Raw genomic sequence first — 55,401 nt, 5'->3', positions numbered from 1 at the left:
GACGTCGCCGGCGAGGTGCGACCCGTCGAGGGGGATGCGGACCGGCTCCTCGGGCACGGTGCCTCCAGGTGGTGCGCGTGGTGCGGTCAGCGCCCGACGTCGCGGGCCAGTTCCAGGGCCAGCACCCGGTCGAGGTGGGCGAAGGTCTCGAACCGGGACCCGGCCGGCACCTCCTCCGCCTCCTCCAGCCGGTGCAGCAGGGCGAGGGCGGTCCGGGTGTCCAGGCCGTCGGCGAACCGGGCGCGCGCCTCACGGACGGTCGCCGCGTGCATCGGACGGGACGGCTCGCACGCCCACGCGGCGACCAGCGCCCGCCACCGGGCGGTCGTGGCGGCGGCCCGCCGCAGGTCGCCGGAGGTGAGGTCGGCCGGTTCGCCGGGCGCCAGGCCCAGGAGGGCGAGCCGCAGGGCCGGGGGGTCGTCCAGGGCGCCGGGGGGCGCCGTGACCGGGCCGACGTCGATGCGGCCGGCCCCGGGGGCGGCGTGCGGCACGGCCCCGGGGCAGACCACGTGCACGTCGGCCGGTCCGCCGAGCGCGCCGGTGACGTCCTGCACGCCCACCTGCACGGTCGGCGGGTGGACGTTCAGCAGGGCGGCGTCCCGCATCAGCTCCTTCACCCGCTCCTCGGGCAGGTCCGGCAGGGCCAGTCCGAGGACGGTCTGCCGGCCCCCGAGGGCTGCGGTGCGCAGCAGCACGTCGGCGACGACGAGCGTCCGCAGGGCGCAGAGGTCGGCGGTGCCGCCGTCCGCGGGGTGGGCGTCCGGGCAGGAGGCGTCGGCGTGGATCCGCAGCAGGGGCATGGCCAAGACGTCCTCCGGGGGTCGTGCGGCTCCTCCCTTCAGGGTGCACCGCCGCAGGGCCGCCGCGCACCCCGCGGCGCGGACCGGACCGTCACCGGCCGTCCAGCCCCGGGCCGTCCTGTCGCGGGCCGTCCAGCCACGGGCCGGGCCGCCCCGGGCCGGGCCCCCGTCACCGCCCGTACGGCGGCCGGTCCCGGGACATGCGCCGGGCGACGACGGCCAGGTCGACCGCCGCGACGGCGGCGAAGGCCGCGCACAGGGCCGCGAAGAAGACGTAGGTGTCGCGGTTCGGGGCGCTGCCGCCGGGGACGGTCCGCCAGGCCAGGAGGGCGAAGGCCGCCGCACCGACGGCGAAGAGCGCGCCGAAGACCAGCGACAGGGTGCGGCGCAGGGGCAGGTCGCTGCGGGCGTGGCGGGGTTCGGTGCCGCTGCGGCGGGGGCCGGCCATGTCGTCACCTCGATCCGGCTCGGCAGGGGCCGTTCCGTGCGGACCGGCTCCTGTCCGGCCTGGTCGCCTACCCCCGGGGCGCGGTCGCAGTCGGGCCGGTCCGGTGCCGTCCCCGCCGCCTCCCCGCCGCCTCCCCGCCGTCTCCCCGGTGGCTCCCCGGTGGGCGGGCCCCCGGGGCCGTCCCGGGCGTTCCGCCGTACGGGGCGCCGGACGGCCGGTGCGGCCCTAGCATGGCGGACTGACGGGTCGTCGGCTGCCGAGGGCAGGGGTGGGAGCATGGTGGGAACGGCTGACTGGATGCGTCCGCAGACGGGGGTGGAGCCGGTCGACCTGCGCACCGACCTGCCCCACTCGGCGCGGATGTACGACTACTGGCTCGGCGGCAGGACCAACTTCGCGCCGGACCGCGCGCTCGGCGAGATGTTCGAGAAGCAGATCCCCGGCATCCGGGCCATGGCCCGCGAGAACCGGCGGTTCCTGGGCCGTGCGGTGCGCCACCTCGCGGCGGAGGGCGGCATCCGCCAGTTCCTGGACATCGGCACCGGCATCCCCACCGAGGGCAACACCCACGAGGTCGCGCAGGCCGTCGCCCCCGACAGCCGGGTGGTGTACGTCGACAACGACCCCATCGTGCTGGCGCACGCGCGGGCCCTGATGACGGGCGGCGGGGAGGGCGGCACCGCCTACATCCACGCCGACCTGCGGGAGCCCGGCAGGATCCTCGCCGACCCGGCGCTGGCCGGGACCCTGGACCTGGACCGGCCGGTCGGCCTGACCCTGGTCGCGGTGCTGATGCTGCTGGAGGACGCCGAGGACCCGTGGGGGCTGGTCCGGGAGCTGATGGACGCGCTGGCGCCCGGCAGCTACGTCGCCGTCACCCACCCCGGCGCCGACTTCGACCCGGAGGCCATGGCCGGGGTCGCCGCGATGGCCGCCCAGGGGGGGATGACGCTGGTGCCGCGCACCCGCGACGAGGTGGCGCGGTTCCTCGGCGACTGGGAGCCGGTCGAGCCCGGCGTCGTGCCCGTCATGGGCTGGCGCCCGGACGGCGAGCCGCCGGCCGACCCCGCGGCCGCCTACTACTGGGCGGGGGTGGCCCGCAAACGCGGGTGACCCCGGCCCTCGGCGTCCCGTCCCCGGCGTCCGGCCCCGGGCGTCCCGCTGCGGGCGGCCCTTCCCGGGCGGCCCCTCTCCGCGGTGCCCCCGCCGCGGCCCTCCCCGGTGAACCGTTTCCGCCCGGTGCGCGTAGGCGCTGCCGACGGCGGTCGACGGCACCGGGGAGTGGTCCATGGCGATCGGTGCGCTGCGGCGCCCGCTGACGGTGCTGCTCCTGCTGTGCGCGCTGCTGCCCCTGGGCGCCGGGCGGGCGGCCGCCCACGCCGTCCTGGAGCGTGCGGCCCCCGCCGGCGGCGTGCTCCTGCGGACCGCCCCCACCGAGGTGGTCCTCCGCTTCAGCGAGGACGTGTCGGTGCCCCCGGACGCCGTCCGGGTCCTGGGCCCGGACGGCCTGCGCGCCGACGACCGGCGGCCCGGGCACGCCGGGGGCGACGGCCGCACCGTCCGCGTCGGCCTCGGCGGCCGGCTGCCCCGGGGGACCTTCACGGTCTCCTGGCGGGTGGTCTCCGCCGACGGCCACCCCGTCTCGGGCGGGTCCGCCTTCTCCTTCGGCCGCGAGTCCGCCGCGGTGGCCGCACCCGCCCAGGACACGGGCGGCGGCCCGGTCGCCCTCGTCTACGGCGTGGGCCGCGGCCTCGCCTACGCGGCGTTCTGCCTGCTCGCGGGCGGTGCGTTCCTCGCGGGCGTGTGCCTGCGCGGGCCGGTGCCCGCGCCGCTGCGCCGCCTCCTGCTCGCGGCCTGGCTGGGCCTGGTCGCCGCCACGGTGCTGCTGCTGGTGCTGCGCACCCCGTACGAGTCGGGCGGCTCCCTCGACGCGGCCGCGCTGCGGGCGACGGCGGGCGGCAGGCCCGCGCGGGCCCTGCTGCTGCGGCTGGCCCTGGCCGTCCTGCTGGGCCCGGTGCTGCGGCAGGCCGAGCCGTACCCGGCCGGGCCGCGCCGGGCCGGTCCGCCGGCCGTCGCGGCGCTGCTCCTCCCCGCGGCGCTCGTCTGCGGCACCGCGGCCACCTGGGCGGCGGCCGAGCACGCGTCGGTGGGCCCGCAGACCGCCCTGGCGGTGCCGCTGGACCTGCTGCACCTGCTGGCGGCCGCGGTGTGGCTGGGCGGCCTGGCCGCGCTGCTCGTCCTGCTGCGCCGGGCGCCGGAGCCGGCGGCGCGGGCCGCTGGGGCGGCGGCCCGCTTCTCGCGGGCGGCGCATGCGGCGGTCGCGGTGCTGGCGGTGACGGGGGCGTACCAGTCGTGGCGGCAGGTCGGCTCCTGGGGCGCCCTCACCGGGACCGGCTACGGGCGGCTGCTGCTGGCCAAGCTCGCCGGGGTGGCGCTGCTGCTGGCGGCGGCCGGGTACTCGCGGCGGTGGACGGCGCGCCCGGCCCGGCAGCCGTTGCGGGCGGACGCCCGGACGGCGGCGGCCGTCGCGGCCGTCGCGACCCGGCCGGCGGCGGAGGCGGCCGCGGACGGCCCGCTCCCGGGCGGCCCGCTCGGGCCGGACGCCCCGGGTGGCGCCCCGGACGACGGTCCGAGGGGGTCGGGCGGCCCGGACGCCCCGCTCCCGGAGCCGGCGGAGGCGGCACCGGGGACGGGCGACGCCCGGCGCCGGCTGCGGCGCTCGGTGGCCGCCGAGGTGGCCGTGGGCGCGGTCGTGCTCGCGCTGACGACCGCGCTCACGGCGGCGGAGCCCGCCCGTACCGGCCGGGGGTCCGCGGCCGCGGCGGCCGCCCCGGCGCCCACCGCGTTCCTGGAGCTCCCCTTCGACACGGGTGCCCCGGCGGGCCGCGGCCGGGGCAAGGTCGACGTCGTCATGGACCCCGGCCGCACCGGCGACAACACCCTGCAGGCCGTCGTGCTCGCCCGGGGCGACGCCGTCGCGCTGGTCCCCGAGGTGCGGGTCCGCATCGCCCTCCCGGAGCGGGGGATCGGCCCGATGGAGGTGCGGCTGCGGCGGCGCGGCTACGTCTGGCAGGCCGACGACCTGCGGGTTCCGCTGCCGGGCCGGTGGACGGTGACCGTGGCGGTGCGCACCTCCGACACCGACGAGGACACCGTGACCGGCCGGATGGACGTCCCGCCGTACCGGTGACGCCGACCCGCCGGTCCGGCCGGTCCCGCAGCTCGCGCCGGTCCGGCCGAACCCTGCGGCCCCCTGCTCCGTACTCCTTGGGGGCGGCAGGACCGCCCGGTCAGGAGGAAGGGCCATGGACGACCGGATCCGCTACACGCTCACACGCACCGACGGAGCGGGTGGGGCGGGGGGCCTGCGGGAGTCGCTCTCCCGTGTCGAGGGGGTGTCCGAGGTGGCCGTCGACCGGACCCTGCGCACCGTGACCGTCCGCGGCACCGACCTGGAGGGCTGCCTGCTGCGCGCGGCCGCCGGGGCGGCCGGCTACGCCCTGGTGGACGCCGTCGCCGTCTGACGCGTCCCGCCCCCGCCCCCGCACGTGCCGGAGACGCGCCCCGGCCGTCCGCGCCGTGCGCGATGCTGGTCCCCTGGAGGCGTACCGGCGGACGGGCGTGCGGAAGGGGACGGCGGGCGATGGCTGCGGACTGGGCGTGCGTGGAGGCACCCGAACCCCTGGGCGGGGTGAGCGTGGCGGTGACGGCCGCCGGTGCCGCCGCCGTGTCGTTCTCGCCCCGGCCGCCGGACGGGGCGGACCCCCGCCTGGCGGCCGCGCCGCCCGCCGGGGAGGAGCGGGCCGCCCTGGTGGCCCGGCAGGTCGCCGAGTACCTCGCGGGGCGGCGGCGCGCCTTCGACTTCCCCGTGGACTGGGGCCTCACCGCGGGTCCGCAGCGCACCGTCCTGCAGACGCTGCACCGCACCGTCGGCTACGGCCGCACGGTGACGTACGGGGAGCTGGCGGCGGCCAGCGGGGTGTACGACGACGTGGCGCCCGGCGAACGGTGGGCGGGCGCGCGCGGCGTGGGGCAGATCATGGGGTCCAACCCGCTGGCGCTGATCGTGCCGTGCCACCGGGTGGTCGCCGCGGACGGCCTGGGCGGCTACGGCGGCGGGTACGGCGGGGTGGGGACCAAGCGCTGGCTGCTCACCCTGGAGGGCGTGCTGGCGCCCACCCTGGACTGGAACGGGCCCGGCTGAGACCCGTCCGGGCGCGGACGCGCCGGAGGCCCGGCCGGTGCCCGGCCGGGCCTCCCCGGGACGTCAGGACGTCCGCTGCCCCGGCTGCGGTGCGGGCGCCGCGGGTCCGGCTGCGGGTGCGGGTGCGGGCTGCTGCGGCTGCGGCTGTGCCTGCGCCGGTGCGGGGGCCTGCGCCTGCGGGTCCTGCGCCCGGTGCGCCTCCTCGGGGGTGATCCGCTCCACCGTCGGGGACTCGTCCCGCATCGCCTTGGTCTCGGCCTTCAGGATGCGCATCGACTTGCCCAGCCCCCGCGCGATGTCCGGCAGCTTCTTGGAGCCGAACAGCAGGAACACCACCACCAGCACCAGGATCAGGTGCCAGGGCTCCAGTCCGTTCCTCAGCCACACGGTCGGCTCACCCCTCTCTGCGTCGCAGGTCCGGGCGGACGCCCGCACCCTCCTGAAGTATCACCCTCGCGAGCCGGTCCGTCAGGCCCCTCCCTCCCCGGGCGCCGCCCGCCCGGGGAGCCCCGCGAGCCCCGCCAGCACCCGGTCGGGCCGGATCGGCAGGTCCAGCGGCCGCCAGCCGGTGGCGTTGTGCACCGCGTTGCCGATCGACGCGGCCACCGCCACCGTGGAGATCTCGCCCAGGCCCACGCCCCCGCCCGGCACGTGCTCCCAGCCCTCCTCGTGGAAGCGGACCGTGATCTCGGGGATGTCGCCGATCCGCGGCAGCCGGTAGGAGTCGAGGCTGTCGGTGAGCACCGCCCCGGTCACCGGGTCGGTGCGCCGCTCCTCGTGCAGCGCGTAGCCGACGCCCTGCACGATGCCGCCCTCGCACTGGCTGCGGGCCAGCCGCTCCGCGTAGATCCGCCCGGCCGCGATCCCCGCCCAGATCCGCAGCGGCCGCACCGTGCCGAGCCCGGTGTCGACCTCCACCTCGGTGACGTTGACCGCGCCCGCGAAGCCCCGGCCGATGGCGAGCCCGCCCAGCGGGAACGGCGTGACGTACCCGCGCCGGTCGCGCCGCCGCCGGCCGACGACCCGCAGGCCCTCGGCGCCGTCCAGCGCCGCGGCCGGCCCGCCCGGCAGCGCGGCCCGCAGCCGGGCGGCGGCGTCGAGCGCGGCGGGCCCGATCGAGGGCGTGCCCGAGCTGGCGGCCGACGCGGGCCCGTGCACCGTGCCGCTGTGCCCGACCTCGACGCGGACCCGGTCGGCGGGCAGCCCCAGCTCGGCGCGGAGCACGTCCGCGATGACGCTGCGGCTGCCGGTGCCGATGTCCTGGGTGGCGGTGCGGGCCACCACCACGCCGCCCTCGACGGTCAGCTCGACCTCGGCCGCCGGGTCCAGCAGGTACAGCCAGTTGGCGGTCGCGACGCCCACGCCGCGCCGGAACCGCCCCGTGGCCGACCCGGACGGGGCCCGCCCCGCCCAGGCGGGCAGCGCCGCCGCCCAGTCGTAGACGGCAGCGCGCCTCGGGTTGCCGTCCCAGCGGCGGCGCAGCGCGATCGGGTCCTCGCCGAGCCGGTGCGCCGCCTCGTCGACGGCCTGCTCCAGCGCCCAGGCCATCGGCGGCCCGCCCGGCGCCCGGAACGGCAGCCCGGGCGGCGTGTGGGTGACCACGTCGTGGTCGCGCAGCCGGCGCGGCGCGGTGCCGTACAGGTAGCGGGCGAGCGCGGCGCTGTTGGTCCCGACGGCGGTGCCGCCGTCGCCGTGGACGTCCAGGGTGAGCGCGGCGAGGTTCCCGTCGGCGTCGGCGAGCAGGGACAGCTCGGCGCGGGTGGCGGGCCGGTGGCCGCCGTGGGCGAGCTCCTCGGCGCGGGTGAACACGACCCGTACGGGGGCGCCGGCGGCGCGGGCCAGCTCCGCGGCGGCGACCGTCTCCACCCCCAGGCCCACCTTGGCGCCGAAGCCGCCGCCGACGTGCTCGGCGTGCACGTGCACGCGCTCCGGCGCCAGTCCCCAGCGCTTCGCGGCGGCGGCCCGCACCTTGGCGACCGACTGGGTGGAGACGTGCAGGTGCAGGTCACCGGCCCCGTCCCAGTGGGCGACGCAGGCGTGCGGCTCGGGGGAGGAGTGGGACTGCGCGGCGGTGGTGAAGACGGCGCTGACCAGCCGTTCGTCGCCGCGGGCGCGGGCGGCCGCGATCCGCTTGGCGGCGGTCCCGCCGCGCCAGCCGAAGTCGGCCGGCCCGCGGACGTTGCCCCGCCACTTCGCCGGGGGCGGCGGCGCCTCGTTGGACCGGGGCGCCGCCCTGCGGGCCTCCGCGGTGCCGTACACCAGGGGCGCGTCCGGCCGCCGGGCCGCGTCCGCGTCCAGGACGGCGGGCAGCGGCGTCCACTCCAGCGGCAGCGCGGCCGCCGCGGCCAGCGCCGCGGCCCGGGTGGGGGCGGCGACGGCGGCGACCGGCTGTCCGGCCCAGCGCGCCGTGCGGTCCGCGCCCAGCAGGTCCACCACGGCGGCCGCCCCGTCGTGGGCGGCGGGCACGGCGCCGACCCGGGCGTGCGGGTGCGGGGAGCGCACCAGAACGCCCTCCAGCTGCCCGGGCAGCCGCACGTCGGTGGTGTACCGGGCGCGGCCGGTCGTCTTCTCCGCGGCCTCGACGCGGGCGGGGGCGGTCCCGTCGGGGGCGTCGTGCTTGCCGGCGCAGGCCGCGGCGACGGCGGCGAGGATGCCCTCGTACGCGCCGCAGCGGCACACGTGCCCGGCCAGCGCCTCGGCGACCTCCGCCCGGGCCGGCTCGCCGTCGCCGTTCTCCGCGCGCCACCGGTCGGTGAAGGCGGCGGCCGCCACCACGAAGCCGGGGGTGCAGTAGCCGCACTGCAGGGCGTCGTGCGCGGCGAACGCCCGCTGCACGGGGTGGTCGCCGCCCAGCCCCTCCACGGTGGTGACCTCGCGGCCGCCGACCTCGGCGCAGGGGGTGGTGCAGGCGGCGGCGGGCTCGCCGTCCAGCAGCACGGTGCAGGAGCCGCAGGCCCCGGTGCCGCAGATCGTCTTGGTGCCGGTGAGCCCCAGCCCGTCCCGGAGCGCCTCCGCGACGGTGCTGCCGGGGGCCGTGCCGACGCTGCGGCGCGCCCCGTTGACGGTGAGGTCCGTGTTCTCCATGCGCACATCCTGGGGGCGGCGCGACGCCCTGTCAGGAGGGAACCGGAAATCCGTGCGGCCCGGACCCCGGACCGGGGTCCCGGAGATCGCCGGGGCCGCTAGAGTCTGCGCTGAACGGACGTCACCCATCCTGCCCCGGCAGGGAACGGAGGACCGCAGTGCCGGACCGCGACCCGCGGCCGACGGCCGACCGCCGGCCCGTCGGCGCCCCTCCGCCGAACATCGCCCGGATCTACGACTACCTCCTGGGCGGCAAGGACCACTTCTCCTCCGACCGCGAGGTCGGCACCCTCATCGAGCGGAACACCCCCGAGATCCACATGGGCGTGAAGGCGCAGCGCGACGTGCTGCGCCGCGTCGTGCGCCACCTGGTCGCCGAGGCCGGGATCACCCAGCTCGTCGACATCGGCTCCGGGCTGCCCAGCGCCGGCAACGTCCACGAGGTCGCCCACGCGATCGACCCGTCGGTGCGCGTCGCCTACGTCGACAACGACCCGGTGGTGCTCACCCACGCCCGCGCGCTGCTCGCCGACAACGACCGGACGATCGTCGTCGACGGCGACCTGCGCCGGCCGGCCGGGATCCTGGCCGACCCCGCGCTGCGCGCCCACATCGACTTCGGCAGGCCGGTCGGGCTGCTGCTCTGCGGCATCCTCCACTACGTCCTCGACGAGGAGGACCCGGCGGGCGTCACCCGGCAGCTGTACGACGCCCTGGCCCCGGGCAGCCACGTCTTCGTCCACCACCTGGTGGCCAACGGGGACGACGCCGACCCCGACGCGGTCTCCATCGAGCGGGCGCTGCGGCAGAGCGTCGGCCGGGGCCAGTTCAGGACCCTGGAGGAGATCGCGGCGCTGCTGCACGACCTGGAGCCGGTGGAGCCGGGCGTCACCCTGGTCTCCCGCTGGCGGCCCGACGCGGACACCGCGCAGCTGGAGGAGCACCCGGTGCTGCGCCTGGCGGCGGTGGCCGTCGCCCGCAAGGGCTGACCCCGCCCCCGGACCTCCCGGGCGGCCGTACGTCGTACGGGCGGCCCGGCCCGGGCCGCACGGGCCGCGCCGCCCTGCCCGGGCCGCCCAGGCCGAGCGGCCGCACGGTCCGCGCCGCCCGCACGGTCCGGCGGCCCGTGCCGGGCCGTCAGCGGCGGTCCGCCGCCGCCGCGTCCACCGCGATCATGGTGGCCTGCATCAGCGCCACCGGCTTGCCCGACCCGGTCGTCGCGTCGGCCCCGCCGAGGGACTCCACGGCGGCGGTCACCACGGTGATCGTGCGCCCGGAGCGCACCACCGTGGCGGCGGCGCGCAGCCGCTCGCCCACGCCGGGGCTCAGCAGGTTCACCTTGAACTCCACGCTGAGCACGTTCTTCCCGGCCGGCATCATCGACTGCGCCGCGGCCCCGGCGGCGGCGTCGGCCAGCGCGGTGACGGCCCCGGCGTGCACGAAGCCGTCCTGCTGGGCGACCTCCGGTCGCACCGGCAGGTCCAGCACCACCCGGCCGGGCTCCACCTCCACCACCTCGACGCCCAGCGTCCGCAGCAGGCCCTGGCGGGCGAGGGTGTCCCGCACCCGGTCGGCGGCGGCGGTCTCGTCGGCGGTCGCGGTCATGGTCTCGGCTCCAGTCGTACGGTGCACGGCGGTCCGGTGCACGGGCCCGGCCACCATGCGCGGCCCGCGCCGCCCCCGTCAAGATCGCCCCGCCGCGGCCGTCCCGGCCGGGTCCGCCCCCGCCGTCCCGGCCCCCCGCCCGCCGCGCTCAGACGCCGTCCACCTTGAACGGGTCGTGCTCGGCGAGGAGCCTCTCCAGTCGCGCCTGGTCGACCCGGTTCACCACCTCCGCGCTCTCCTGCCGGTCGCGCACGCACTTGGCCAGCGTGAACGCCGAGGTCACCACGTACAGCAGCCCCACCGCGAGGAACGCCCGCATCCACGGGTCGACGGGCAGGCAGGCGATCCCCGTGGCGAGGGCCGCACCGGACAGGGCGAAGGAGAGGACGGCCTGGACGTAGTAGGCGGAGGTGGTCCGCGGCTGCATCGATGCGCTCATGTCCGCATGGTGGCGGCGTCCGGGCGCCCCCGCCTGAGTACGGCTACTCAATCCCGGCCCCGGGCGCCGACCCCGGGCCCCACGTGCCTCACGAGCCCCTCCCGCGCCTCTTCCGGGCCCCTCCCGCGGGCCCCGCGTGCGGCCCCGGGCACGGCCGCGGGCCCGGGGCGTGATCCCCGGAAGGCCGGGGCAGACGCACCCCCGCAGCTGTGCAGGCACAGCGCCGACGCCGGCGGGACCGGCGCCGGGGGCCGCGACTGTGGAGGACCGCACGATGAGTTCCAGAGCAGGGCAGGACACAGGACCAGGGGCGCGGGACGCCTCCTCGCCGCCCCCGGACGGCCGCACCGACCTGCGGCCGGGACCGGCCGCGGCGGGCGCGGGCGCGGCCGGGTCCGGCGGCGCGGCCGGAGCCGGCGACGGGGTGCAGACCGGCACCGTCCGCACCAAGGTCCCCGCACGGCTGGACCGCCTGCCCTGGTCCTCCTGGCACTGGCGCATCATCATCGGCCTCGGCACCGTCTGGATCCTGGACGGCCTCGAGGTCACCATCGTCGGCAACATCGCCGGCCGCCTCTCCGAGAAGGGCAGCGGCCTGGCGATCTCCGCCGCCCAGGTCTCCGGCCTGGCCGCCGCCCTCTACGTGGCGGGCGCCTGCGCGGGCGCGCTCTTCTTCGGCTGGCTCACCGACCGGTACGGCCGCAAGAAGCTCTTCATGCTGACGCTCCTGGTCTACCTGGCCGCCACCGCCCTGACCGCGGTCTCCTGGACGGCCTGGTTCTTCCTCCTCTGCCGCTTCCTCACGGGCTTCGGCATCGGCGGCGAGTACGCGGCGATCAACTCCGCGATCGACGAGCTGATCCCGAGCCGCCACCGCGGCCGGATCGACATCATCATCAACGGCTCGTTCTGGATCGGGGCCGGCGCCGGCGCGCTGATCTCCGTCCCGCTGCTGAACACCGCGTTCCTGGCCGTGAACGTCGGCTGGCGCCTGGCCTTCGGCCTGGGCGTCGTGCTCGGCCTGGTGATCCTGCTGGTCCGCCGGCACGTCCCGGAGAGCCCGCGGTGGCTCTTCATCCACGGCCGCGACCGCGAGGCGGAGGACGTCGTCGCCGAGGCGGAGCGCACCGTCGAGGCGGAGAAGGGCGTGCGGCTGGAGGAGCCGGACGAGGCGATCACCATCCGGCAGCGCCGCAGCATCGGCTTCCTCACCATCGCCCGCACCATGGTGAAGCTCTACCCGGGCCGCACCGCCCTGGGCCTGTCGCTCTTCATCGGCCAGGCCTTCCTCTACAACGCGGTGACCTTCGGGTACGCCACCATCCTCAACGCCTTCTTCCACGTGCCGAACGGCTCGACGGGCTACTACTTCGTCGTGATCTGCGTCGGCAACTTCCTCGGCCCGCTGCTGCTGGGCCCGCTCTTCGACTCGGTCGGCCGCAAGCCGATGATCTCCGGGACGTACATCGTCTCCGGGGTGCTGCTGCTCGGCACCGCGGCGCTCTTCCAGAACGGCGCGCTCTCCGCGACCACGCTCACCCTCTGCTGGACCGTCGTGCTCTTCTTCGCCTCGGCGGGCGCCAGCTCGGCGTACCTGACCGTCAGCGAGGTCTTCCCGATGGAGACCCGCGCGCTGGCGATCGCCTTCTTCTACGCGGTGGGCACGGCGGTCGGCGGCATCTCCGGCCCGCTGATCTTCTCCAAGCTGGTGAGCACCGGGAAGCCCGGCGACACGGCGCTGGCCTTCGCGATCGGCGCGGGGCTGATGATCGCGGCGGGCGTCGTGGAGCTCTTCCTCGGCGTGAAGGCGGAGCGGCGCGGCCTGGAGTCGATCGCGCTGCCGCTGACGGCGGAGGAGCCGAAGGCCGGCGCGGCGGCGGCCTGACCGGACGGCCGCACCGGACGGGCCACCGCACCGGACGGCCGCACCGGACGGGCCACCGCACCGGCCGGCCGCACTGGACGGGCCACCGCACCGGACGGCCGCACCGGACGGGCCACCGCACCCGAGGACCCCCTCCTCACCCACGGTGACCGATTCCTGACGGGGCGGGAGGGGCGTGGCGCCGCGGATCGCACGATCCGCGACAAAACACCCCTCCCGCCCCTGCCGTATCACCCCGCATCGTCCAAGTGGCTTGGAATCACGGCGTCCTGCGATTAACGTTTGATAACGCAGCGCGGTCGCAAACGCCGTACCACGACGGCACCGTGCGCCATCGCCTAATCCCACGGCGCCGCCCCCTCGGCGCCAGGGAGCCGGGGAACCACGTTCCTTGGGGTGAATCGGCCGTACCGGACCTGCCCGCTCCCTGACGAGGCGTCACCCCGCCTTCCGCCGGGGTCCGGACCCGCAGGCCCGTGGCCGTAGGAGACCTTCCTGCTCCGAACCCGTCAGCTAACCCGGTAGGCGAGAGGGAAGGAAAGGAGTGCGCCAAGCCGTGGCGTCGTCGTACCCCGAGGGCATGCCCTCGACCCTGCCCCTGCCGTCGGAGCAGGCCTGGGCCCCCGTCCCCGAACCCGTCGCCGCCCTCGCGGGCGACCCCGACCGCGGTCGCCACCGGCTGCCCCGGCAGCGCGGCGGTGTCGGCTCCTCCGCGGTGATCGGCGTCGCCGCGATGGCCGCCACCCTCGGCACCACCGGCTTCACCACGTACGCCGCCGCCTCCGCGGCCGAGCAGGCGGACGAGCAGGGCAGCGCCGACGCCGTCGACCCCGGGCTGGCCCTCGCCGCCCGCATCCAGGCCCAGGCCGACAGCCAGCGCACCGCCGCCGACGAGTCGGCCCGGATCCAGGCCGCCCGCGACGCCGAGGCCAAGCGCGCCGTCCAGGAGCAGGCGGCCAAGGCGTCCGAGGCCAAGGAGCTGGCCGCCCGGCGCGTCGAGGAGGCGCGGCAGAAGAAGGAGGCCGCGGAGCGCGCCGCCCGCGAGGCGGAGCGCAGGCTGCTCGGCACCTTCGTCGTGCCGGTCTCCGGCTACACCCTCACCGCCGGCTTCGGCCAGGCCGGCTCGTACTGGTCCCACCTGCACACCGGACTGGACTTCGCCGTGCCCACCGGCACCGCCGTGAAGGCCCTGGGTGCGGGCACCGTCACCTCGGCGGCCTGGGCCGGGTCGTACGGGTACCGCGTCATCGAGACGCTGCCCGATGGCACCGAGATCTGGTACTGCCACCTGTCGTCGATCGTCCAGGGCTCCGGCAAGGTCAGGCCCGGCGACGTCATCGCCCGTTCGGGCGCCACCGGCAACGTCACCGGCCCCCACCTCCACCTGGAGGTCCGGCCGGGCGGCGGCGCGCCGATCGACCCCAAGCCCTGGCTGACCGGGCACGGCCTCGACCTCTGAGGCGCGGTCCTCCTCCGTCCCCGACGGCCCCGGTGATCCCCCGACACCGGGGCCGTCGGTCTGTCCGGACCCGCCCGACGGCGCCTGCCCGCCCGACCGGGCCCGCCCGCCCGTGCGCGCGGGTCCCCGTGCGCGCGGGTCCCCGTGCGGGCAGGTCCGGGGCGCGCCCTCAGCCGCGCCGGTCGGCCACCACGTACGACGCCAGCGCCACCGCACCGGACACCGCGAACACCGAGGGCCACGCGCCGAGCCGCTTCGCCAGGGGGTGCGACCCGGCGAACGCCGCCGCGTACAGCCCGGTCAGCGCCACCGCGCCGCCCGTGCCCGCCTGCCGCCGCCACTGACGCGCCGCCACCGCGCCGGCCGCGGCCAGCGCGACGCCGCCCAGCGGCCGCCGCTTCGTCCACCGGGCCACCCCGTAGCCCCCGACGAGCCCGCCCGCCGCCACCGCCGCCGTCGGAACCTTCGCCACCGTTCTCCTCCTCCGCGTCCGGACCTGCTTCCCCCCGACCCTAGGCCGCCGGACCCGGTCCGGCGGCGCCGGGGCATTGCGGACCGAACATGTCCGCGTTCCCTCCTAACGTGGTCCCACCGACGAAGAAAGGGACCGTCCCATGGCGACCTCCTCCGCAGCCCCCGCCCCCTCCGCCTCCTCCGGGACCCCCGCCCCCTCCGGGACCCCCGACGGGGAGCGCGGCGACCTCCTGCGGATCCTGTCCGACCAGCGCCGCCTGCTGCGGATCGCGGTCCGCGGCGTCACCGACGAGGACGCCCGCCGCCGCACCACCGTGAGCGGGCTGACCCTCGGCGGGATCCTGCGCCACGTCACCGCCTGCGAGCGCTCCTGGGTGGGCCTGATGACCCGCGGCGACGGCGTCATGCCCGAGGGCATGCTCGACGGGGACCAGCACCGGATGCGGGACGACGAGACCGTCGCCGGGCTCCTCGACGACTACGCGGCGGCCGCCCGCGAGACCGAGGAGGCCGTGGCCGCGCTGGAGAGCCTGGACCGGCAGTGCCTGCTGCCGCGGTTCCCCTGGGGTCCGCAGGAGGACGTCCACTGGTCGGCCCGGTTCGTCCTGCTGCACGTCCTGCGGGAGACGGCCCACCACTGCGGCCACGCCGACATCGTCCGCGAGGCCCTGGACGGGTCCAGCACCACCGCGCAGATGGCGGGGGACCCCGCCGCCTGACCGGACCGGCCGCCCGACCGGACCGGCCGGACCGGCCGGCTGCCGGGCCCGGGCGGCCGCACCCCGCCGCAGACCCCCCTCCGGGCCCGGCCTCAGGCCGCGCCGCCCCCCGAGAGCGCATCGAGCCCGGCCTGGTCGGGCTCGGGCGCCAGGTCCGGGTACTCGTCCCGCAGCAGGGCCGGCAGGCCCGGGACCGTCCACTCGCCCAGCAGCCGCACGGCCTCCTCGGCGACCAGCCGCCCGTACCCCTCGACGTCGCGGCCCAGCTCGGGCGGCAGGCCGCCACCCGTGGCGATCATGGCGGAGAGGCTGCGGTACACCCGCTCCAGCAGCCGGTTGCCGAGGAGGAGCCGTGCGTTGTCCGTCGTCATGCCCAGCATGAGGACCCGGGTGCCGTCCCACGCCTCGGGCCGGCCGTGCTCCTCCTCGGGCACCACCAGCTGCGGCAGCGCCGCCCAGGCGGCCGCGCGCCCCTCCGGGCCGAGCTCCCGGTAGGCGTCCAGCCGGGCCCGCACCGCCGCCGGGTCCGCGAGGTCCACGCCGTCCGCCCGCAGCAGCATCGCGTACAGCCGGGGCCAGGTCAGCCGGCCCGGCATGCGCATCACCAGCGGGAAGCCCTCGGCGAGGGCCGCGACCTCCGCCTGCAGGCGGGCCTGCCGCTTGGCGTTGAGCCGCTTGGCCGCCCGCTGGTGGTCGACGACCGCGGCCAGCGCGTCCAGGTACGCCCCGCAGCCCTCGGCCTCCGCGTCGGCGGTCATCGGCAGCAGCTCGTACAGGAGGCGGTCGGCGTCCTCGGCGGTGGGCTCGGGGAAGCCGTCGTGCATGCGGGCGCCGGAGAGCTCCAGCAGGGTGAGCACGGCGCGCAGCGGCCGCTCCGCCACCTCGCGGCCCTGCTCGGCGCACCAGGCCAGCAGGTCGTCGGTGCGGGTGCGGGGGGTGAGCTCGAGAGCCGGGGTGTCCATGCCCTCACCGTAGCCCGGACGCCGGGGCCCCTCCGCCGTTCCGCCCGCCGTTCCGCCCGCCGTTCCGCCGAGCGTCCCCCGCTGCGGTCCCGGACCCGCGGCGGCCCCCGCCGCGGGTCAGGCCGCCTCCGGCGGCCCGTCCGCGGGTAGAGTCGCCCGCCGTGCACCCCGTACAGATCCGAGGCCCGCGGCTGGCGCTCCGCGAGTTCACCGCCGCAGACACCGACACCGACGCCCTGCAGGGGATCTTCGGCGATCCCGAGACCGTCCTCCACCTGCCCTTCGGGACGCGCGACCGCGCCACCTGCGAGCAGCTCGTCGCGGGCTACCTGAAGGACGCCGCGACCACCCCCCGCACCGCCTACGCCCTGGCCGTCGAACGGCGCGACACCGGCGAGGTGGTCGGCACCGCCTACCTCTGGACCTCCGGCGAGCACGCCGGGGTCATCGGCTACGCGCTGCACCGCGGCAGCTGGGGCCGCGGGCTCGGCTCGGAGACCGTGCACCTGCTCTGCGCCCTGGGCTTCCGCGGGCTCGGCCGGCACCGTCTCACCGCCGACCGCGAGCCGCTGAACGAGGCGTCCGGGCGCGTGCTGGAGAAGGCGGGGTTCACCGTCGAGGGCTACGCCCGCGAGAACGTCCTGGTGGACGGCGAGTGGCACGACTCGGTGCGCCACGCGCTCCTGGAGTACGAGTGGCAGCCCCCGGAGGGCATCACCCTCGCGGAGGCGTAGCCGCCCGGCGGGTCCGGTGCCGCGCCGGGCCGCGGACATGCGTGTGCCCGGCGGGTTCCGCGCCCGGCGGGTTCCGCGCCCGGCCGGTCCGTGTCCGGCTGCCGCATGTCCGGCTGCCGCACGCCCGCTCGCCCCGGCCCGTTCGCCGGGTGCCGGCCACCCGGAGGGCGACCGGCGCGCGGCGGGGGCGTGCGCGCCGGGGCGGCAGCGCCAGGGGAGCGCTTCGCCTGAAGTTCACGCTGGCGGCGGGTACACCGCTGGCGCGGTGCCGCAGGCCGGTGGCACGGTGGAGGGACACCCCGCCCGGCCTGCCGCGCGCCGCCGCCCGGCGGCCCGCCCCCGTGGCCCCGGCCCTCGACCCCCGACCCTCGAAGGGTGCGGTCACCGCATGGACCAGACCCTCACCGCCACACTCGACCGGCGCGCCGGACTGACCGTCCTCACCCTGGTCGGAGACATCGACCACGACGCCCGCCCGATGCTCGACCGCCTGCTCGCCGGGCTCCCGGAGCCGCTCGGCCGGCTACGTGTCGACATGCGCGGCGTCGCCTTCATGGACTCCGCCGGCCTGCACTTCCTGGCCGAGCTCCACCGCCGCCAGTCCGGGGCCGGGGACGGGGCGCCCACACTGGTGGGCATCCGGCAGCAGCCCGCCGACGTGCTGCGGATGACGGGCATGGACGCCCTGCTCACCATGGCCGCCTGACGGAGGGCCGTGCGGCGTGCGGCACCCGGACGGCCCCGTCCGGCGAGACAGTCCCGCCGGGCCGCCGGAGGACGGAGCGCGAGGCTGCGCCCGCCGCACCCCGCTCCCCGGACAGGACCATGTCCCCCGTGCGCGTCGCCCAGGTCGCCGCACGCGAGGCACGCCCTGGCCTCCAGCGCGCCCGGCGGTGTCCGGCCGGCGGCCGAGGCCGTCCCGCTGCCGCAGGTGGACGAGGCGTACGTCCGCATGCTCCCGGGCGCGGCCCGCTTCCGGGCGGTGCTCCTCCCGGACTGAGGCCCGGGGCGGGCTCCGGGACGCGCCCCGGAGCCCGCCCCGCGCGCCGTCAGCCGGCGGCGGCCGCCTTCAGCTTCCCGACCTGCTTCTCCAGCAGCTCCGGCGCCACCTCGACGGCCCGGCCGCCCTCCATGAAGTCGAGGGCGGCGAAGAGGGCGAGGGACGACCCGGAGCGGACCTGCACCATGCGGATGACCAGCGGGGCGCCGTCGGAGCTGCCGGCCAGGTCCAGCGCGATCGCGTCGTCGCCCTGCGAGGGCGCCTGCACGACCTTGACCTTGATCTTCGTGACCGTGCCGTCGCTGTCGTCCTTGGAGGTGTAGGACGGGCAGGCCTTCACGGCCGCCCTGAGGTCGGCCATGGCCCGCTCCGCCCCGCCGGGCGCGTAGGCGGCGATCCGGCTGAACGTCATCACGGTGGGCTTGTCGGTCCGCGGGTAGTTCTGGTCCACGGCAGCGGTCGGCTTCACCGCCCGCTTGCCGGCGCCCATGTCCTGGATGGGCTGGCAGGCTGCCGGCGTGGCGGTCGCCCTCGAGCCGAGGAGGTCCTCGCCCTTCGCCGGCCGGGCGACCCTGTAGCCGGACGGGAGGTCGGCGGCGGTCAGGGCCGCCCGCTTCAGCTGGGCGGCGGTCAGGGCCGGTACAGGGGGAGCGGACGGGGAGGCGGCCTCCGATGGGGAGGCGGGCGCGGAGGAGGCCGGCGTCGCCGCTCCGGCCGCGTCCGCCCCGCCCTTCCCGCTGCCGCTGTCGCAGGCGACGGCACCGAGTGCCAGGACGGACAGCAGGGCGGCACCGGTCAGCGCCGGACGGGAAAAGCGGGGCATGGGTCGATCTCCTCGGGCGGGCCGGCGGGTGCGGACACTCTAGGGGATTGCCAACTCTTTACCCAAGGGTTTTCCGGGGCCGCCCGGCCTGCGCCCGCCCCGGGCCCCGGGATCAGGGCATCGCCCGCGACGGGTCGTCAGAAGCATGCGCGGGCAGGGTTCCTGGCCCCTTCCCGCCGACCGCGACGCCCCGGCAGCCCCTCCCCGCCGTCCCGGCCCGGACCGCTCAGCCCGCCCGCTCGGCGGCGCTGCGCTCCACGCAGAACTCGTTGCCCTCGATGTCCGCCAGCGTCACCCAGCCCGTCCCGTCGGGGCGGCGGTGGTCGCCCACCAGCGAGGCCCCCAGGGCCAGCAGCCGCTCCACCTCCTCGTCCCGGGTGCGGTCCTGCGGCTGCAGGTCCAGGTGGACCCGGTTCTTCACCGCCTTGCGGTCGGGGACGGCCACGAACAGCAGCGTTCCGGCGGGCGTCGCCACCAGTGCCTGGGGGTCGCCGGGCTGGTCGTCCTCGGCCAGGGAGGCGCCGAGCACCTCGGCCCAGAAGGCACCCAGCCGGTAGGCGTCGGAGCAGTCGAAGGTCACGTGTCGCACGAGAGAGGTCATGGTGCACCACAGTGCCGGTTGCCGCGCCGCCGCACCACTGCTTTCCGCCGCGCGACCGGCTCCCGCAGGGTCCGCGGCTCCGGCCGGGCCGACGGCTCCCGCAGGGGCCGGCGCGGAGAAGGCGGTGTCGGAGGGGTCGCATAGGGTGCCGCCCATGTCCGATCTCTACGCACTCGAACTGCGCGTCAGGATCCGTGACGCCCTGTCGGACGCCGAGGCGGCCGGGCTCCGCCGGCACCTCGGCCTGGGGCCGGGCCCGGCCGGTCCGGCCGCCACCGCCGCCTCCCTCCCGGTCGCGTACGGCGACGGGGGCGCGGACGGCGGCTCCGGGACCGAGGACGACGAGTACCCCCTGCTGGGCGGCCGCGGCCCCGCGCACCGGATCGGCGGCACCCTGACCGCGGACCTCGCCCCCGACGGGACGGTCACCGCCCGCCAGGAGCTCCACCCCGACGACTTCCACGACGTCGGCCTGCTGCTCGCCTGGCTGGCGGCCCGGGCGGACAGCCCCGGTCCGACGGTCGTCGTCGGCACGCTCCGCTTCCACGAGTCCTCCGTCGCGCGCCCCCTCACCGTCACCGGTGGCGCGGTCGACTGGCCGGCCTGACGGCTGTTGCGGCTGTGGTCGCCGCTGTCGTCGTCGCTGCCGGGCCGGGGCTTGTCCGGAGGTCCGGCCCCGGAGGTCCGCGCACCCCTCTGGGCGGATGGTCTGCGCGCAGATAATCTATGGGAAGACGAAAGGGAGGGGAGCCCGCACATGTGGACCTACGAGCACACCCAGGAGACCGCCGCCCCCCGCGAGGCGGTCTGGCGCCTCTGGGCCGACGTCGAGAACTGGGGCACCTGGAACGCCGACATCGAGAAGGCCGCCGTCAGCGGCCCGTTCGCCGCCGGCGCCGAGATCACCATGGCCCCGGCCGGGCAGGACCCCGTGCACCTGCGGGTCACCGAGGCGGTCGAGAACGGGCTCTTCGTCGACGAGGCCCGCTTCGACGGCCTCGTCCTGCGCACCGCCCACCGGATCGACCCGGCCGGACCCGGCCGCATCCGGGTCGTCCACCGCATGGAGATCACCGGACCGGCCGCCGCCGAGGCGGGCCCCCACGTCGGTCCGGCCGTCACCGGGGACTGGCCCGACACCGTCGCCGCGCTGGTGGCGCGGGCGGAGCAGGGCCGGTGACCGCCGGCTCGGGGGAGAGCCCCGGATTCCTGCTCTGGCACGCCACCCTGCGCTGGCAGCGCGGCGTCGCCGCGGCCCTGGCCCCCCTGGGCCTCACCCACGTCCAGTTCGTGCTGCTCGCCAGCACGTGGTGGCTCAACACCCACGGCGAGCAGCCCAGCCAGCAGGCCCTCGCCCGGCACGCCGGCACGGACGTGAAGATGACCTCCCAGGTGGTGCGCGCCCTGGAGCAGAAGGGGCTGGTCGTGCGCGAGGTGGACCCCGCCGACACCCGGGCCCGGCGGCTGCGCACCACCGACGCCGGGGCCGGGCTCGCCCCCCGGGCCGTCGCCGCCGTCGAGCGCGTCGACGCGGAGTTCTTCCGGCCGGTGCCCCGCGGCGACGCGGTCGCCCTCCTCGGCCGCCTGGTCCGTCCCGAGGACTGATCCGGCCCGGGCACCGGCCCGGGCACCGGCCCGGACGCCGGCCCGGACGCCGCCCGGAACGGACGGGGGCGGGACCGCCGCTGCGGCGGTCCCGCCCCCGTCCGTGCACCGGTGCGCCCGCCGACGGTCCCCCGCCGGGCCGGACGGCAGGTCCCTCACCGGACCGGCATGCCGTCCCCGAGCCCGGCCGGCTGTTCGGCGGTGCAGTACCGGCACTTGGAGGCGCCGGCCGGCAGGTCCTCGGCCAGGCAGGCCGGGCAGGTCTTGAGCGGCCCGGGGTCGCCGAACACGGTGACGCCGCGGCGGGCCTGCGTGTGCTTGTAGGGCACCACGATCAGGAAGTACACCACCGCCATGAAGATGACGAAGTAGATCAGCGCGGAGAGGAACGACCCGAAGTCCAGGTAGGTGGCCTTGTTGCCGGGCGCCCCCAGCTGCACGCCGAGACCCACCGATTGGCCGCCCTGGGCGCGGGCGATGATCGGGTTGATGACGAAGTCGGTGAACGCCTTGATCAGGGTGCTGAACGCCAGTGCGGTGATCAGCCCCACCGCGACGACGATGACGTCGCCCCGCAGCAGGAAGTTCTTGAAGCCCTTGATCACGGTCCACTCCTTCGCCCATGCCGTCGACAGGACAACAGGAGACCCCACCTCCGCGCCCGGAGCGGGGGAGCGCGGCCCGCCGCCGCGCCGTCCCACCCGGACGGCGGTACCCGCCGGCCCCCTGCCGCCCGCAGGAGGCTCCGCCCGGGAGCCGCGCGTTCCGCGCCGTCGTTCCGTCTGCACCGGTGAGAACCCCACCCCTCGCGAGGAGCAGACCATGGACGACCACCGGGACACCGCCGGCGCCACCAGGACCGAGACGGCGACCGCCACCGCCGACGACCGCGGCGGCTTCACCCTCACCCGCGTCTTCGACGCCCCCGTCGACACCGTCTGGCGGGTGTGGACCGAGCCCGTCCACTTCGCCCGGTGGTTCGGCGCACCGCTGCCGACCGGCTCCGTCGACCTGCGCCCGGGTGGTGCCTGGCGGGCCACCGTCGCCACCCCCGGTGGCGAGATGCCGGTCGGCGGCGTCTACCGCGAGGTCGACCGGCACCGGCGGCTGGTGTGGACGATGGAGATGCCCGGGGACGAGGTGGTCATGAGCGCCGACTTCACCGACCTGGGCGACGGCCGCACGCAGGCCGTCTACCACCAGGCGGTCGGCTCGCCGGAGATGTGCGACCGGGCCCGCGAGGGGGCCGAGCACATCATCTCCCGCTTCGCCGACCACCTCGCGACCGTCTGACCCGCCCGCCGGCCGTCCTCGCCGGCTGCCCCCGCCCGAACGGGGCCGGCGGGGACGGGGGCGGCGGGGACGGTCAGCGGCAGTCCGGGTCCGGGACGACGGCCGTCTGCGCGGGCAGCGTGACGTCGTTCCCGTCGTCGTCCTTGCCGAACCACCGCGTGGTCGAGTAGCCACGCTGCCCCGGACCGACGCACTTGGTGGCGAGGTCGCCGAAGCCGTCGGGCATGTGGAGGACCTGCGCGGGGGAGTCCTCCCCGCGCCCGCCGAGCACCGGGGCGTCGCCCCTGCCCCGCTTGTCGTCGTGGCTCTGCGAGCAGCCCGCCATCGCGAGCACGGGGAGCACGGTGAGCAGGACCGCCGCGCGCCGCGCCCTACCTGCAGGCCGCATCGGAGACCACCTGCACGTTGGACGGGCCGTCGCTGTTGGTCGTGACGTAGGCCCGGTAGCCGTGGCCGACGCACTTGGTGGCGAGGTTGCCGAAGCCGTCGGGCATGTTGAAGACCTGGGCGGGGGTGTCGTCGCCCTGCTGGTTGAGCACCGGGGCGTCCCCCTTGCCGCGCTTGTCGCTGTACTCCTGCGAGCAGCCCGCCGCCGCGGCCAGCGCAGCGGCGGCCAGCACGGCCGCGCCGGCCCGCCGCCACCGGTGTGCGTTCCCCATGTCCCGTTCCCCCTCCGTCCACCCTCCGGCTGCGGAGGGTCCCCAGCGGTACGACCACAGAGACGCGTCCCCCGCACCGCCCGGTTCCGCGGACCGGCCGTGCCGGTCGCACCGGCCGGACCGGTCGCACCGGCCGGACCGATCGGACCGCTCCTCCGTGTCGGACCGCTCCTCCGTGTCGAACAGCCCCGCCTGCCCGGACTGCCCCGCCTGTCCGACGTCCGGCCTGTCCGGGACGCCCGCCGGACCGGGCGGCCCGTGCGGCCCGTCCGGGCCGGGGCGGCACCCCCGTCGCCGCCCCGGCCCGGACGGGTGGTCAGAGCAGGCGCCGGATGTCGCCGCGGGCCCGGTAGAAGCCCCCGGCCGCCGACTGCCGCACCTCGGTGACCAGGTAGCGGGCCCCCGCCACCCGGACGTCCTTCGGGAACTGCACCCGCAGCGCCGGGTCGTAGCCGGGCGACACCACCCGCACCCGCAGCCGCCCCGCCTCCTGCACGCACTCCACGACCACGCCGTCCGCCCCCGACTCCGCCACCGCGGCCGCGCTCACCGTCTCCAGGTGCGCCGACGGTGCCACCGCCTCCACGTGCGAGGCCTTCACGTCCCGCCGCTCGGGCACCCGCCCCTGCTCGGCCTCCCGCACCGCCGCCTCGCTCGCGTCGATGCAGGCCAGCGAGCCGTCGGTGGTGACGATGTAGAGCCGCCCGTCGCGGTACTGCATCGAGTACGCCGAGCCGCAGCCGGTGCCGAGCTTCCACAGCCGGGTGCCGTCGGCGGCGAAGCAGTACACCGAGGAGTGGCTGTCGCCGGCGAAGACGTACCGGCCGTCGGGCGAGGTGGCGCACGAGAACACCGCCGCGTCGCAGCGGTACCGCGACCGCACCGACCCGTCCGCCTTGGCCAGCCGGTACACCCAGCCCCGCCCGGTGCCCGCGAACACCTCGCCCGGCTCCTGCCAGCCGAACAGCACGCCCCCGTCGGTCGGGGTGTGCCACTGCTGGTCGCCGCTGTGGGCGCCGTACGCGGTGACGCCCGCCGAGTGGCCGTGGAAGACGCTGTCGCCCGAGCAGCGGACCATCCAGCCGTGGGCGCCGGTGCTGCGCCGCGACCACTGGAACTCGTCCTCGTGGTCGACCGTGGTGATCCCGCCCTGCCGGTCCGAGACGCCGAGCACGCCGTCGTCGATGTCCAGCCAGTAGATGTCCACGTCCTCGGCTATCTCGTACGCCACCCGCGGCACCTTGCCGCTCAGGTCGTAGACCCGGCCGTCGTCGCACCCCGCGTACAGCCAGAAGTCGTCCGCCACGATGCACTTGACCCCGTCGGGGAGGCCGAAGCGGGAGACGACCCGACCGTCGTGGGTGAGCGCGTACACGTCGCCCCGCTGGTTGCCGACGTAGGCGTGCTCCTCGCCCACGAAGACGCCGAACGCGGCCGCACCCGACGCGAACCGCCACAGCACCGGCGCCTGGTGCGCGGTGGAGCGGACGCTGGTGATCTGCCGGCGCGTCACCGCGCGGGCCTGCCGCACCCCGCGCACGGCGGGCGCGTACCCCTTGCGGACCTTCTCGCCGACCTTGCGGGCGGCGGCGGCCGCGGCCTTCTCCGCGCTCGGGAACGAGGAGGTCCGGACCTGGCCCTGCTCCCCGATCCTGCCGTAGCGGATCGTCACCTCGACCCCCTCGACGCGCACCTCGTAGAACTTGTGCGCCCCGCCGCCCTCCTCGGACAGCTCCAGGTACGTCGTCCCCTCCGCCACCGCGGCGCTGGTCATACGGGTGCCCCCTCAGGCGGTCCGGTGTTCCCCCGACACAGATCACCCTAGGAGGCACCACTGACACTCCGGCCCGCCCGCGGACCGGCCCCGCAGACCGTCCCGTGCCCCGCCCGCCGCTGCGCACCACCGGCCCGCACCTGCCCTTTCGGGGCCCGCGCCCCGCCCGGCCGCGCGGCAGCGGCACGGGGCCCCGCACCGCCGCACGGCCCGCGCCGGCCGCCTCCCCCGGCCGGCCGCCCGGGTCGCGCCGGACACGCCGGTCACGCCCGGGCCGGGGGCGGGAAGAACCACACGCCGCCCACCCTCGTCGGCCCCGGCGGCAGGTCCGGCGTGCGGGCGTCCCGGACCCGGCAGCCGCCGCACCGGGTCTCGTCCGTGACGGGGCGGAAGGGCGTGTCGCAGACCGCGCAGTCGACCAGCGGCCGCACCGGGGGCGGCGGCGGGGCCTCCTGCCGCACCTGCTCGGCGAAGCGCGGCGCGGGCGGCATCTTGTCCAGCAGCCGGTGCCGCAGCACGCCCCTGGGCGACCTGAGCGCGTACGGCAGGCCGGTGACCAGCGCCGCCCGGAGGTGGGCGGTGGTGGCGCCGCGCAGCAGCCACTCGGCGGCGATCGGCACGAGCGCCTTCAGGTCCCGGCCGCCGAGGACGAGCCGGTGGTCGTCGTCGCGGAGCGAGAGCAGCAGCCGCTCGGCGGCCGCCGCCCGCGCCTCCTCCGCCTCCGAGGGCATGGGCCCGTCGTCGTCACGGAGGGCGTCCCTGCCGCCGGGGCCGTCTCCGTCTCCGTCTTGGTCGCCTCCGCCGTCGCGGCTGTGGGCGCGGCGCCGACCGCCGGAGGCGCCTGGACCGTCGCGGCCGTCGCGGACGTGGCCCCCGGCGCCGTCCCCGGCCGCATGTCCCGCCCCGCCGCCCGGTTCCGGCCGGGTACCGCCCGCAGCACCGGCACCGCCCGCACCGTCCCCGGGCCCGCCGTCCCCCGCGGACCCGCCGGACGCACCCGCCGCCCCGGCACCCCCGGCACCCCCGGTACCCCCGGCGCCCCCGGGGAACCCGCACCCGCAGCAGGCCGCGGGACCGTCCGCCGGGCGGTCCGTCCCTCCTCCTCCCGACCCGCCCGCCCCGTCGCCGTGCACCGGGCCGTGTCGAAGCGCCGGCGCGGGGGGCGGGAGGGAGGGGGGAGTCTTCCTCCCCGTGGTTTTCTTCCCTCCCGCAGGGAGGACGGTGCCGGAGGACGGGGTGGCGGCAGGCCCGCGTTCCCGCATACCGGCATACGGCATGCGGGGGAGGGGCGGCCGTCGGCGGCGCTCGCCGCCCTCCCCGCCGTGGTGGCCGGTGACGATCCGGGCGGCCTCGTCCGGGCCCAGCGGCACGGTGGAGACCACGGACTCGGAGTGGACCTGGCCGGTGGCGCTGCGCCACTTCACCGCGTGCAGCAGACCCTTTCGGGTGAGCTGGCGGCGGGCCCGGTCCAGGGTGATGCGGCCGCCGGCCAGTCCGGCGGCGATCTGGGTGACGGTGGTGGTCAGGGCCTCCTCGTCGCCGAGGGAGAGGCAGCGGAGCAGCATCCGGAAGGCGGTGTCGGAGAGGTCGTCGTCCCACAGGACGGCGTTGTCGACCCGGGTCCAGTCGCCCTGCGGGGCGGTAGCATGCCTGAGCATCGTCGGGGCTCTCCTTGTAAGCCTCGGTGGGTGAAGGCCCCTCAGCCGCGTTTGCCAGAACGCTTGAGGGGCCGCTCCCTTGTCCGGGCCCTGCCCGGCGGGAGATCGGTGTCGGGGACACCGTACATCCGGATGCCACATATCGTGATGGCATATTCACTGTGCGTAGTTGACGCCCGATGGCGCTCGTCCCATCGCACAGACCCTCCCGACCAGCGCTTTTCGCGCCCCCGCCCCCTCCTCGCGCTCCTGACGGCTCCTCACCTACCGCCCCGGAATCCCGCCCGTCCGGGTGGCGCACGGGAACTCCTGTTCGTTGAGGGTTCGGCGAGCGCCGGACCGGGCCCTGACCGGCCCGTCGGGCGGAGCGGACCACGGAGCGGAAGCGGATCGGAGACGCGGGTGGACACGGCGGAGTCGGCGGAGACTGCGGAGGCGGACGCGCCGGCCGGGAAACACGGGCGGTGGCGCCGCAGGACGCGCGGCCCGCGGTCCTGGTGGCGGGAGCTGCCCATCCTGCTGGGCGTCGCGCTGCTCCTCTCCCTGGGAGCGAAGACCTTCCTCGTCCAGGCCTTCTCCATCCCCTCCGGGTCCATGCAGGGAACGCTCGACCTGGGCGACCGGGTGCTGGTCGACAAGCTCAGCCCCTGGTTCGGCGCCGAGCCGCACCGCGGCGACGTCGTCGTCTTCCACGACCCGGGCGACTGGCTCGGCGAGGAGTCCCCGGGGGAGGGCGGCAACGCCGCTCTCCGTGACGTCCGCAGGGTGCTCTCCCTCGTCGGGCTCGCGCCGTCGGGCTACGAGAAGGACCTGATCAAGCGGGTCATAGCCGTCGGCGGCGACACCGTGCGGTGCGACGCGGGCGGACCGGTCGAGGTCAACGGCGTCCCCCTGGACGAGCCCTACCTCTATCCCGGCGCGACCCCCTGCGACGACGACCCGGTCGGCACCGTCACCGTCCCCGCCGGCCACCTGTGGGTGATGGGCGACCACCGCAACGGCTCCTGGGACTCCCGGTACCACCAGCTCCAGCACCCCGGCGACGGCTTCGTCCCCGTGGGGAACGTCGTCGGCCGCGCCTTCGCCGTCGTCTGGCCCGTCCTCCGCTGGACCACCCTCCCCGATCCCGCCACCTTCCACCAGCCCCGCCTCGACCACCCCTCCGCCGGTGCCGCACCCGCCCACCCGGCCCCGGCCGCCGCTGCTGTCCCTGTGAGGTCACGATCTGCTGGCGCACATGTGCGGAAGCGCATTCGCCCGGACGTGCGACAGATCAGTGCTTCTCGGGTCGTCTTGTCCGCACCTCGGCTGCGATTCGACAGGCGATGTCCTCCGGTGCTTCGTGTTCCCAGAACCTCAGTACCGTCCAACCCGCCGAGGCCAGGTGATCGGTCGTCTCGCGATCACGCTCGATGTTCCGGTTGAGCTTGTCACGCCACCACGCGGCGTTCGCTCGAGGTTTCGTGGCGTGATCAGGACAACCGTGCCAGAAGCAGCCGTCGAGGAACACGGCGATCCGTACTCTGCCGAACGCGATGTCCATCGTTCGACGGGGCATTCCTGGGACGGGGACGTGAATTCGGTATCTCAGTCCACCGCGGTGCAGCAGACGGCGAACGGCAAGCTCCTGAGCCGTGTTGCGCGACGCCTGTCGACTCATGCGCGCGGCAACGGCGGCCGATGATGCGATGGGCGGCATATGACCAGTCTCCAGCGGTTGGAGTGATCTCGTCGCGGCGTCCCGCCGGAGGGAAGGCGCGTGCGGTGGTTCTTGCACGGTCAACAGCCGCTGATCCATTGCCTTCTGCTGCCGCTGAATCCATAGCCAAGTCGTTCATGCGACGCTTCTGGCGACGGGGCGGCCGACGTGCCGGTCGACGAGGTCCTGGCTGCAGTCCGGGTCGACGATGTCGCAGCGGAAGCCGTCCACGGCGTGCGCGGTGAGCCGGCGGCGGCCTGCGGCGCGCGTGCGCTTGGTCCTTCTGACCACCGTCACCGCGTCGGCGTGGGACAGCGAGGCGGACTTCAGGCCGGTCCCGAACATGCCGAGCGCGCCGGGAGCGTAGTCGCGTCGGCCGCCGACCGTCATGGCGACGTCCAGGGCGTCCTCGTCCATGCCGTGGCCGTCGTCGACCACGAGCAGGCTCACCAGCCGGTCGCCGTCGCGCAGGAAGTGGACGACCACGTCGCGGGCGCCGGCGTCGATCGAGTTGTCGACCAGGTCCGCGACGGCGACCTCGAAGCCGTAGCCCTGGCTGCTCAGCGCCTCCACGTACCGTGGGTCCGGCGGCAACTGCTTGCTCCCGCTGGTGGGGACGTCGAACTTCCAGCTGCTGCCGCTCATCGCACCTCGCCGCACACCCCGGACGGCCGCACCGCCCCCTGCTTTCACGCTTCCTTCACGGGACCGTATCGGTCGTGAGCGATCGAGGGAAGTTCTCCCTGCCGGAAGGCCCGTCAGGGCCGGGGCGCCTTGGGGCCGTGGACGGCGGTGTACTCGGCTGCCAGCCACGGCGCCAGGCCGTCGAGGAGCGCGGACAGGACGGCGGGGTCGGCGGTCGGGGTGCGTGCGGTGGCGGCGGCCAGGCGCATCGCGGCGGCGCGCGCCGGGTAGTACCGGCCGAAGACCTCGGCGGAGGCGTCGAGGTCGCTGGTCCAGCTGCCCCAGCGCGGCATGACCAGGGTCAGGCCGCTGCGGACGAGCCGGCGGGACACGCCCCGGCTGAGGGCCCGGCGTTCGGTGTCGGTGCGGGCGGCGGCCGCCCGGGCCCGCCAGCCGGGCAGGGCCAGGGCCAGGTCGCCGTTGGTCTCGCGGGCGAGCAGCGCCGTGGGCCGGTACCGGGGAAGCAGGGCGGCCAGGTCGTCGCCGAGCAGCGGGGTGCACAGGCAGGCGGTGAACCACCCCAGGTCGTACCGCTCCAGCTCGCTGAGGAGCACGGCCGTGTCGAAGAGCAGGACGCCCACGCCGTCGACCTGCGGGAACGCGGCGTCGATCCCGGACTCCAGGGCCGCCGCGTCGGCCCGGTCGGCGGGTGTGGGGGCGCCGCGCAGGGCCAGGAGCAGGTCGAGGTCGGACGTGCCGGGTACGGCGGTGCCGCGCGGGACGCTGCCGTACAGGTAGGCGCTGCGCAGGCGGTCTGGGCCGAAGACCTCGGCGATGCGGGTTCGGGCCGCGTCGACCGCCGGGGCGAACTCGGGCCCGACACGGTCCAGGGAGCCCTCCCGGACGATGCACCCGTCGCCGTCCAGGCCTGTGCCCGGGGCCGTGCCGGCAGCCGTACCCGGCTCAGTACCCGTGCCCGTGCCCGTCCCTGTGGGCGGTCCCGTGCCCGTGCCCGTCTCCGCGCGCGGGCCTGTCGCGTCCAGCCCGCCGCAGGCCGGGTCCCGACCGTCCGTCCCGTTCCCGTCCATGGGGGGACTCTGCCGGGGCGGCCGGGGCGTGTCGAGCGGGTTTCCCCGGGCCGGAGCAGGCCCGCGGGAAGCGGAGGGCCGGCGTTGCGGGGCGGACCGGGGGCCGTCCCGCTACCAGCCGCGGCGGCCTGAGCGCCGCGGCGCGCGGACGCATGGCCGGGTGCCCCACCCGGATGGACCCGGGAGGACCCCGCCCGCGTCGCCGTCCTCCGCGCCCCCGCTTACGTTGATCGTGCCGTCCTCCCGCGGCCCCGAGCAGGGCGGCAGGAGGCGTCCCGCGGCACGTCCGAGGAGGAGACCGAGATGACGCGCACCCCCGAGCGCCGGGCGCCGCTGCGGGTGCGCCACGCCGCCGCCGCGGCGGTCCTGGCCGCCGTCCTGGGCCTCCCGGCCTGCGCGGCCCCCGGATCGCCCGCCGGGCCTGCGTCCGCCGGGCCCGGATCCGCCGGACCCTCGTCCGCCGCGCCCGCCGCGGTCCCCGCCGCCGCCCTCGCCGCCGGCGGCGGCAGCCCCGCCGCCCCCGCCCCCGCCGCCGGCAGCCCCGATGGGGCGCGCCGCCTGACCCCCGCCGTCGTCGCCGAACTCGACCGGGCGGTGCGGAAGGTGCTCCGTGACACGAGGGCGCCCGGCGCACTGGTGGGCCTGTGGACGCCGGGCGGCCGGTACGTGCGCGCCCTCGGCAGCGCCGACCGGTCCGGGCGCACCCCCATGTCGCCCCGCCTCGGCTTCCGGATCGGCAGTGAGACCAAGACTTTCACCGTCACCGCGCTGCTGCAGCTGGTGGACCGCGGCCGCGTGCGGCTCGACGACCCGGTCTCCCGCTACGTGGAGGGTGTCCCCGGCGGCGGCCGGATCACCCTGCGCCAGCTGGCCGAGATGCGCAGCGGCCTCTTCTCGTACACCGAGGACGCCGCCTTCGACAAGGCGTTCCTCGCCGACCCGCACCGCGCGTTCACGCCGCGGCAGCTGCTCGCGTACGCCTTCCGGCACCCCGCCACGGCCCGGCCCGGCACGGCGTTCCAGTACTCCAACACCAACACCGTGCTGCTCGGCCTGGTGGTGGAGAAGGCCTCCGGGATGCCGCTGTACCGCTATCTCGCGGAGCGGGTGATGGACCCGGTCCGGCTGCGGCGGACGCTGCTGCCGATCGGGCCGGAGTTCCCGGAGCCGCACGCCCGCGGCTACACGCGGCAGACGCCCACCGGCGCGGTCGCCGACGCCACCGACTGGGACCCCTCCTGGGCCTGGGCCGCCGGTGCCGTGATCTCGGACCTCGACGACCTGCGGGCCTGGGCCGTCACCGCCGCCCGCGGCACCCTGCTCACCCCCGCCACCCAGCGGCAGCGCCTGCGGACCCTCCCCACGGGCGCTCCGGGCCTCGGCTACGGCCTCGGCATCTTCGACCTCAACGGCTGGATCGGCCACAACGGCTCGCTGCCCGGCTACCAGACCGTCGCCGTCCACCTGCCCGCGGCGGGGGCGACCCTCGTGGTGCTCGTCAACACCGACGCCCCCGCCCCCTCCGGCGGCGAGCCCGCCACCCTCTTCGCCACCGCCGTCACCCGGATCGTGACGCCCCGCCACCTCTACGCGCTGCCCGGGGCGTCCCCGTCCCCCCGGCCGTCGTCCCGGCCGCCGGCGAAGCGCCCCGGCACCTCCGGCGGCCCCGGGGCGTCCCCGGTGGCGGCCTTCGGCCACTGAGCCGCCACGGACCCCGGCGCTCAGGGGCGCGCGGGTGAGGGGCCGCAGCCGGACACCGGCTGCGGCCCCTCTGTGCCGTACGGCCCCCCGGTGCCGGGAGGCGGCGGCCGGTCGCTCAGGAGGCGGCGGCCGGGAGCGCCGGGAGCGCCACCCCGAGGGCGGCGAGGACCGCCTTCACCAGCGCCACGGCGTCGTCGGCGATCTGCTGGATCGCATCGCTGACGGCCTTCTGGTCGTTCTTCTGCAGGGCCGTGAGCAGGTCCTGGACGTGGCCCTTGAGCTTGCCGATCACGTCGTCGACGGAGGGGAGCGCGGCCGCGGCACGGGCGCCGCCCTTGCCCCGGGCCGGGACGCCCTGCCCGGCCTGCCGTCCGACCTTGGCGGAGAGCTGCTGCGCGGCGTCGCCGAGCGCACCGGCGTTCTGCTGCGCCTGGGCGACGGCCCCGCCGCGCTTGGCGGAGGAGACCAGGTCGTTGACCCGGCTGGTGACCTCGCCGAGCGAGCCCAGCAGGTCGACCGTGCGGGAGGCGTCGGCCCTGGGGGCGGCCTGGGCCGCCGCCGGGGCGGCGTCACGGTCGGCGGTCGCGAGCGCGACCCCCGCACCGGCGGTCAGCGAGCCGGCGAGGAGGGCACCGGCGAGTACGGCGGCGAGCCGTCGGTTGCGCATGGCAGAGCCTTTCGGAGGAGACGGGTCTTTCCCCTCCACGGATTTCACGCTTCGCCACGCTCCGCAATCGGGGATGTGCCGAACGTGTTACCGCACGTGTGTGCCCCTGTCCCCGCGTCCCGCCCCCACGTCCCGCCCCCGCGGTCGGCGTCCCGCCCCCGCGTCCCGCCCCCACGTCCCGCCCCCACGTCCCGCCCCCGCGGTCGGCGTCCCGCCCCCGCGCCCCCGCGCCCCCGCGCCCCCGCGCCTCACGTCCCCTCAGCCGCCGTCCGCCCTCTCCTCCGCCGCGGCCTCCGCCAGGGCGGGCGACGCCAGCGGACGCAGCCGCCACAGCCGCTGCAGCAGCCCGTACTCGCGCACCGCGAACTCCGCGACCGGCACCGCCCCCCGCTCGGCCCGGTGGCGCAGCAGCGCCAGCGCGGTCGCCAGGGCGACGTACTCGTCCACCGCCCGCGCCCCCGCGGGCCCGTGCAGGGCCCGGGCCCGCCGGCGGGCCCTCCCGCGCAGCCGTACCGTCCCCAGTGCCTCCGGCTCGTCCTCGCCCAGCCAGCCCGCCCGGACGTACGCCGGGAGCTGGAGGCGGGCCGCCCGCAGGCCGGCGCCGCGCGCCCGCACCGCCAGTCCGATCACGCCGCCGAAGACCGGCACCATGAAGACCCCGTAGACCAGCAGGAAGCCGCCGGTGCCGAGCGCCGCGGCCGCGTTCCAGGTGCCGTGCAGCACCGTCGCGGCCAGCCAGCCGCCGGCGGGCGCCGCCGTGCGCAGCAGGCGGTCGCGGGCCAGGGCCGCCGTGCCGAAGCCGATCCCGATCAGGGCGGTGAACAGCGGGTGGGCGAACGGCGAGAGCACGCCGCGCAGGACGAAGGTGCACACCGTCGCGTCGATGCCGTGGCCCGCCGCCCGGTCCTCGGTCCAGGAGCGGCCCAGGTAGAGGACGTTCTCGGTGAAGGCGAAGCCGCACGCGGTGACGCCGGCCAGCACGATGCCGCCGGCGACGGAGCCGACGTACCTGCGGCGCAGCAGGAACAGCAGCAGGACCGCGGCGCCCTTGCAGGTCTCCTCCACCAGCGGCGCCGCCACCGCCGAGCCGATCGTCTCGCCCCGCGCGCCCCGGTGGGAGGCGAGCAGGTCGGCGGTCCAGGTGTTGGCGAGGATGGCCACCAGCGTGGCCGCGCACGCGCCCCAGCCGAAGCAGAACGCCAGGGCGCGGACGGGGGTCGGCTCCACCCGGTCCAGCCAGGCGAGGGCCCCCAGCACCAGGGGTACCGGCAGCACCGCCAGTCCCAGGCCCACCAGGAGGCCGGGCCGGCCGGTCTGCCGCTCCACCAGCTCCAGGATCGCCACCCCGCACAGGAGCAGGGCCAGCGCCGCCGCCGGCACCGCGAACCGGACCGCTCGGCCGGTCCGCCCCGCCGGGACCCCGTCCGTGCGGGGGCCGCCGGCGCCGAGGACACGCGTGCGGAGGCCGGCGGCGCGGAGGCTGCCCGCGCGGAGCCCGGGTGTGCGGAGGCCGCCCGTACGGAACCTGCCCGGCGCTCTGCGCGCCGGTCCGTCGGCGGAGCCGGACGGGTGCCCGGCGGGGGGCCGTGGCCGGACGGGGTCCGGCCGGACGTGTCCCGGGCGGGCCTGCGCGGACTGCCACGGGCGGACCGGCTGCACGCTGCTCATCCCCCCGACCCTAGGGGACCCGGCCCGCGACGGGGAGGGCTTCGGCCACCCACGGTCGCGCCGGGCGCGCGCACCGTGACGACTCGGGTGCGCCGGATCAGTGCCTGACGGGCGCCATGCCCACCCGGCGGGGCGGACGGGGCGTCAGCGGCGGCGGAACAGCAGGTCGTGGACCACGTGCCCCTTGCGCAGGCCCTGCCGCTCGAACTTGGTCACCGGCCGCCACGCGGGCCGCGGCGCGTAGCCGGGCACGCTGCCGTCCTCCAGGACCGTCCCGTCGCCCTCCGGGTGGAGGTTCTCCAGCTCCGGCGAGGCCGACAGCACCTCCAGCATCTGCTCGGCGTACGGCTCCCAGTCGGTCGCGCAGTGCACCGTCGCGCCCGGGGCCAGCCGGGACGCGGCCAGGGCCGTGAACTCCGGCTGGATCAGCCGCCGCTTGTGGTGCCTCGCCTTCGGCCAGGGGTCGGGGAAGTACACCCGCAGCCCCGCGAGCGAGGCCGGCGCGAGCATGTCGCGCAGCAGCACCACCGCGTCGCCGGCGGCGAGGCGCACGTTCGCCAGGCCGTCCTCCTCGACGCGGGTGAGCAGGTTGCCGTGGCCGGGGGTGTGGACGTCCACCGCGAGGATGCCGGTCGACGGGTCCGCCGCCGCCATCGCCGCGGTGGTCTCGCCCATGCCGAAGCCGATCTCCAGCACCACCGGCAGCTCGCGGCCGAACAGCTCCGCCAGGTCCAGCGGCGTGCTGTCGATCGGTGTCCCGTACCGCGGCCACAGCCGCTCCAGGGCGGTCTCCTGGGTGGCGCTCATCCGGCCGCGGCGCGGGTGGAACGAGCGGATCCGCCGCTCCCGATGCTGCTCGGGCGTGGCGGTGTGCGGGTAGGGGCGGGATTCGGTGGAGGCGCTCACAGTCCCCCGAGTCTACGGGGGCGTGCGGGTGGCGGGCAGCGGCGTACGGTCCGGTGGGACGGCCCGGTGGGACGGCCCGGCCGGACACCCCGCCGGTGGCGGTGGCGGTGGCGGTGGCGGTGACGGCGGCGGTGACGAGGCCGGTGCCGGTGCCGGTGCCGGTGCCGGTGCCGCGTCCGGGCCGGTCAGTCCTGCGGCTGCGGGCTCCGCTCCGGTCCGCCCGCCCGCCCGCGCCCCGCCGCCTCACCGGCGGGCACGGGGAGGCCGACGCGGGTGACCGTCACGCCCACCGAGACCGGCTCCGGCTCCCCGCGGGCGGCCAGCAGGTCCGCGACCGCCGCCAGGACGGCGGCGCGCACGGCGCGCGCCGCGTCCAGGGCCCTGGTCCCGCCGTCCAGGACGCAGCGCACCTCCACCTGCCATCCCGCGCCGCCGCCCTGCCGCTCCGCCCGGACGCCCGCCCCGTCCGGCACCCGTCCGGCGCCGGAGCCGCCCGCACGGTCCGCGGCCCGGTCCGCGGACCGGGCCGCGGCCTGGTCCGTGACCTGGGCGGCCACCTGGCCCGCGAACCGGGCCGCGGCCCGGGAGAGCAGGTCGGCGACGCGCGGCTGCAGCCCGACGACGCCGGGAACGGCCAACGCGGCCCCGGCGGCGGCCGCCGCGACCTCGGCGTCGGTGACCCGGTTCATCGCTCCTCCTCGTCCGCCGGACCGGCGGCCGGTCCGGCGGCCGGTCCGTCCTCCGCCGGGCGACCCGCTGCGGGACCCCCCGCGTCCTCCGCCGCACCGTCCGGTGACGGCAGCAGCGCCGACACCTCCAGGTCGACCCCGCCCACGACGAGCCCCAGGGCGCGGTCGGCCGCGTCCCGCACGGCCCGCCGCACCCGGTCCGCCTGCTCGGGGAAGGGCGTGTCCAGCCCGGCGGCCAGGGTCATCGCGACCCGTACGCCGCCGTCCTCCTCGGCCACCAGGCGGCAGCTCGCCGCCCGCACCCCGGGGACGGCGTCGGCCGCGCCCCGCAGCACCTTCGCCGCGGCGGCCTCGGACACCCGCAGCCGCTCCTCCGGCGGACCCAGCGGCAGCAGCCTGCCGAGCCGCACCTCGGCGCGCACCGCCCCCATCACCCGGGCCGTGAAGGCGTCGGCGCCGGCCTCCGACCGCGTCCCCGGGGTCTGCGCCCGCAGGGACCGCGCGGCCCGGCCCAGCGCCCGCAGCCCGTCCGCGGCCTCCCGGCAGTACGGGCAGTCGGCGGGGTGGCCGTCCGGCGGGCCGCTCCCGGAGTCGACGTCGTCCCAGGCGCCGCCGAGCGAGCGCCCGCAGGGCAGCCGCTCGTCCCCGGGCGGCAGCCCGGTGCCGGGCAGGGGCGCGGTGTCCTGCCGCGGACCCGTGTCCTGCCGCACACCGGTCTCCCGCCGCACACCGGTCTCCCGCCGCACACCGGTCTCCCGCCGGAGGCCGTCGTGCCGCCGCGGTCCGTCCCCGCCCGGGGGGTCCGGCCGGTCGCCTAGCGCCATGGGCTCATCACCTCCGTCAGGGCCCGCCGTGCGCGGAAGAGTCTGCCGCGCACGGCCTGCTCACTGGTATCCGTCACGTGCGCGATCTCCTCGTAGGGGAGGCCGTGCAGCTCCCGCAGCACCCAGCAGGCCCGCTGCTCGGGGCTGAGCCGCTGCAGCGCCTCGGCGAGGGCGGCCATGGCGGCGTCCGCCTCGGCGGTGCGGGCCGGGGCGCCGAGGCCCCCGGACGCCGGGGGCTCGGGCACGTCCTCCAGCCGCACGGCGGGCGGGCGGCTGCGCAGGGCGTTGAGGCAGCGGTTGGTGACGATGCGGTACATCCAGGTGCCGAACGCCGAGTCGTGGCGGAACTCCGGCAGCCGGCGCCACGCGCTGACGAAGGCGTCCTGCACGGCGTCCTCGGCGTCGGGGCGGCTGCCGAGCATGCGGTGGGCGAGGGCCAGCATGGTCCCGCTGTGGCGGCGGACCAGCTCCGCGAAGGCGTCGTCGTCGCCCTCGGCGGCGCGGACGGCCAGCAGCCGGTCGTCCAGCAGGCGCTCGTCCGGCACGGGGACGCGGGCGGCGACGGGGGCAGGGGCAGGGGCAGGGGCGGACCGGGCGGCCGGACCGGCCGTGCCCGGCCCCGGACCGGGCCGCGAGGGACCGGACCGCCCCGTCCCGGCCTGCTCCGTCCCCGGCCCGTCCCCGTGGGGGAGGAGGCCCGGGGCGTCCGCGGCCGGCCCCGCGCTGCCGTCGCCGGGCACGGCGGTCGAGGGACCTTCTCCCATCTGCTCCTCATCTCGTCCGTGGCCCCGGTCCGTCGGGACGGGGCGGGGCGCCGCCGCGGGGGCGGCCGGGCGCCAGGGGCTTCTGTCCGGGAAGGCGCGTCCGAAGCCGCGCCGCACCGCACCGAGTGAGGCACGGGACACCGCCGGGAGGCGGCCGAACCGCCGTCCGCACCGGCCGGACCACCCGGACGGGGCCCGGACCGCCCCGGGCCCGGCGTCCCCGTGCCCGTCCGCCGCACCCGCCCTCCTCCGCCTACTCGGCGCGCCGGGTGCGGTGCCCGGCGACCCGCAGCCGCACGTCCGCCGGCAGCGACGCCCAGCCCGCGGACGTGCGGGCGTCCGCCAGCGGTCCCTCGCACAGCGCCCGCAGGACCGCCGCCGGTTCGCCGTCCGGGGCCAGGGTGAGCGCGATCCGCGCCCGCGGCCGGTCCGGGCGCCCCACCGGGCGCACTCCGGCCCGCCGGACGCCGGGCAGCCCCGCCGCCTGGGCGGCGACCGCGTCGCCGAGCGCCTGGCCGCGCAGCTCGACGCCCTCCGGCGGCTTCGGCCCGCCCAGGACCAGGCGGCCGGCGGTGCGCGGGCCCGGCTGGGCCGTCAGCCACCACACGGCGAGCACGACGGCGAGGGCGAGGCCGGCGATGACGGCGGGCCACCACCAGCCCTCGCCGGTGAAGCGGGTGCGCCGGGCCCGGCCGAGCAGCACGTCGTGCGGACCGGGCAGCCGCCCGTCCTCCGTCCCGGGGAGCAGGTCCAGGCCGCCGGCCAGGACCAGCAGTCCGCCGCCGAGCAGGACCAGGCCGGCCAGCGCCAGCAGGATCCGGTTCACCGCAGCCTGGACCTTCATCGGGTGCCCTCCTCGTCGTGACGTGCGGCGGGTGCCGGTGCCGGTGCCGGTGCCGGTGCGTGCGCCGCCGCAGGCGCAGGCGCGGGTGCGGGTGCGGTGACCGTCCGGTCGGGGGCCCGGCGCACGCGGACCGACAGGCGCGGCGGCCGGGCCAGGGAGAGGCCGCGGCGCTCGGCGCGGAGCGCCGCGGTGACGTCCTCGCGCACCTGCCGCGGGTCGCGGAACCGCACGTCCACCCGGGCCCGGACGCGGCGCCTGCCGACCCGGACCCGCGCTCCCCCCACCCCCGGGACGCGCAGCGCCGCGTCCCGCAGCAGCAGGGCTGCGCCCCGGCGCTCCAGGTCGGCGCGGACCCCCTCCGGGGCTCCCGGGACCCGCAGCGGCAGCCTGCCGCGCAGGCCCGGGGTGAGCGCCAGCACCAGCAGCCACAGGCCGAGCAGCGCGGCCGCGGCGGCCCCGGCCAGTACCCGGGCGTCCGACAGGGGCAGGGCGGCGAGCCCGTCCGCCAGCTCCCGGCGCCACGCGCCACCCGCGGCACCCGTCCGGACCGCCACCACGTCGTACAGCAGCGCCCCGCAGGCGACGGCGCCCGCGGCGGCCACCAGTGCGGCGGGCACGCGGCGGGCCGACCAGGGGCGGCGCGGGCGCGGACCGGCGTCCGGCACGGCCCCGGCGGCCGCGCCGCCGTCGCGGGACGGTCGGGGGCCGCCGGCCCGCGCCGGGTCCTCCGACCCGCCGGGGGCCGCCTGCGGGACCGGGAGGTCCTGCTGCGTCGTCACGTCTTCGCTCCTTCCAGGCTTCGGCGGTTCTCACGGCTCGCGCGCTTCTCACGGCTCGCGCGGCCCGGCCGCTCCCGGGACCCGGCCGCGGCCCGGTGCGCCGGCGGCGGGGTAGCCCCCCGCTGCGGTCCTCCGGGCAGGTCCGGCCGGTCCGGCCGGTCCGGCCGGTCCGTTCGGTCCGTTCGGTCCGCCCGGGCAGCGTCCGCCGTCAGCGGACCCGGTCCGCCGCCGCGCCGCGGGGGACGAGCCGCCGCACGGTGAGGGTGACCTCGCCGACCCGGAGCCCGGTCAGGTCCGCGACCCGCCGGGCGACCGCGTCCTGCAGTGCGCGGGCCTCGCCCGCGATGTCCACGGGGTAGGGGAGGTCGACGCCGAGGGCGATCCGGGCCTCCCCGCCGCGCACCGACACCTCCGCCCCCGGCCCGTTGAGGCCGAGCCGGTCCGGGGCCGCGCCCCACCGGCGCGTGAGGGCCTCGTGCGCGGCGCGGCCCGCGACGCGGGCGACCACCCGGTCGGGGAGGACCGTCGCCCCCCGCTCGGCGGGCGGCGGCAGCCCCGCTCCCGCCGGGGCCCCCGTCGTCGACACCGTGGGCGTCGCCGTCGTCGACACCGTCGCCGTCACCGCCGGTCCTGCGGCCGCACGAGGTCCCGGAGGTCCCGGACGTCGAGGCCGCCGTCGAGGACGCGCCCCGCGACCAGGCCCACCGCGCCGAGCACGGCCACCAGCAGGAACGCCCAGAAGCCGCCGAACGCCCCCGCGAACCCCAGGGCCATGCCCGCGGCCAGCCCCACCACCGCTCCGCTCATCGCGACGCCCCTCCGCAGGCCCGGGCCGTCACTTCACCCGGCTCTCGGGCTCCGGGAGGTCGTCCTGCTCGTCGGGCAGGTGGACGTCGTCGACGGCGATGTTCACCTCGACGACCTCCAGGCCCGTCATCCGCTCCACGGCGGCGATCACGCTGCTGCGCACGTCCGCGGCGACCTCCGCGATCGGCACGCCGTACTCGACGACGACGTCGATGTCCACGGCCGCCTGGCGCTCGCCGACCTCGACCTTGACGCCCCGTGAGACGTTGGCCCGGCCGCCGGGCACCCGGTCCCGGACGGCGCCGAGGGTCCGCGCCATGCCCGCGCCCAGGCTGTGGATGCCGGGGACCTCGCGGGCGGTCATGCCCGCGATCTTCTCCACCACGCTGTCCGCGATGGTGGTCCGGCCGCGCTCCTCCGGGGCGGTCCCGGCGCCGGTACGGCCCGTCAGCACCCGGGCCCGGCCCTCCCCGGCCTCCCCGGTCCTCGCGACGGCGGCGGTGCGGACGGCGCTCGTGGCGGTCGTGTCCGACATGGGTCCTCCTCCTCGCTGCGGGCACCCTGCGGTGTCCGTCGGGGAGTCGGACCCGGCGGCGGGCGGGACCTCACGCGGGCCGGGGTGTGACGTGCGCCACACGATGCGGCGGGGCGGTCAGCGCTCCGCGTCCAGCGCGGCCAGGGCCCGCCGTGCCACCTCCCGGCCGATCGGCAGTGAGGCCGTCGCCGCCGGCGACGGCGCGTTCAGGACGTGCACCAGGCGGGACGGGCGGCCCGAGGCCGTGTCCGGCTTCGCCTCCGGGTCGAAGCCGGCGAAGGCGAAGTCGTCCAGCAGCGTGCCGTCCCGCGCCACCGCCTGCGCCCGCACCCCGGCCGGCGCCGGCACCAGGTCCTCCGTCGCCACCTCCGGCAGCAGCCGCCGCACCGCCGCCGTGAACGCCCGCTTCGACAGCGACCGGTGCAGCTCCCCGACCTCGTACCGCCAGTGCCGTCTGGCGATCCGCCAGGTGCCCGGGAACGCCGCCGTCGCCGCCACGTCCCGCAGCCGCACCGTCCGCCGGTCGTAGCCCTCCAGGGCCAGCGCGGGCACCGCGTTCGGCCCCACGTGCACGTCGCCGTGGACGCCCCGCGTCAGGTGCACGCCGAGGAACGGGAACGCCGGGTCCGGCACCGGGTACACCAGCCCCCGGACCAGGCCGCGCCGCTCCGGCACCAGCTCGTAGTACTCGCCGCGGAACGGCACGATCCGCACGCCCGGGTCGTCGCCTGCCAGCCGCGCCACCCGGTCGCTGTGCAGCCCGGCGCAGTTGACCAGCACCCCCGCCCGCAGCTCCGCGCGGCGCGTGCCCACCACCACCCCGTCCGGCCGGTGGTCCACCCGCAGCACCTCCTCGGCCGGCCGCAGCCGCGCCCCGGCGGCCTCCGCCAGGGCGCCGAGGCGCCGGGCGACCGCCGGGAAGTCGCAGATCCCGGTGGTGCCCACGTGCAGGCCCGCCACCCCCGCGACGTGGGGCTCGTGCTCCGCGATCCCGGCCCGGTCCAGCTCCCGCACGGGAATGCCGTTCTCGCGGCCGCGCCGCGCCAGGGCGTGCAGCCGCGGCAGCTCCTCCCGGTCCACGGCCACGATCAGCTTCCCCGTCACCTCGTGGGCGATGCCGTGCTCCCGGCAGAACTCCACCATCTCCGCCGCGCCGCCCACCGCGAACCGCGCCTTGAACGACCCCGGGCGGTAGTAGACGCCGCTGTGGATCACCCCGCTGTTGCGGCCCGTCTGGTGCGACGCCAGGAAGTCCTCCTTCTCCAGCACCTCCACCGAGACGCCCGGCCGCTCCCGCACCAGCGCGTACGCCGTCGACAGGCCGACGATCCCGCCGCCCACCACCAGCACGTCGACGTCGTACCCCACCAGGCGTTCTCCCCGTTCGGCCGCCGAAGTCCCCGCGATCATTCCACGGGCCGGCAGGCCGGTGAAGGCCGCGCGCCGGCCCGCCCTCCCTGCGCCCCCGGGCGCTAGGCGGACGCCGCCAGGACCAGCTTCGCGCGCTCCTCCAGCTCCCGCACCGCCCGCTCCCCCCGGAACGGCTCCAGCCGCCGCAGCATCTCCAGTACGTACTCCCGCGTCCGCTGCGACGAGATCCGCCCTGCCACGTCCACCGCCCGCGCCCCCGCGGCCACCGCCGCGTCCAGCTCGCCGGCCTGCACCTCCGCCATCGCCGACACCACCAGCCGCAGCCCGTGCGACCGCACGAACCCCTCCGTCGGACGCGCCAGCGCCTCCCGCGTGAACTGCCGCACCTTCGCCGGAACCCCCAGGTCGCGGAAGCACTCCGCCGCGTCCGCCGCCAGCCGGTCGTACGAGTAGAAGTCGATCCACGCCGGGTCCGCGTCGCCCGCGCGGGAGCGCTCCAGCCAGGACTCCGCCGCCGACAGCGCCGCCGAGCACGCCCCCGCGCTCCCCGCCCGGGCGTGCGCCCGCGCCTCCACCAGGTGGAAGAAGCTCATCGTCCGGGCTGTCGCCAGCCCCCGGTTGCGCTCCAGCGCGGCCTGCGCCAGGTCCACGCCCTCGTCCGCGAACCCCCGGTACGTCGCCTGCAGGCTCATCGACGCCAGCACGTACCCGCCCAGCGGCACGTCGGCCGCCGCCCGCGCCAGGCGCAGCGCCTGGATGTAGTACCGCTGCGCCGCCTCGTGCTGGCCGGTGTCGAACGCCATCCAGCCCGCCAGCCGGGTCAGCTCCGCCGTCGCCCCGAACAGCGCCCGGCCCACGTCGTCGCTGTACGACGCGAGCAGCAGCGGCGCCGCCTCCATCCGCAGGCAGCCCGGCACCATCGACGAGCGCCAGTCGCCGCCGCCGTACTTGGAGTCCCAGCGGCGCGCCTCCTGCGCCGCCTCCCGCAGCTTGGCCGCGTCCGCGTGGCCCACCCGGTACGACGACAGCTCCGCCGGCGACGCCGTGTCCGGCAGCAGGACGCCGCCGTGGCCGGGGACCGCCGACGGCTCCTCCCGCGCCACCGAGCCGTCGGCGGGCGTGATCAGCCACCGCGACACCGGCATCGCGTACGCCGTCACCGAGAACGTCCCCGCGAGGCTGTCGCTCCAGCGGCTTCCGCCCGGCGCCCGCCGGTTCTCCAGGTCCACCTTCCACAGGTCGGTGGCGGTCCGCACCGCCTCCGGCACCTCCCGCGGGAAGGCCAGGCCCACCTCCGGCGCCGGATCGGTGTCGCCCAGCCCGATCTCCTCCAGCGGCACCGGGCGGCCCAGCTTGCCGCCGATGGCGCTCGCGATCAGGTGCGGCACCGGGCCCTGCGGCACCATGCCCTTGGTGACCCACCGGGCCACCGACGTCTTGTCGTAGCGCAGCGTCAGGCCGCGCTGCGCGCCGAGGTCGTTGACGCGCCGCGCCAGCCCGGCGTTGCTGATCCCGGCCAGGGACAGCAGTGAACCCAGCTTCTCGTTCGGTCCCCGCGGGCTGCTGGTCGTCAACCCTGCCACCCCCTCGGCGCTGGCGTTCCGACAGCCTTGGCACACCCAGAGTAGTTCGGTGCATCCCGACGGTTAAGAGGCGGTGTTCCGGATGGCGAGATTGCGCGCTTTTCCGGCCGCTTGCCGGTTGTGCGGGCGTGCGCCCGCCCGTGGTTGCCGACCGTTTCCGATCACCTCGCCGTTCGCGGGCCGTTCCGCGGCGGCCGGGCGTGGTCCGGCAGGTGCGGAGCGGCCCGGTGGTGCCGACGGTGCGGCGGGTGCGGTGGTGCGTGTGCGTGCTCCGGTGCCATGCAGGCGTGCGCCCGCCCGTGCGACCTGTGCGGGCCGGTGGGGCGGCGCTTCCCTGGACGGTGTGGGTCGGCCCGCCGTCCGAGGACCCGGTGGGCCGGGGGACGCCGCCGCCTCATTCCCCGCGGGCGGCGGACCGGCTCGGGGGGGCGTGCGGACGCCCTCCCGGGCTGTGCTTTTCCGGGCCGTCCCCCCGCGAGCGGCCGGTCCGGGCCGGGGAGGGGGAGGCCCGGGCCGGTTCCGCGGGGACCGCCGCGCCCGTTGTGTGACGGAACGTCACCGTATGCGGAGCGCGAGTCCTCACATCACCCGTGCCGACACCGCAGAACTCCGCGGGGACTGGTGGCACGATTGTGCCCGACGGGGAACCCGGGTCCCGTGGAGGCGCGATGCGGTGGTTGGCGGGCTGGAGCGGTGGTGTGCCCGGGGCCGGGGCGCCGTCCCGCGAGCCCGGGGCCGACCCCCTCCGCACGGTGCGCCCCATCGCCGCCCGCCTGCTGTGGCCCGGGCCCGACCCGCTGTGGGCGGTCGGGGACTGGCGCCCGGACGAGGTGCGGCTGGTCACCCTGCGGCCCGGCGCGGCCGCCGAGTCCGCCACCGGATTCCCCGCGATCCCCCAGGACCCCGACGCCGCCTCCCCGGACCCCGCACCGCACCCGCAGGTGCCCCGGTCGCGCCGGACCGCCCCCACCGCCCGGCTGGCGGTCGTCGGCCGGTGCGGCGCCACCGACGCCGAGCTCCGCTCCGGGCTCGCCGCCGCCCGCGGCGGCGCCCTGCGCCACCTGACGGCCTGGCCCGGCAGCTACACCGCCGTCCTGCAGCTCGGCACCCGGACCGTCCTGCTCACCGACCTCGCCGGGGTCCTGCCCGTCTTCCACACGCCGTGGTGCGGCGGCACCGCCTATGCGACCGCCGCCCTGCCGCTCGCCGACCTGGTCGGCGCCGGTGTGGACGCCGCCCACCTCGCCGCCCGGCTGGCCTGCCCCGAGGCGCCCGAGGCCGTCGGCACCACCACCCCCTACCAGGGGGTCCACCGGGTGCCGCCCGGCCACTCGCTCTCCGTCCGGTCGGGCCGCGCCCAGACCGCCCCGTACGAGGAGGCCGCCCCGACCGCGGGCGGACCGGTCCGGCTCGCCGAGGCGCCCGCGGTCCGCGAGCTCACCCGCTCGCTCCTGGAGGCCGTCCGCTGCCGGATCCGCACGCAGCCCCCGCCGCCGGGCGGCGCCCCGCGGCGGGCCCGGATCGGCGCGGACCTCTCCGGCGGCACCGCCTCCACCACCCTGGCCCTGCTCGCCGCCGCCACCCCGGCCGCCCGGCCGGCCGCGCCGGCCCCCGGGGGCGTCGGGTCCCCGTCGGACGACGGGCCCCGCAGCGGAGCGGTCCGGGGGTCGTGGGCCCGCCCGCGGACCGCCCCGGACGCCGCCCCGGCCCCGGACGCCTCCGCCGTCCCCCTGACCGCCGTCACCTTCGCGGAACCCCCCGCGCAGCCCCCCGCCGGCGCGCCGGACGCCCCCGGGACCGCGCCCGCCCCCGCCCCGGCCCTGGACCGCGCCCGCAGCCTCGCCGGTGCGGTGCCGTGCCTGCACCACACCGTCGTCCCCGCCGGCGCCGACGCCCTGCCCTACGCCGACCTCGCCGGCGACCCGCTCGCCGGTCCCCTCACCGACGAGCCGGGCCCCGCCCTGGTCGACGTCGCCGCGCTGCGCGCCCGGCTCGCCGCCGGCGGCGCCGACCACCTCACCGGCTACGGCGCCCGGCAGGCCCTGGACGGCCACCCCGCCCGCCTCGCCGACCTGGTGCGCGACCGCCGCCGCCGCGACCTGGTCCGGCCGGTCGCCGCCCTCGCCCGCGCCGACAGCGCCGCCGAGGGCCCCCTCGCCGGCGCGCTCGGCACCCCCGTCTCCGTCCTCCGCGCCGCCCGCCGCCTCGCCCGGGCCCCGTACGCGGAGGCGCTGGAGGACGCCGCGGTCCTCCTCCTCTCCCGCCACGGACCCGCCGCCGCCACCAGCCCCGGCAGCGCCTCCGCGGCCGCCCTGACCTGGTGCGCCCCCGGTCCCGCCGCCCGCTGGCTCTCCGACTCCGTGCTCTCCGGCGTCGCGGTGCGCCTGCGGCTCGCCGCGCGCCGCCCCGCCCCGTCCGAGCGGCCCGGCGAACGCCGGGCCCGGCTCGCCCTGCACCGCCACGCCGCCGCGTACCGCGTCCTCGCCCAGGCCGCCGAGCAGTACGGCCAGCGCCTGCACGCGCCGTTCCTCGACAACCAGGTGGTCCGGGCCTGCCGGCTGGTCCCGGACGGCCTGCGGGTGCAGCCCGGCGCCCGCCACACCCTGCTGCGCGCCGTGCTCGCGGGTGCGGGCGTCGCCGGACTGCCCGCCGACTGGGGCGCGGGGCCGCGCCCCGACCGGGCCTCGGCCGCCCGGTCCGGTCTCCGGCACGCCGCGGACGGGCTGGAGGAGCTCTTCCGCGCCCCCCTCCTGGCGGAACTCGGCCTGATCGACCTGCCCGCCGTCCAGCGGGCCGTCGCCCGCGCCGCCGACGGTGCCGCCGCCGTCCCGCTCGACGGCCTGGCCGAGCTGGTGGCCACCGAGCTGTGGCTGCGGCGGTACACCGCCCGCCGCAACGGCTCCTGCTGGACCGGCATGCCCGTCGCGGAGCGCCGGGCCCTCGCCGCCCACCCGGGCTGACCCGCTCCCGGCGGCCCCGGCCTGCCCTGCCCGGCTGCCCTGCCCGGCTGCCCTGCCCGGCTGCCCCGCGCTGCCCAGCCGTCCGCCTGGGCCGTCCTCCCCGGCCGCCCCCTCCGGCCGCCCCCTCCGGCCGTCCGCCGGAGTTGCCTGGCCGGGGCCGCACGGCCGGGGTTACATGGGAGGCGGCGGTTCCGACCACCCCAAAGAGGGGCCGCCGCCCCCGGGAAGAGCCGCCGAGGGCCCCGCTCCCGCGAAGGACCGCCATGCCCGCCCCCCACGAACCGGCCCGCCTGCCGCCCCACGCGGACGCCGCCGACCTGCCCGTCTCCGCGACCCCGCCCGGTCCGCCCCTCGCCCCCGGCGTCCTGGCCGCGGTCGACGGCTCCAACGGCTCCCTGTGGGCCCTGGACCGGGCGATGACGGAGGCCGAGCTGCTCGGCCTGCCCCTGTACGTCCTCTCGGTGGTCGACCCCTCCCCCGGCGGCTACACCCTGGGCATGGCCGAGATCGTCCGGGACGGCGTGGCCCGGCTGCTGCACTCCGCGCGGGACGGCCTGCGGCGCAGCGTCCTCGCCGTCCAGGACGCCCGCCCCCGCCCCTTCGCCGGGCGCGTCTCCCTGCACGTCGTCCCGGGCGACGCCATCGCCACCGTGCTCGACTGCAGCGCCCGCCACCACACCCTGGTCGTGGGCGCCCGGGGCAACGGGGGCTTCGCCCGGCTGCTGCTCGGCTCGGTCAGCACGGCCGCCGTCCACCACGCGGCCTGCCCGGTCCTCGTCGTCCCCGCCCCGGCCGCCGGGTCCGCCCCGGCCGCCCGACCGGCCAACTCCGCCGTCGAGGGACGAGTTTGATCTCCCGCCGGAATCCGGTAGAGTTTCACACGTCGCCAGGAGAAAGGTTCCTCCGGGTGAACGCGCGGATGTAGCTCAGTTGGTAGAGCGAAACCCCTCCAGGGTTTAGGTCGTAGGTTCGAGCCCTGCCGTCCGCTCCGCACAGAGGAGGGCCCCGGCGCCGGAAGGCGCCGGGGCCCTCGTCGTCTCCCCGTCACGGCCCGCCCCCGGGAATTCCGCAGGCCCCTCCGGACGTTCACCCCGCCCGTACGAGGACGCAACCCGAGGACGGAACACCCCATGAAGGTCGAGATCTACTCCGACATCGCCTGCCCCTGGTGCTACGTCGGCAAGCGGCGCTTCGAGCGCGCCCTCGCCGCCTACCCGGGCGCCGACACCGTTGAGGTGGTCTACCGGCCGTACCAGCTCGCCCCCGACGCGCCCACCGAGGCCGAGCCCCTGGAGCCCGTGCTGCGCCGCAAGTTCGGCGACCGGATCACGGAGATGAACGCCCGCCTCGCCGAGGTCGGGCGCCAGGAGGGCATCGCCTTCGACTTCGCGTCCGCCCAGTCCGTCAACACCCTCCTCGGACACCGCCTGCTCCACTTCGCCGAGACCGAGTACGGCGCCGCCGTGCAGGCCCGCCTGAAGAACGCCCTGCTCCACGACTACTTCGTCGACGGCGGCAACGTCGGCGACCGCGACCGGCTCACCCGGCTCGCCGCCGCCGCCGGCATGGACGAGGAGCGCGTCGCCGCCTACCTCGCCTCCGACGAGGGCGCCGCCGAGGTGCGGGAGCAGATCGCCGAGGCGCAGCTGATGGGCGTCACCGCCGTCCCCACCTTCGTCTTCGAGGGCCGCTGGGCCGTCCAGGGGGCCCAGGAGGCCTCCACCTTCCTCCAGGTCCTGGAGCAGGTCGCGGCGCAGACCGCCGCCCCCGGCGGAGCGGCGGAGGGCGCGGGGGACGACGCCTGCGCCGACGGGTCCTGCGCCGTCTGACCCGCCCGGCCCCCGGCCTCCGCCCGCGCGGCTCAGCCCCTGCAGCCGAGCCGCGCGTCCGCCCAGTCCGCCACGTCCAGCAGGCTCCACCCACCTCCGGCCGGCTCCACCACCAGCCGCACCGACCGCTGTCCCGCCAGCGGCACGTGCACCCCCACGGTGCCGCCCCCGGCCACGGGGGACGAGCGCCACAGCGTCCGGCCGTCGCCGCCCACCACGGAGAAGACCACCCGTCCGAGCCCCTGCGCCATGTCGTCGATCCCGGCCAGGGCGTCGAACGTCGCGCAGCGGCGGCCGAGATCGACCGACACCTCCGACGGCGCCCCCACGGTGACCCCGTGCCAGGAGCGGACGCCGCCGGTGCCGAGCCCGTGGCGGTTCCAGGACCAGCCCGTCCCCGGACCGTGCACGCCCTGCGACCGCGCCGGCCCCACGACCGCGAAGGGCAGCTCGTCCAGCCAGTGGCGGTCCACCGCGGGCGGTGCCTGCAGGGGCGGCGGCGCAGGGGCGGGCCGGGGAGCGGGCGGCAGGGGGGTCCTCGGCCGGGCCGGGGGCGGCGGCGCGGCCGTCGGCCGCCGTACCGGCCGGAGCACCGGGTGCCGGTCCGGGGCCGGTGCGGCGCGCGGCGGCACGGGGGCCGGTACGGGCCTGGGCCCCGGCACCGGCGCGTCGCCGGTCCGGTGCGGCGCGGGGGTCCGCGGCGGGGGCGTCCCCCGACCGGGCGGGACCGACGGCGGCACCACCTGCGACGGCGCGGCGGGCGGCACCGCCCGCGCGGGGGGCCGGGCCGTGCCGCCCGAGAGCGCGTAGGCCAGGACCACCCCGGCCACGGCGGCGGCCGCGACCGCGCCGACGGCCGCCTTGGCGGCGGCGCCCATCCCCTCGGCGGCCGTGCTCCCGGCGCCGCCGCCGGCCGTGCCCGCCGCCGCGCCGCCGAAAGCCGCCCCCGTCGCGACGGCGGCCGCGGTGAAGTACCCGGCACCGACCCAGACGAGCACCCCGCCCGGGAGGACGGCCCGCAGGCCCGCGTTCAGGTCCAGCAGCTCCAGGTAGGCGGCCGAGCAGCGGTCGCACCCCGCGAGGTGCGCCTCCGTCTCCGCGGAGGCGCGCTTGCGCAGCGCGCCCCGGGCGTGCGCGCCCAGGCGCTCGGCGTGCCGGCGGCAGGCGTCGTCCTGCACCGCCGAGACGTGCGCCTGCAGGAACGCCGCCGCCAGCCGGTCCCGCGCCCGGTGCGCCTGCACGGCGGTGGCGTTCGCGGTCTTGCCGAGGAGCACGGCGACCTGGCGCGGGGGTTCCCGTTCGACCTCGGTGTGCCAGAGCACCACCCGGTCCTCCTCCGGGAGGGCGGTGAACGCCCGGATCACCATCCGCCGGTCCGCGCGGGCCAGCGCCCATGCGTCCGCACCGGGGTCCGCGCCGTCCGGCCGGCCCTGCGCCGCGGAGGAGTCCGCGAGGGCGGCGAAGTCCGCCACCAGGTGCTCCCGGCGCTCGCCGCGGCTCCAGGCGGCGGCGACGTTGCGCACCGCCGTCAGCAGGTAGGCGCGTACGGCGAGGTCCGGTCCGCGGCCCGCCCGCAGGGCCTGGAGCGTGCGGGCGAACACCTCGCCCGCCAGGTCCTCGGCCGTGAAGCTGTCGCGGCAGCAGGTGCGGGCGTACCGGCGCACGGCGTCCGCGTGGCGCCGGTACAGCTCCTCGTACGCCCCGTCGTCGCCCCCGCGCACCCGCGCCGCCAGCTCGGCGTCGGACGGCGGCAGGTCCCCGTCCACCGGGTCGGCGGGCGCCGGGACCGCGGGCACGCGCCCGGGCGCCCCGCCGGCCGGCGCGGCGGCGGCCGGGGTCACCCCGCCGAACCCGGCGGGCGCCTGCCCCGGCACGCGCGGCGTTCCGGCGGCACCCGGCCCGGTCAGCGCCTCCTCGTCCGGCGGCCGGCCCTGGACCGGCACGTGGCCGCCGGGCGGCGGCTCCTGCGGGCCGTCCGGCCCGCCTCCGTGCGGCGGTCCGGAACCGTCGCCGCCGCGGCCGGGGCCGTCCCGGCCCTCAGCGCCCACCGTCGCCGCCGTACCGCACATCCGCCCGGTCGGGCGCGGCCGCCGGGCGGCCGGCCGACGCTCCCGCAGGGCTCTGGCCTCCGATCACCGGCACAGAATGGCACAGCGGCACGTGCCGGACCCCCGGTCGGCGGAACAACCCACCCATCAGGGGAGGGTGCGCACCGGCGCCGTCCGCCGGTGTCACCCGTTCGGCGGTTTCCAGCACCGGTCCGGGCCCTCCGCCGGGCCCCGCCACGGGTCCTCCCGCACCCTCCGGCGCCGTCGGCGGCCCTCGGCCCAGGGACCGCGGCCCGCAGCTCACAGCCCGGGGGTCGGGGACCGGGGACCGGTGTCCGCACGCCGGCCCGACGGGCTGTCGGCCCGGGTGCCGTCGGCCCGGGCGCCCCGTCCCGGGGCCCCCGGGCCGCGCCCCGTCAGGCCGTCCGCAGGCCGTCGAGCAGGATGCGCAGCAGCCGCTCGGAGGGCGCGCCGCCCGGACCGGCCGCACCCGCGGGGGCCGCCGGGTACGACGGCACCGCCGCCGTCAGCACCAGCACCACGTCGGCCACGGTCACCCCCGGGCGCAGCACGCCCGCCGCGTCGGCGCGTCCCACCAGCGCGTCGAGCAGGTCGAGCAGCACCACCGGGTCCGTGTCCGGACCGCTCCAGGCCCCCGCGTCGTCCCCGCCCGCGCCGTCCGCCGCCGCGGCCCCCGGTGCGACGACGCCCTGCCCGGTGGAGGCCCTGCCCGCGCCCGCCGCGGGGCCCGCCGGTTCCGCGCCCCCGGCATGCGTTCCCCCGCCCTCCGCGGTCCCGGCGCCCTCCCCGCGTGCCATCCGCTCCGCCTGCCGGAAGGCCACCGGCGGGAGCAGCCGCCCGGCGCCGGTCGCCACCGCCCGGGACAGGTAGCCCGCCAGCGCCTCCCACGGGTCGGAGCCGCCGTGCAGCGCCTCCCTGGCCCGGGCCGTGAGCCAGGCGACCTCCTCCGCGGCGATCCGCCGGACCAGCGCGTCCTTGCTGGGGAACCGCCGGTACACCGTGCCGACGCCCACCCCGGCCCGCCGCGCCACCTCCTCCATCGGCGCGCCGTAGCCCAGCTCCCCGAAGACCTCCCGGGCCGCCCGCAGCACGCTCTCCAGGTTGCGCCGCGCGTCCACCCGCAGCCTGCCGCCCGCCTGCGCGAACCCGGCCGGCCGCACGTCCGGAACCGCGCCCGGCCCCGGGCCGGGGGCCGCCGCCGCCCGGCCGTACCGCCCGCCGGACACCCACGGCCCCGGCACCGCCGCGGACCCGCCCTGCTCCGCCACGCCCTGCCGCGCCGCGCCCGCTTCGGGCACGGCGTGCTCCGCCCCGCCCCGGCCGGCCGGGCGCGGCGGCAGGCCGCCGGCCTCCGGCCCGCGCATCCGCGGCGCCTCCGCCGTGCCCACCGCCGCGGACAGGCGCGCCCGCGCCCGCTCCTGCTGATCCATAGCCCAGTCCTCCCCCCGTGGGCACCGCTCCCGCAGGCGCCCACCATGCCCCCGCGCCCCCCGGCGCTCCGGGCCTCACGTCGCCGGCTCGCTCGGCGTCCTCCCCGCCGACCCGTCCGGCCGCGGTACCGGGCCGTGCAGGCCCCTGGAAACGGCACCCCTCCGGGACCTGGTCACCGCGCCTGTACGCAGCGCGACCGCCTGTGCCGACGACGAGCCCGGGACGCCGGTCCGCTGGTCCCCCGACCATAGTTGATGGGGGTTCAGCTCCGACAGGGGCGACGGCGCGGATTCGGCCGCCCCGGCCCCGCGGCCGCACCCCCGCCCGCCGGACCGGCGCGGACGCCCTCGCGGCGCCGGTGCCGTCCGGCCGCACCGCCGTCCCCGCCCGCTCCCCGCCGGCCCCCGTGCGCCCCGTCGGCAACTTCGGCCCCGCCGATCCCGTACGCACTGTGGACAAGAGGGCCCCCGGCAGGGCGTCATGGACACGTGAACCAGGTCACACCACCGCAGGGATCCGCCGACCGCCGGCCGGGAGGCCGCCCGCCCGCCCGCGTCCTCGTCGTCGGCGGCGGCCACGTCGGCATGTACGCCGCGCTCCGCATGAGGCGCAGGCTGCGCCGCGACGAGGCCGAGATCACGGTCGTCGAGCCCCAGCCGTACATGACCTACCAGCCCTTCCTCGCCGAGGCCGCCTCCGGCGCGATCGACCCCCGCCACGTGGTCGTCCCGCTCCGCCGGGCGCTGCGCGGCTGCACCGTCGTCACCGGCGAGGTCACCGGACTGGACCACGCGGCCCGCCTCGCCCGCGCGGCCACCCCCGCCACCCGCTCCACCGGCGCGCCCGACCTGGAGATCCCCTACGACCTGCTGGTGCTCGCCCCCGGCGCCGTCTCCCGTACCCTCCCCGTCCCCGGCCTCGCCGAGCACGGCATCGGCTTCACGACCGTCGGCGAGGCCGTCGGGCTGCGCAACCACGTCCTGGAGCAGCTGGACATCGCCTCCTCCACCCGCGACCCCGCGATCCGGGAGGCCGCCCTCACCTTCGTCTTCGTCGGCGGCGGCTACGCGGGCGTCGAGGCCCTCGCCGAACTGGAGGACATGGCCCGGCACGCCACCCGCTACTACCACAACGTCACCCCCGACGACCTGCGGTGGGTCCTGGTCGAGGCGGCCGGCCGCATCCTCCCCGAGGTCGACCCCGCGCTCGGCCGGTACACCCTCTCCGAGCTGCGCGGACGCAACGTCGAGGTGCGCCTCTCCACGCGCCTGGAGTCCTTCGCCGACCGCATCGTCGTCCTGTCCGACGGCAGCCGGTTCGCCGCCCGCACCCTGGTGTGGACCGCCGGCGTCCGTCCGGCCCCCGTCCTGGCCGGCACCGGCCTGCCCCGCGACGCGCGCGGCCGGGTCCGCTGCGACACGTTTCTCCGGATCGCCGGCACCGGCGGCGCCTGGGCGGCCGGCGACTGCGCCGCCGTGCCCGACCTGACCCGGCCCGGCGAGACCTGCGCCCCGAACGCGCAGCACGCCGTCCGCCAGGCCAGGACCCTCGGCGACAACGTCGTCGCCCACCTGCGCGGCGAGCCGCAGGCCGAGTACCGCCACGCCCACACCGGCGCAGCCGCCTCGCTCGGACTCCACAAGGGGGTCGCGCAGCTCCTCGGACGCCGCGTCACCGGCCGCCCCGCCTGGCTGCTGCACCGCGCCTACCACCTCGGCCGGATGCCCACCCTCGACCGCAAGGCCCGCGTCCTCGCCGACTGGCTGCTGGCGGGCCTGTCGGGGCGCGAGGTCGTCTCCCTCGGCTCGCTGGAGCACCCGCGCGCCGAGTTCGAGGCCGCCATGGGGCGCGCCCCCGCCGCGCCCCCGCGACACTCCGGACCGCCGGAGCCTCCCGAACCGCCGGCCCGGCCGGGCGGCTGACCCTCCGGGGGCTGGCAGGGCGCGCCCCCGTCGAGGATCATGCAGGGCAGCGTGCCCCGGGCGCGGCCGGACCCGGCACCGCCGACCGTCCGCATCGGTCACACTGGGCCACGACCCCGCGTACCAGGACGCACGCGGGGAGTGACGAGGCACGAGGAACGCGAGGAAGCAGCGGCGACTTGGATCTCATGCGCTGGAGCGCCCGGCTCCCCGGAGCACAGCGGCGTACCGCCCCGCAGCAGGCGGGCGAGCGGTCGCCCGGCCCCGCCGACGCCTCCCGCGCGGCCGCGGTCCCGACGGCCCGCCCCGGACCGCGGACGGAGGCCCCCGCCGGGCACGCCCCCGGCGACGGCACCCCCCGGGACGGCACGCCCGTCCCCGGCCACCCCGGGCCCCCCGGCCGGCCCGAGCCGTCCGTCCACGACGTGCTGGCCCACATCCCGGCCCTCGTCGCCGTGACCTACGGGCCCCAGCACCACGTCGGCCACGTCAACCACGCCTACACCGAGGTCTTCGGGCCCCGCCCCTCCGGTGCGCCCGCCGTCGAGGCCATGCCCGAGCTGACCGAACTCGGCCTCCTGCCGCTCATGGACCAGGTCCTGCGCAGTCGCCGCCCGCGCACCGTCAAGGCGCGCCGCGTCGTCCTGCCCACCGCGCCGGACCGCCACCGCTACTACAGCTTCGTCTGCGCACCCGTCCGCGCCGGCGAACCGCTCGGCGCCCAGCTCTCCGCCCTCGCGACCGGGGCGGCCGGCGCCCCGGGCACCCCCGGCGGGCCCGCGGCCCCCGGCGGGCGGGGGGGATCCGGTCCGCAGGACGCCCGGCACGGCCACGGCGCCCTCGGGCTGCTCACTGCCCGCCGCCGCGCCGGCACCGCCGCCGCCGCAGCCGACGACGGCGACGTCGCCGGTGTCCTCATCTTCGGCGCCGAGGTCACCGACCAGATGCAGGTCGCCGAACGCCTCCGGGAGAGCGAACGGCGCCACCGCGAGGCGGCGGTCACCCTCCAGCGCAGCCTCCTCCCGCAGAAGCTGGAGCAGCCCGACGACCTCCGCGTCGCCGCCATCTACCAGCCCGGCGGGGCCGACGCCGCCGTCGGCGGCGACTGGTACGACGTGATCACCCTCGGCGGCGGCCGCACCGCGCTGGTCATCGGCGACGTCATGGGCCGCGGCATGCGCGCCGCCGCCGTCATGGGGCAGCTCCGCACCGCCGTCCGCGCCTACGCCCGGCTCGACCTGCCGCCCCACGAGGTCCTGCAGCTGCTCGACGGCCTGGCCATGGAGATCGACGCCACCCAGATCGCGACCTGCCTCTACGCGGTCTTCGACCCCGACGACAACCGCATCACCTACTCCTCGGCCGGCCACCTCCCGCTGATGATCCGGGAGCCGGACGGCACCGTCACCCGGGCCGACGACCAGTGCGGTCCGCCTCTCGGCACCGGCGGCTGGCTCCACACCTCCGGCTCGGTCCCGTTCAGCCCCGGGGCCACCGGCGTCCTCTACACCGACGGCCTGGTCGAACGCCGCGGCGAGGACATCGACGTCGGCCTGGACATGCTCGACCGCACCCTCGCCGGCCCCGCCGGGCCCGCCGGTCCGCCGGACGTCCTCTGCTCCAGGCTGCTGCGGGCCATGGGCGTCACCCCCGAGCACGACGACGACGTCGCGGTCCTCGCCTTCCAGCTGCCGCAGCGGGACGAGCAGAGCGCCGACCTCTTCCGGGCCGCCTCCCTCGACCTCATCGGAACGCCCCAGACCGCGGCCCGCGCCCGCGCCTTCACCACCGGGGTGCTCTCCAGCTGGCGGCTGGGCGACGAACTGCGCGACCTGGGCGTCCTGGCCGTCAGCGAGCTCGTCTCCAACTCCCTCACCCACGGCGCACCGCCGATGCGGCTCCGGATCCGCCGCACCGACCGCCGGCTGATCGTCGAGGTCACCGACGCGGACGACCACCTGCCGCGCCGCCGCCGTGCGGCCTCCGGGGACGAGTCCGGCCGCGGTGTCGCCATCGTCGCCACCATCGCCTCCAGCTGGGGGACCCGCCGTACGCCGGACGGGGGTAAAGCGGTGTGGTGCGAGTTCCTGCTGCCGACGAACCGTGCACTCTGAGAAGGCATCAGGACCTCGCTGACGCAGTGTCGGGCCTCGACTTGACACCGCAGGGCGAAGTGCCTAGCGTACGTCGGGCTGCCTGACAGGGGGCACCGGGCGCGCGCTCTGCGCGGACGGTCCCGGGGCAGCCACTCCGCAACCACTCGGGCCCACGGCCTGCGGCGGTACTTCATGTCCTCCGCTGTCCGCCGTGGATTCGGCTCGTGCGGAAAAGGGAAATGCGGCGGGTTTGGACCTCGGGTCCGGATTCGCTAGAGTCTGACCTCGCCGGCGGGGCCCGAAAAGGCCAGGTCGGCAG

At 77.9% G+C, this 55,401-nt stretch carries 53 protein-coding genes, 1 tRNA gene, 2 pseudogenes and 1 riboswitch (1 of these 57 only partly in view); of the genes and pseudogenes, 22 read left to right on the top strand and 34 right to left on the bottom strand.

The features are described 5' to 3' along the window. The 3 genes from ACFY07_RS23915 to ACFY07_RS23905 all read right to left on the bottom strand — a co-directional run. A protein-coding gene (locus ACFY07_RS23915) for a dienelactone hydrolase family protein (RefSeq protein WP_390871474.1) crosses the window boundary here: on the bottom strand, positions 1-57 show its start. The gene continues 639 nt to the left of window position 1, outside the view; only the first 57 of its 696 coding nucleotides appear in the window; its start codon is at positions 55-57; its stop codon lies beyond the left edge, outside the window. A gap of 29 nt (positions 58-86) precedes the next feature. Further along, positions 87-806, bottom strand: a complete 720-nt coding sequence (locus ACFY07_RS23910; RefSeq protein WP_390871472.1) for a hypothetical protein — start codon at positions 804-806, stop codon at positions 87-89. A 163-nt stretch (positions 807-969) separates the two neighbouring features. Beyond that, positions 970-1,248 carry a DUF6343 family protein gene (locus ACFY07_RS23905; protein WP_230652153.1) on the bottom strand — a complete coding sequence of 93 codons (279 nt, stop codon included), beginning with the start codon at positions 1,246-1,248 and terminating at the stop codon, positions 970-972. Positions 1,249-1,524: 276 nt separating this feature from the next. Between ACFY07_RS23905 and ACFY07_RS23900 the strand changes: the two genes are divergently transcribed. The 4 genes from ACFY07_RS23900 (at position 1,525) to ACFY07_RS23885 (ending at position 5,452) form a co-directional block, all read left to right on the top strand. Beyond that, positions 1,525-2,361 (top strand): SAM-dependent methyltransferase, encoded by an 837-nt coding sequence (locus tag ACFY07_RS23900; protein ID WP_390871470.1) that lies wholly within the window; start codon positions 1,525-1,527, stop codon positions 2,359-2,361. Between the two features lie 175 nt (positions 2,362-2,536). Beyond that, positions 2,537-4,438 (top strand): copper resistance protein CopC, encoded by a 1,902-nt coding sequence (locus ACFY07_RS23895; protein ID WP_390871468.1) that lies wholly within the window; start codon positions 2,537-2,539, stop codon positions 4,436-4,438. A gap of 115 nt (positions 4,439-4,553) precedes the next feature. Further along, the gene (locus ACFY07_RS23890; RefSeq protein ID WP_390871467.1) at positions 4,554-4,772 is read left to right on the top strand and encodes a transporter; all 219 of its coding nucleotides are present in this window, start codon (positions 4,554-4,556) and stop codon (positions 4,770-4,772) included. A 119-nt stretch (positions 4,773-4,891) separates the two neighbouring features. Further along, positions 4,892-5,452 (top strand): methylated-DNA--[protein]-cysteine S-methyltransferase, encoded by a 561-nt coding sequence (locus ACFY07_RS23885; protein ID WP_230652161.1) that lies wholly within the window; start codon positions 4,892-4,894, stop codon positions 5,450-5,452. Between the two features lie 63 nt (positions 5,453-5,515). On the opposite strand, the gene tatA is transcribed toward ACFY07_RS23885, so the two are convergent. After that, positions 5,516-5,839 carry a Sec-independent protein translocase subunit TatA gene (tatA, locus tag ACFY07_RS23880; protein ID WP_390871465.1) on the bottom strand — a complete coding sequence of 108 codons (324 nt, stop codon included), beginning with the start codon at positions 5,837-5,839 and terminating at the stop codon, positions 5,516-5,518. An 81-nt stretch (positions 5,840-5,920) separates the two neighbouring features. Then, positions 5,921-8,536: a molybdopterin-dependent oxidoreductase gene (locus tag ACFY07_RS23875; RefSeq protein ID WP_390871463.1), complete on the bottom strand. Its 2,616-nt coding sequence runs from the start codon at positions 8,534-8,536 to the stop codon at positions 5,921-5,923. Between the two features lie 158 nt (positions 8,537-8,694). On the opposite strand from ACFY07_RS23875, the gene ACFY07_RS23870 reads away from it, so the two are divergent. Then, positions 8,695-9,525: an SAM-dependent methyltransferase gene (locus ACFY07_RS23870; protein ID WP_390871461.1), complete on the top strand. Its 831-nt coding sequence runs from the start codon at positions 8,695-8,697 to the stop codon at positions 9,523-9,525. A 148-nt stretch (positions 9,526-9,673) separates the two neighbouring features. Here the strand turns inward: ACFY07_RS23870 and ACFY07_RS23865 are convergent, their stop codons facing one another. Continuing rightward, positions 9,674-10,141: a PaaI family thioesterase gene (locus ACFY07_RS23865; RefSeq protein ID WP_230652169.1), complete on the bottom strand. Its 468-nt coding sequence runs from the start codon at positions 10,139-10,141 to the stop codon at positions 9,674-9,676. 148 nt (positions 10,142-10,289) lie between these two features. After that, positions 10,290-10,580, bottom strand: a complete 291-nt coding sequence (locus tag ACFY07_RS23860; protein WP_390871459.1) for a YiaA/YiaB family inner membrane protein — start codon at positions 10,578-10,580, stop codon at positions 10,290-10,292. A gap of 274 nt (positions 10,581-10,854) precedes the next feature. On the opposite strand from ACFY07_RS23860, the gene ACFY07_RS23855 reads away from it, so the two are divergent. Next, positions 10,855-12,465, top strand: a complete 1,611-nt coding sequence (locus ACFY07_RS23855) for an MFS transporter (RefSeq protein ID WP_390871457.1) — start codon at positions 10,855-10,857, stop codon at positions 12,463-12,465. A 325-nt stretch (positions 12,466-12,790) separates the two neighbouring features. After that, a riboswitch (cyclic di-AMP (ydaO/yuaA leader) is annotated at positions 12,791-13,008 on the top strand. 13 nt (positions 13,009-13,021) lie between these two features. Next, positions 13,022-13,924 (top strand): M23 family metallopeptidase, encoded by a 903-nt coding sequence (locus tag ACFY07_RS23850; protein ID WP_390871455.1) that lies wholly within the window; start codon positions 13,022-13,024, stop codon positions 13,922-13,924. A 169-nt stretch (positions 13,925-14,093) separates the two neighbouring features. On the opposite strand, the gene ACFY07_RS23845 is transcribed toward ACFY07_RS23850, so the two are convergent. Beyond that, entirely contained in the window at positions 14,094-14,396 is a 303-nt protein-coding gene (locus ACFY07_RS23845) for a hypothetical protein (RefSeq protein ID WP_230652176.1), read from the bottom strand. A gap of 142 nt (positions 14,397-14,538) precedes the next feature. Here ACFY07_RS23845 and ACFY07_RS23840 point away from each other — a divergent pair, with 142 nt between their 5' ends. Further along, a complete protein-coding gene (locus tag ACFY07_RS23840) occupies positions 14,539-15,117 on the top strand; it encodes a DinB family protein (protein WP_390871452.1) in 579 nt (192 codons plus the stop codon). Positions 15,118-15,209: 92 nt separating this feature from the next. Here ACFY07_RS23840 and ACFY07_RS23835 read toward each other — a convergent pair whose 3' ends face one another. Next, the gene (locus ACFY07_RS23835; protein ID WP_390871450.1) at positions 15,210-16,079 is read right to left on the bottom strand and encodes a hypothetical protein; all 870 of its coding nucleotides are present in this window, start codon (positions 16,077-16,079) and stop codon (positions 15,210-15,212) included. Between the two features lie 161 nt (positions 16,080-16,240). Between ACFY07_RS23835 and ACFY07_RS23830 the strand changes: the two genes are divergently transcribed. Together ACFY07_RS23830 and ACFY07_RS23825 are read left to right on the top strand one after the other, a co-directional pair. Continuing rightward, positions 16,241-16,813 (top strand): GNAT family N-acetyltransferase, encoded by a 573-nt coding sequence (locus tag ACFY07_RS23830; RefSeq protein WP_390871448.1) that lies wholly within the window; start codon positions 16,241-16,243, stop codon positions 16,811-16,813. A gap of 388 nt (positions 16,814-17,201) precedes the next feature. Further along, the gene (locus ACFY07_RS23825) at positions 17,202-17,519 is read left to right on the top strand and encodes an STAS domain-containing protein (RefSeq protein WP_390871446.1); all 318 of its coding nucleotides are present in this window, start codon (positions 17,202-17,204) and stop codon (positions 17,517-17,519) included. A gap of 343 nt (positions 17,520-17,862) precedes the next feature. On the opposite strand, the gene ACFY07_RS23820 is transcribed toward ACFY07_RS23825, so the two are convergent. After that, the gene (locus tag ACFY07_RS23820; protein WP_390871443.1) at positions 17,863-18,636 is read right to left on the bottom strand and encodes a hypothetical protein; all 774 of its coding nucleotides are present in this window, start codon (positions 18,634-18,636) and stop codon (positions 17,863-17,865) included. A gap of 226 nt (positions 18,637-18,862) precedes the next feature. Further along, a complete protein-coding gene (locus tag ACFY07_RS23815; protein ID WP_390871441.1) occupies positions 18,863-19,237 on the bottom strand; it encodes a VOC family protein in 375 nt (124 codons plus the stop codon). A 154-nt stretch (positions 19,238-19,391) separates the two neighbouring features. On the opposite strand from ACFY07_RS23815, the gene ACFY07_RS23810 reads away from it, so the two are divergent. The 3 genes from ACFY07_RS23810 to ACFY07_RS23800 all read left to right on the top strand — a co-directional run bounded on the left by ACFY07_RS23810 (position 19,392) and on the right by ACFY07_RS23800 (position 20,842). Next, positions 19,392-19,844 carry a hypothetical protein gene (locus tag ACFY07_RS23810; RefSeq protein ID WP_390871439.1) on the top strand — a complete coding sequence of 151 codons (453 nt, stop codon included), beginning with the start codon at positions 19,392-19,394 and terminating at the stop codon, positions 19,842-19,844. Between the two features lie 150 nt (positions 19,845-19,994). Then, the gene (locus ACFY07_RS23805) at positions 19,995-20,417 is read left to right on the top strand and encodes an SRPBCC family protein (RefSeq protein WP_390871437.1); all 423 of its coding nucleotides are present in this window, start codon (positions 19,995-19,997) and stop codon (positions 20,415-20,417) included. Continuing rightward, positions 20,414-20,842, top strand: coding sequence for a MarR family winged helix-turn-helix transcriptional regulator (locus ACFY07_RS23800; RefSeq protein WP_390871435.1), 429 nt, complete (start codon positions 20,414-20,416; stop codon positions 20,840-20,842). Before ACFY07_RS23805 ends, ACFY07_RS23800 begins: the two co-directional genes overlap by 4 nt. A gap of 155 nt (positions 20,843-20,997) precedes the next feature. Here the strand turns inward: ACFY07_RS23800 and ACFY07_RS23795 are convergent, their stop codons facing one another. After that, entirely contained in the window at positions 20,998-21,447 is a 450-nt protein-coding gene (locus ACFY07_RS23795; RefSeq protein ID WP_390871433.1) for an MscL family protein, read from the bottom strand. A 217-nt stretch (positions 21,448-21,664) separates the two neighbouring features. Between ACFY07_RS23795 and ACFY07_RS23790 the strand changes: the two genes are divergently transcribed. Further along, a complete protein-coding gene (locus tag ACFY07_RS23790) occupies positions 21,665-22,135 on the top strand; it encodes an SRPBCC domain-containing protein (protein ID WP_390871431.1) in 471 nt (156 codons plus the stop codon). 73 nt (positions 22,136-22,208) lie between these two features. Here ACFY07_RS23790 and ACFY07_RS23785 read toward each other — a convergent pair whose 3' ends face one another. The 4 genes from ACFY07_RS23785 to ACFY07_RS23770 form a co-directional block, all read right to left on the bottom strand. Then, on the bottom strand, positions 22,209-22,523 hold the full coding sequence (locus ACFY07_RS23785; RefSeq protein WP_390871429.1) for a hypothetical protein: 315 nt from the start codon (positions 22,521-22,523) through the stop codon (positions 22,209-22,211). After that, a complete protein-coding gene (locus tag ACFY07_RS23780) occupies positions 22,507-22,794 on the bottom strand; it encodes a hypothetical protein (protein ID WP_390871427.1) in 288 nt (95 codons plus the stop codon). Before ACFY07_RS23780 ends, ACFY07_RS23785 begins: the two co-directional genes overlap by 17 nt. A gap of 316 nt (positions 22,795-23,110) precedes the next feature. Continuing rightward, positions 23,111-24,568, bottom strand: coding sequence for a WGR domain-containing protein (locus tag ACFY07_RS23775; RefSeq protein WP_390871425.1), 1,458 nt, complete (start codon positions 24,566-24,568; stop codon positions 23,111-23,113). A 263-nt stretch (positions 24,569-24,831) separates the two neighbouring features. Beyond that, the gene (locus ACFY07_RS23770) at positions 24,832-26,226 is read right to left on the bottom strand and encodes a hypothetical protein (protein WP_390871424.1); all 1,395 of its coding nucleotides are present in this window, start codon (positions 26,224-26,226) and stop codon (positions 24,832-24,834) included. Between ACFY07_RS23770 and lepB the strand changes: the two are divergent. Further along, positions 26,215-27,315 (top strand): annotated as a pseudogene (lepB, locus tag ACFY07_RS23765) (signal peptidase I); the annotation flags it as partial. The gene ACFY07_RS23770 and the pseudogene lepB sit on opposite strands and share 12 nt — an antisense overlap. 184 nt (positions 27,316-27,499) lie before the next feature. On the opposite strand, the gene ACFY07_RS23760 reads toward lepB, so the two are convergent. From ACFY07_RS23760 to ACFY07_RS23750, 3 genes and pseudogenes are all read right to left on the bottom strand, one after another. Then, positions 27,500-27,925, bottom strand: coding sequence for a very short patch repair endonuclease (locus tag ACFY07_RS23760; RefSeq protein ID WP_390871422.1), 426 nt, complete (start codon positions 27,923-27,925; stop codon positions 27,500-27,502). A 162-nt stretch (positions 27,926-28,087) separates the two neighbouring features. Continuing rightward, positions 28,088-28,570, bottom strand: a pseudogene (locus tag ACFY07_RS23755) (ATP-binding protein); the annotation flags it as partial. 113 nt (positions 28,571-28,683) lie between these two features. Further along, complete coding sequence (locus ACFY07_RS23750; RefSeq protein ID WP_390871420.1) at positions 28,684-29,637, bottom strand: nucleotidyltransferase; 954 nt, start codon at positions 29,635-29,637, stop codon at positions 28,684-28,686. Positions 29,638-29,940: 303 nt separating this feature from the next. On the opposite strand from ACFY07_RS23750, the gene ACFY07_RS23745 reads away from it, so the two are divergent. Further along, positions 29,941-31,338 (top strand): serine hydrolase domain-containing protein, encoded by a 1,398-nt coding sequence (locus ACFY07_RS23745; RefSeq protein WP_390871418.1) that lies wholly within the window; start codon positions 29,941-29,943, stop codon positions 31,336-31,338. Positions 31,339-31,453: 115 nt separating this feature from the next. Here ACFY07_RS23745 and ACFY07_RS23740 read toward each other — a convergent pair whose 3' ends face one another. The 13 genes from ACFY07_RS23740 to ACFY07_RS23680 form a co-directional block, all read right to left on the bottom strand. After that, complete coding sequence (locus ACFY07_RS23740; RefSeq protein WP_230747702.1) at positions 31,454-32,005, bottom strand: hypothetical protein; 552 nt, start codon at positions 32,003-32,005, stop codon at positions 31,454-31,456. Positions 32,006-32,263: 258 nt separating this feature from the next. Then, positions 32,264-33,349, bottom strand: coding sequence for a PrsW family intramembrane metalloprotease (locus ACFY07_RS23735; protein ID WP_390871416.1), 1,086 nt, complete (start codon positions 33,347-33,349; stop codon positions 32,264-32,266). Positions 33,350-33,817: 468 nt separating this feature from the next. Beyond that, positions 33,818-34,579, bottom strand: a complete 762-nt coding sequence (gene trmB, locus ACFY07_RS23730) for a tRNA (guanosine(46)-N7)-methyltransferase TrmB (RefSeq protein WP_230747699.1) — start codon at positions 34,577-34,579, stop codon at positions 33,818-33,820. A 185-nt stretch (positions 34,580-34,764) separates the two neighbouring features. After that, complete coding sequence (locus ACFY07_RS23725; protein ID WP_390871414.1) at positions 34,765-35,268, bottom strand: hypothetical protein; 504 nt, start codon at positions 35,266-35,268, stop codon at positions 34,765-34,767. After that, positions 35,265-35,978: an Asp23/Gls24 family envelope stress response protein gene (locus tag ACFY07_RS23720; RefSeq protein WP_390871413.1), complete on the bottom strand. Its 714-nt coding sequence runs from the start codon at positions 35,976-35,978 to the stop codon at positions 35,265-35,267. The genes ACFY07_RS23725 and ACFY07_RS23720 overlap by 4 nt, the downstream gene beginning before the upstream one ends. A 104-nt stretch (positions 35,979-36,082) precedes the next feature. After that, a complete protein-coding gene (locus ACFY07_RS23715; protein ID WP_230747696.1) occupies positions 36,083-36,637 on the bottom strand; it encodes an RNA polymerase sigma factor in 555 nt (184 codons plus the stop codon). A gap of 472 nt (positions 36,638-37,109) precedes the next feature. After that, positions 37,110-37,700 carry an alkaline shock response membrane anchor protein AmaP gene (locus tag ACFY07_RS23710; RefSeq protein WP_390871411.1) on the bottom strand — a complete coding sequence of 197 codons (591 nt, stop codon included), beginning with the start codon at positions 37,698-37,700 and terminating at the stop codon, positions 37,110-37,112. After that, a complete protein-coding gene (locus tag ACFY07_RS23705; protein ID WP_390871409.1) occupies positions 37,697-38,479 on the bottom strand; it encodes a DUF6286 domain-containing protein in 783 nt (260 codons plus the stop codon). Before ACFY07_RS23705 ends, ACFY07_RS23710 begins: the two co-directional genes overlap by 4 nt. 208 nt (positions 38,480-38,687) lie before the next feature. Next, a complete protein-coding gene (locus ACFY07_RS23700; protein WP_390871407.1) occupies positions 38,688-39,101 on the bottom strand; it encodes an Asp23/Gls24 family envelope stress response protein in 414 nt (137 codons plus the stop codon). Next, on the bottom strand, positions 39,098-39,286 hold the full coding sequence (locus ACFY07_RS23695) for a hypothetical protein (protein WP_390871406.1): 189 nt from the start codon (positions 39,284-39,286) through the stop codon (positions 39,098-39,100). Before ACFY07_RS23695 ends, ACFY07_RS23700 begins: the two co-directional genes overlap by 4 nt. Before the next feature lie 28 nt (positions 39,287-39,314). Further along, a complete protein-coding gene (locus tag ACFY07_RS23690; RefSeq protein ID WP_390871404.1) occupies positions 39,315-39,821 on the bottom strand; it encodes an Asp23/Gls24 family envelope stress response protein in 507 nt (168 codons plus the stop codon). Between the two features lie 117 nt (positions 39,822-39,938). Continuing rightward, positions 39,939-41,231 (bottom strand): L-2-hydroxyglutarate oxidase, encoded by a 1,293-nt coding sequence (gene lhgO, locus ACFY07_RS23685; protein ID WP_390871402.1) that lies wholly within the window; start codon positions 41,229-41,231, stop codon positions 39,939-39,941. 62 nt (positions 41,232-41,293) lie between these two features. Continuing rightward, on the bottom strand, positions 41,294-42,766 hold the full coding sequence (locus tag ACFY07_RS23680) for an MFS transporter (protein WP_390871400.1): 1,473 nt from the start codon (positions 42,764-42,766) through the stop codon (positions 41,294-41,296). Positions 42,767-43,443: 677 nt separating this feature from the next. On the opposite strand from ACFY07_RS23680, the gene ACFY07_RS23675 reads away from it, so the two are divergent. From ACFY07_RS23675 to ACFY07_RS23660, 4 genes are all read left to right on the top strand, one after another. Continuing rightward, on the top strand, positions 43,444-45,735 hold the full coding sequence (locus ACFY07_RS23675) for an asparagine synthase-related protein (RefSeq protein WP_390871399.1): 2,292 nt from the start codon (positions 43,444-43,446) through the stop codon (positions 45,733-45,735). Between the two features lie 263 nt (positions 45,736-45,998). After that, on the top strand, positions 45,999-46,586 hold the full coding sequence (locus ACFY07_RS23670; protein WP_390871397.1) for a universal stress protein: 588 nt from the start codon (positions 45,999-46,001) through the stop codon (positions 46,584-46,586). Between the two features lie 64 nt (positions 46,587-46,650). Next, positions 46,651-46,723, top strand: a tRNA-Gly gene (locus ACFY07_RS23665). Between the two features lie 142 nt (positions 46,724-46,865). Continuing rightward, the gene (locus ACFY07_RS23660; protein ID WP_390871395.1) at positions 46,866-47,564 is read left to right on the top strand and encodes a DsbA family oxidoreductase; all 699 of its coding nucleotides are present in this window, start codon (positions 46,866-46,868) and stop codon (positions 47,562-47,564) included. A gap of 32 nt (positions 47,565-47,596) precedes the next feature. Here the strand turns inward: ACFY07_RS23660 and ACFY07_RS23655 are convergent, their stop codons facing one another. Further along, positions 47,597-49,612, bottom strand: a complete 2,016-nt coding sequence (locus tag ACFY07_RS23655) for a sigma-70 family RNA polymerase sigma factor (RefSeq protein WP_390871393.1) — start codon at positions 49,610-49,612, stop codon at positions 47,597-47,599. Positions 49,613-50,028: 416 nt separating this feature from the next. Next, the gene (locus tag ACFY07_RS23650; protein WP_390871391.1) at positions 50,029-51,063 is read right to left on the bottom strand and encodes a TetR/AcrR family transcriptional regulator; all 1,035 of its coding nucleotides are present in this window, start codon (positions 51,061-51,063) and stop codon (positions 50,029-50,031) included. Positions 51,064-51,648: 585 nt separating this feature from the next. Here ACFY07_RS23650 and ACFY07_RS23645 point away from each other — a divergent pair. Together ACFY07_RS23645 and ACFY07_RS23640 are read left to right on the top strand one after the other, a co-directional pair. After that, positions 51,649-52,986: an NAD(P)/FAD-dependent oxidoreductase gene (locus ACFY07_RS23645; protein WP_390871539.1), complete on the top strand. Its 1,338-nt coding sequence runs from the start codon at positions 51,649-51,651 to the stop codon at positions 52,984-52,986. Positions 52,987-53,174: 188 nt separating this feature from the next. Continuing rightward, positions 53,175-55,100 carry a SpoIIE family protein phosphatase gene (locus ACFY07_RS23640; RefSeq protein WP_390871538.1) on the top strand — a complete coding sequence of 642 codons (1,926 nt, stop codon included), beginning with the start codon at positions 53,175-53,177 and terminating at the stop codon, positions 55,098-55,100. The last annotated feature ends 301 nt before the right edge of the window (positions 55,101-55,401 follow it).

Source organism: Streptomyces sp. NPDC001380 (assembly GCF_042895785.1).
Taxonomy (GTDB): domain Bacteria; phylum Actinomycetota; class Actinomycetes; order Streptomycetales; family Streptomycetaceae; genus Peterkaempfera.
This window is presented reverse-complemented; position numbering and strand designations above follow the sequence as displayed.

Coding starts and splice junctions, on each gene's coding strand:
- ACFY07_RS23905 (WP_230652153.1), bottom strand. CDS start 1,248: ATGGCCGGCCCCCGCCGCAGCGGCACCGAACCCCGCCACGCCCGCAGC.
- ACFY07_RS23900 (WP_390871470.1), top strand. CDS start 1,525: ATGGTGGGAACGGCTGACTGGATGCGTCCGCAGACGGGGGTGGAGCCG.
- ACFY07_RS23895 (WP_390871468.1), top strand. CDS start 2,537: ATGGCGATCGGTGCGCTGCGGCGCCCGCTGACGGTGCTGCTCCTGCTG.
- ACFY07_RS23890 (WP_390871467.1), top strand. CDS start 4,554: ATGGACGACCGGATCCGCTACACGCTCACACGCACCGACGGAGCGGGT.
- ACFY07_RS23885 (WP_230652161.1), top strand. CDS start 4,892: ATGGCTGCGGACTGGGCGTGCGTGGAGGCACCCGAACCCCTGGGCGGG.
- ACFY07_RS23875 (WP_390871463.1), bottom strand. CDS start 8,536: ATGGAGAACACGGACCTCACCGTCAACGGGGCGCGCCGCAGCGTCGGC.
- ACFY07_RS23865 (WP_230652169.1), bottom strand. CDS start 10,141: ATGACCGCGACCGCCGACGAGACCGCCGCCGCCGACCGGGTGCGGGAC.
- ACFY07_RS23860 (WP_390871459.1), bottom strand. CDS start 10,580: ATGAGCGCATCGATGCAGCCGCGGACCACCTCCGCCTACTACGTCCAG.
- ACFY07_RS23855 (WP_390871457.1), top strand. CDS start 10,855: ATGAGTTCCAGAGCAGGGCAGGACACAGGACCAGGGGCGCGGGACGCC.
- ACFY07_RS23840 (WP_390871452.1), top strand. CDS start 14,539: ATGGCGACCTCCTCCGCAGCCCCCGCCCCCTCCGCCTCCTCCGGGACC.
- ACFY07_RS23835 (WP_390871450.1), bottom strand. CDS start 16,079: ATGGACACCCCGGCTCTCGAGCTCACCCCCCGCACCCGCACCGACGAC.
- ACFY07_RS23825 (WP_390871446.1), top strand. CDS start 17,202: ATGGACCAGACCCTCACCGCCACACTCGACCGGCGCGCCGGACTGACC.
- ACFY07_RS23820 (WP_390871443.1), bottom strand. CDS start 18,636: ATGCCCCGCTTTTCCCGTCCGGCGCTGACCGGTGCCGCCCTGCTGTCC.
- ACFY07_RS23815 (WP_390871441.1), bottom strand. CDS start 19,237: ATGACCTCTCTCGTGCGACACGTGACCTTCGACTGCTCCGACGCCTAC.
- ACFY07_RS23810 (WP_390871439.1), top strand. CDS start 19,392: ATGTCCGATCTCTACGCACTCGAACTGCGCGTCAGGATCCGTGACGCC.
- ACFY07_RS23805 (WP_390871437.1), top strand. CDS start 19,995: ATGTGGACCTACGAGCACACCCAGGAGACCGCCGCCCCCCGCGAGGCG.
- ACFY07_RS23790 (WP_390871431.1), top strand. CDS start 21,665: ATGGACGACCACCGGGACACCGCCGGCGCCACCAGGACCGAGACGGCG.
- ACFY07_RS23785 (WP_390871429.1), bottom strand. CDS start 22,523: ATGCGGCCTGCAGGTAGGGCGCGGCGCGCGGCGGTCCTGCTCACCGTG.
- ACFY07_RS23780 (WP_390871427.1), bottom strand. CDS start 22,794: ATGGGGAACGCACACCGGTGGCGGCGGGCCGGCGCGGCCGTGCTGGCC.
- ACFY07_RS23775 (WP_390871425.1), bottom strand. CDS start 24,568: ATGACCAGCGCCGCGGTGGCGGAGGGGACGACGTACCTGGAGCTGTCC.
- ACFY07_RS23770 (WP_390871424.1), bottom strand. CDS start 26,226: ATGCTCAGGCATGCTACCGCCCCGCAGGGCGACTGGACCCGGGTCGAC.
- ACFY07_RS23760 (WP_390871422.1), bottom strand. CDS start 27,925: ATGCCGCCCATCGCATCATCGGCCGCCGTTGCCGCGCGCATGAGTCGA.
- ACFY07_RS23750 (WP_390871420.1), bottom strand. CDS start 29,637: ATGGACGGGAACGGGACGGACGGTCGGGACCCGGCCTGCGGCGGGCTG.
- ACFY07_RS23745 (WP_390871418.1), top strand. CDS start 29,941: ATGACGCGCACCCCCGAGCGCCGGGCGCCGCTGCGGGTGCGCCACGCC.
- ACFY07_RS23740 (WP_230747702.1), bottom strand. CDS start 32,005: ATGCGCAACCGACGGCTCGCCGCCGTACTCGCCGGTGCCCTCCTCGCC.
- ACFY07_RS23725 (WP_390871414.1), bottom strand. CDS start 35,268: ATGAACCGGGTCACCGACGCCGAGGTCGCGGCGGCCGCCGCCGGGGCC.
- ACFY07_RS23710 (WP_390871411.1), bottom strand. CDS start 37,700: ATGAAGGTCCAGGCTGCGGTGAACCGGATCCTGCTGGCGCTGGCCGGC.
- ACFY07_RS23695 (WP_390871406.1), bottom strand. CDS start 39,286: ATGAGCGGAGCGGTGGTGGGGCTGGCCGCGGGCATGGCCCTGGGGTTC.
- ACFY07_RS23690 (WP_390871404.1), bottom strand. CDS start 39,821: ATGTCGGACACGACCGCCACGAGCGCCGTCCGCACCGCCGCCGTCGCG.
- lhgO (WP_390871402.1), bottom strand. CDS start 41,231: ATGATCGCGGGGACTTCGGCGGCCGAACGGGGAGAACGCCTGGTGGGG.
- ACFY07_RS23675 (WP_390871399.1), top strand. CDS start 43,444: ATGCGGTGGTTGGCGGGCTGGAGCGGTGGTGTGCCCGGGGCCGGGGCG.
- ACFY07_RS23670 (WP_390871397.1), top strand. CDS start 45,999: ATGCCCGCCCCCCACGAACCGGCCCGCCTGCCGCCCCACGCGGACGCC.
- ACFY07_RS23660 (WP_390871395.1), top strand. CDS start 46,866: ATGAAGGTCGAGATCTACTCCGACATCGCCTGCCCCTGGTGCTACGTC.
- ACFY07_RS23650 (WP_390871391.1), bottom strand. CDS start 51,063: ATGGATCAGCAGGAGCGGGCGCGGGCGCGCCTGTCCGCGGCGGTGGGC.
- ACFY07_RS23645 (WP_390871539.1), top strand. CDS start 51,649: ATGTACGCCGCGCTCCGCATGAGGCGCAGGCTGCGCCGCGACGAGGCC.
- ACFY07_RS23640 (WP_390871538.1), top strand. CDS start 53,175: ATGCGCTGGAGCGCCCGGCTCCCCGGAGCACAGCGGCGTACCGCCCCG.